The organism is Pseudolactococcus yaeyamensis (assembly GCF_054658615.1).
Map to the genome: position 1 here is coordinate 1 of NZ_BAAGGP010000016.1, position 43,064 is coordinate 43,064.

A 43,064-nucleotide genomic window follows, 5' to 3' on the forward strand; every position below is an offset into this window, starting at 1 on the left:
TCCTCCTCCCGTGCTTTGTAGTTTACCTTCTTCTGATTCAATTATATCGTATAGAACGAGAGTGCGCACTCGTTTTCATCACTATTTGATTCGCCGAGCGCAGCGAGTAGAAATGGAACTTAAAATGTACAGTTTTTCGCGAGTATAACAAATGGCTCTACTCTCAATCGCTGTGATTTCGGAATTAAAAGGGTTTCTGAACTGTTCGTAAATATACCATACTATTTAATAAATTATGTAATTTCCATGCCTCAATATCTATATTTTATTGACGATATTCTCAAAGCTTGGTATATTATAAAGAACGAGATAGTGTGTCAAATATCTTACTGAATAAAAATATATTAGGAGAAGTTTGAAAAAACTAATATTGTCAGTACACCCTAAAAAAGGGTGCACAAAAAACAATCGCCATTGTGTCCAAAAAATTAAGAAGTTAAAATCTTAAATCTGTGATTCTGAGCAAATCGAATAATTTATTAAACATTGAGTTGTTTTAGAACTATTTAGTATTTAATAATCTGCAAAATTTAAGTTTTAACACGTTTTTTACAAGAAAACGAACTCATAAGCAGTAAGCTTTAAAGTGGCTCAGATCGTTTCTTGAGATGATTTGGTGAAGTTAAAAATCGGAGATGTTTAGTTTTAAGAACATCAATCCTAAAAATTGGGAACACGATTTTTAGGATTGATGTTTTCCACCTAAAAAATTAGAGGAGACGAAGACATTGACTGCGAAGCTCTCTACAAACGAGTCGTTTATACAAACATAAGTTTTCGTGCTCAATGACACATTTAGTTGTTCTTGTAAAGCTAAGCTACACCTATAAATATGCAAGGTCGAAACAAGTTTCGCACTTATTCTCCTCCCCGTGATTTGTAGTGTATTTACGCTCCTCCAAGGATATTTTAACAAAAAATAGAAGAAAACTCCAAAATTGAAGCAACACTTTTTTTCATTCAGTGTTGTGCCTGAGTGCGGAGCACGAAAGGAATGATTATAAGTATGACAATTTTTCGATTGAGAGATGGTAGACAGCTTGAAATAATCCAACAATATGATGCCCTTTTAGGTGGAGACCCTTATTTTTTAGTAAGGGAGATATCAGAAGAAGGTCAATACATCGTGAGTCGCCAAGATCTTGAGCAAAATAGACTAAGAACAGACTTGTCAAATCAAGAAAAACTGGACTTATACATGAGCTATTTTCGAGGTCGTCCTGATGTTGTGGCACAATGGTATCAGAGTAAGAAGACGGGGAAAACTGGTTATGCACCAGTTTGTCGCATCAAGTTCAATGAACAGGCAGGTTGTCAACTCATGCAAGGCATGAAATGTGATGCTTGTCAGATTCGGCAATTTGCTCCCTATACGACAAGTCTTATTTCAGACCATATCAAGGGTGATGACCGAAACTTCTATGGGATTTATCCAATGTTGACAGATGATACAACTTATTTGTTAGTCATGGATTTTGATAAGGCAGATGCGGTCGAATCAGCTCAAGCGGTTGTGGCAACCTGCGAATGCAAAGGTATTGATTGCTTGATTGAACGCTCACGAAGTGGGAAAGGGATTCATCTGTGGTTTTTCTTTTCATCAAATCTACCAGCGATACTTGCCAGAAGATTTGGTAGTGCAATTTTGACGGCGACGCTGATGCTGCACCAAGGCGTTGATTTTTCGAGCTATGACAGGATGATTCCTATGCAAGATACCTTGCCAACTGGAGGTTTCGGTAATTTGATTGCCCTGCCCTTGCAATTTAAAAATGTGCAAGAAGGGCGTTCAACTTTTCTAACGAACACTTTTCAACCAATTATGGACCTCTGGGAACATTTGCTTGTCAAAAAACGCTATTCTGAAAAAGAGATTCTGAAGTTTACTGAGGCGATTGAAAGTAAGGCTGGCTATGAACTTTTTGACAAGTATTTTCAACTAAAAGTTTTAAAAAGAGAAGTAGCTTATCCCAAAGCAATCCGATGTATTGATGCGGGTGAGTTGGTGATTGCCAAAGAAAATCTATCCCGAAAAGAACAAATTCAGATTATGTATCTGGCGACATTTAAAAATCCAGAATTTGTCAAACGACAACGGATGAGAGTACCTATTTGGCAGGATAATATCCCACAGTTCATCACCAGTGCAAGAGAAGATGAGCAAAATATTTATTTGCCACGTGGTTTGACTGTCAAATTAAAGTCTGTCATCGCTAATATTGAATGGCAGGATATAAAATCTGTTGGTCAGACAATCCTTGTCGAATTTAATGGGACTTTACGTCCAGAGCAAGAGGAGGGTTTTCAGGCTTTAAGTCAAACAGACTTAGGGATTTTATCTGCTAGAACTGGCTTTGGCAAAACGGTTGTGAGCGCCAAGCTGATTGCTGAGCGCAAGACGAGTACGTTAATCATTGTGCATTTGGATAATTTGGTCAATCAATGGAAAAGTAGACTAGATGAGTTTTTAACCATTGAAACGGAACCCTTTGAAGAATTGACAAAAACAGGGCGAAAGCGGAAAAAAGAAAAAGTTGGCATTTTATCAGGTCAAAAGAACAAGCAGTCGAAGGTTGTTGATATTGTCACGATTGGTAAACTTGCTAAAATGGCAAATTTAGCTGATTTCTTTAAGGATTACGGCATGGTTATTGTGGATGAGTGTCATCATATTGCGGCGCCTTCTTTCGAGGCGGTTATTCGCCATGCCAATGTTAAACGTCTTTACGGTTTGAGTGCGACGCTACAAAGAAAAGATGGCTTAGAAGCGATTATTTTGATGCGATGTGGTCAAATTGTTTTTGAGAGTCAGAGGATACAGTCTGAAAATCTTTTGATTCAACAATACGTTTATCCACGTTATACATCCATTGGTGAAATCTCTTCTGAATTTTTACATGACACTTACACCAATCAGTTAAAACAGCTTTCTCAATCGAGTAGTCGGAATAAACAAATCGTTCAGGATGTCCTTGCACAAGTAAAGTCAGGCAGAACCATATTATTACTTAGTGAAAGGGTTGCGCATTTAAAAATTTTGTCAGAAATGATGCGTGAGGAACTTGATGAAATCCCCTTATTTGAGATGACGGGACAAGGTAAGAAAGTTGAAAATCGGGAAAAGATTGTCCAAATGAGTCAAATGAAAACGCCTTTTGTCTTATTATCCACCAGTAAATTTGCGGGAGAAGGCTTTGATTTACCTCAGCTTGATACTTTGATATTTGCTTTGCCATTTTCTTGGAAAGGCAATCAGCAACAGTATTTAGGCAGATTACAACGAAATTTATCTGAGAAAACTGAGCTACGTGTTTATGATTATGTTGATATTTCAGTGTCTCGATTTGCCAAAATGTATCAAAAAAGGCTTGCGACCTATCGTAAGCAAGACTACCGATTGGCGGAAGACGAATTTACCAGTGCCTACCAATCCAAAGTGTTTGATAGCCATAATTATCAGCAACCGCTTGAAAATGATCTGTTAAATGCCAAAAATAGCGTGAAAATCATCATGCCCAAACTCAATCTGCAATTGATTAGACGACTTGAACATGTTAAAGGAAAAGTTCAAATCATCACAAAAAATCCCGAAATTTTGCGAGGGAAGGTAAGAGAAGCGCAGAAGACATTGACTGAACTGCTCGCAAACCAATCCATACAAGTTATCTTCAACACCAAAATTCAACAGTCAATTTTAATCATTGATGCTGAAATTTGTTGGTATGGTAGCATTCAGTTTTGGGGCTATAAGGATCCTGCGGCGACAAGTATCCGATTTGTGAGTGAGAAATTAGCCAAGGAGTTGTTGGACGATGATGCTTTATCTAGCCATAAGTAATCGTGTGACAGAGATGCTAATTTTTTAGAGAGTTAATGAGCAAAATGGAAATAATAGGTTGGTTCAGTAAGTCATTGAGATGGGTCACATTTTTCTTTGACCAAAAATGTGACCTTACATAGCTAAATAAAGGAAAAACGCCAATTTTTTGATACAATATAGACATGAAAAAATTGAAAATTGCCTATGTTGGTTTTGGTAAATCGACTAACCGTTACCACCTCCCTTATTTGAAAATGCGAGATAATTTTGAGATTGCTCGTATTGTTACACCTACTTTGATGAAAAAACCTGAGGCGCAACTTGCTTTGGAAGCAACGGGAACCCTTTTTTCGACAGATATTCAGGATATTATTGCTGATAATACGATTGATTTGGTTGTTGTCGTCACACCGCCGCAGGCGCATTTTGCTTTAGCGAAACGGTTATTACAAGCAGGTAAAAATGTCTTGCTAGATAAGCCAGCCGTTGAAAAACTGTCTGAGATGCAAGAACTGGTATCGCTTGCCAATGCTGCCAATCTCTTTTTCATGCCTTTCCAAAATCGGCGTTTTGATAGTGACTTTTTGACGGTTAAAAAAGTGATTGAGACGGGTTATCTGGGGCGCGTGATTGATATCCAAGTCCACATGGATCATTTCCGACCTGATGACAGCATCGTCACAGGGTCAAATTTTAATGGGTCTTTTTATGGTCATGGTGTCCACTTGATTGACCAAATGGTCAGTCTATTTGGTAGCCCTGAGCAGGTGCAGTACGATATTAGAAGTACCCGCCAGCCTTTGAGTACAGTCGATGACCATTTTGCTGTGGAGTTATTTTATCCCAATCAACTCAAAGCGAGTGTCCATGCGACGGAGTCGGCATTGATTCCCTATCCTAAATGGATGATCCAAGGCACCCAAGGTACCTTCATCAAGCAAGATGTTGACCAGCAGGAAAATGACCTGAAAGCAGGCATCATGCCCGACACAATAGGTTTCGGTGAGGACAGCCCGCAAGGTTACGGCCATCTGACTTACCTCAACCAAAACGGCGACCGAATTGAGAAATATATCCCTTCTGAAATTGGGGATTACGGTCGGATTTACGATGCGGCTTACGAGACTTTGGTCAATGGTGCAGATAAGTTGATAACGGATGCGCAGATGTTGCGTGTCATTGAAATTTTAGAAGGTGGTTTTAAAAATGGTTAGAATTCAGGATGATTTATTTGAAGCAGTCAACGCTGAGTGGTTGGAAAAAACGGAAATCCCGTCAGATCGACCACGAATTGCAGCCTTTGATGAACTTGTGATTAACAATGAAAAAACGTTAATGCATGATTTTGCAACGATTCACGAATTTGACGAACCTGTCATGACTGAATTTGCAAAATTCTACAAAAAAGCAGGTGATTTTATTGAGCGTTTCGAGTTTGGAACAGAGCCTGTCAAACCTGAGTTGGAAAAAATCTCAGCCATTTCAGATTTTGATGAATTGACAAGTCAATTTGCGAATTTGATTTTAAATTCACAAGTGCCTGTACCGTTTGGCTTGTCAGTCGACACAGATATGAAAGATGCCGTGCATTATGCCTTGACTTTCTCTGGCGCTGGTTTGATTTTGCCTGATACGACGTACTATGCGGATGAACATCCACGTAAGGCTGAGTTGCTTGATTTTTATGTGAGCAATACAGTTGCGATTTTACGTGAGTTTGGTTTTTCAGAAAATGAGGCACAGCAAGAAGCTGACAACACGGTCAAATTCGATGCGATTTTAGCTCAGTATGTCAATACATCAGAAGAGTGGGCAAAATATGCTGAGCTTTACAATCCTATCGCCATCAGTGACTTCACATCACACATCAAGTCTGTCCCATTTGCCAAAATCATTGAAAGTTTAGTCGGTAAATTGCCTGAAAAAGTCATCGTGTATGAAAAACGTTTCTATGAAAACTTCGATCAAATCGTCAATGCTGCCAATTTTGAGCTGATTAAATCATGGATGTTGGTTAAATTACTGAGAGGCTCAACCCAGTATTTGTCTGATGAGTTGCGGATTTTAGGTTCTGATTTTTCACGCAAATTATCAGGGACATCTGAAGCGCGTAGCCAAGAAAAACACGCTTTTGATTTGGCGACCGGTCAGTTTTCACAAGCTGTTGGTCTTTATTATGGTCACAAATATTTTGGTGAAGCAGCCAAGGCTGATGTGAAACGGATGACCTCTGAGATGATTAAAGTCTATCAGGAACGTCTGGATAAAAATACTTGGTTAAGCCGTGCGACGATTGACAAAGCCATCAAAAAACTCGATGCCATGACCGTCTTTATCGGCTTCCCTGACAAATTACCAGAAATTTATCAGCAATTTACCGTGTCTCCTGACAGTCTTTATAGTAACATTGCCCGCTTTGATATCGCACGTAGTCATCATCATTATGCCAAATTCAACGAAGAGGTTGATAAGACTGAGTGGCACATGCCAGCGCACATGGTCAATGCCTACTTTAGCCCGGATAGCAACACCATTGTCTTCCCAGCGGCCATTTTGCAAAAGCCCTTTTATTCAGCAACGGAGCAGACGACTAGTCAAAATTACGGCGGTATCGGTGCGGTAATCGCCCACGAAATCTCTCATGCCTTTGATAATAATGGCGCCCTCTTTGATGAATTCGGCAATCTGAATAACTGGTGGACGGATGAAGATTTCAAAGCCTTTGAAGACAAGCAAGCGCTGATGATTGCCGAGTTTGACGGCCTAGAAATTGCTGGTGGCAAGGTCAATGGTCAACTGGTCGTTTCAGAGAATATCGCCGATGCCGGCGGATTGACCGCAGCCATGACCGCAGCGCTCAGAGAACCTGATGCAGATTTGAAAGCCTTTTTCATCCAGTGGGGAGAAATCTGGCGCCTCAAAGCCTCAAAAGAATACCAACAAATGTTGCTGTCAATGGATGTCCATGCCCCAGGTAAACTCCGTGCCAATGTGCAAGCTAGTAACTTAGATGAATTCTTTGCGACTTTTGATGTTCAAGAAGGTGACGGCATGTGGCGTGAACCTAGCGACCGTGTTAAGATTTGGTAATTGTTGATTAAAAATCTTGTTTTTTTCTTTAAGTAAGTTTAGAGAGGAAGGTGCAGGATTTTTTGTCTGGAAAAAATAGGGATAATTTTTGAAAATTTTGATAAAAGGCATATAATAAAATCGTGAATGTGTGATTAGGTGATTACTGATGGCAACGGCAGTTTTACGCTTTTTGCTCCCATTAAGGGTCTGTCCTCTCTGGCGATCAAGTATCTCAATTCTTATTTTGAACATGAAGGTTATATCGTGCCGCGAAAAGCCAGTCTGACAGTTTATTGAAGCTAAGAAACTGAGAAAGAACGCTTATTATGACTTGCTATTGGGGAAGGAAGATGTTGTTAAGAAAATTTTGGCTTCGCTTGATTAAAGGGACATTTTGACAAAAGAGGCTGGGAAGAAAGTCGGAAATCAGCATAATTTAGCTAATTTTAAAAGAGGCAAACTGCATAATCAGCGTTTTCAAAAACGAAATTTATGCGGTTTGTCTCTTTTAAAAACTTTTGTCCCAGACCTTTTATTTAGTTTGACTTAACTTTTTAACCGTTTATGAAAGACTTTATCTTTCAATTCATAGGTTACATCACTTTTTTTTGCGATATCATTGTCATGCGTGACCAAAATGACGATTTTCTTTTGCTCATGGGCAATTTTTTCAAATAAATTGATGATTTCTCGTCCTGTTTCTTCATCCAGATTGCCTGTTGGTTCGTCAGCGACGATGATATCAGCACCAGTTACCATAGCTCGGACGACAGCTACACGTTGCTGTTGTCCACCTGATAACTGCCCAACCTTTTTATGCTGTAAGTCTTCGGTAATCCCCACGGATTTAAGACTTTCAGTAATAAAATCCCGACGGTTTTCTTTTTTTTCACCACTAATTTCAAGTGCGCTGCTGACATTTTGATAGGCGGTCATATAAGTAAAGAGGTTATAGGCTTGGAAAACAATGGCAAGATGGTGTTTTCTAAATTGAGTTAAACCAATTTGACTCAAGCTTTTATCCTGATAAAGGATTTCGCCTTCTTTTGCTGAATCTAGACCAGAGATAAGCGATAGAAAGGTTGTTTTACCACTCCCACTTTTACCTAGAATAGCGTACATATTGCCAGCTTCAAATTGTAAATTAACGTTTTCAAATAAGGTATCTGCTTTGTCTTGATACCAGAAACCAAGTTTTTTTGTTTCTAACATTCGTTGTTCCTCCGATGATTTATCTCTTTATAATATGTTTTAATTGGTCGTCAGTATCGTTTTAGGTTCCAGTCTCAAAATACCGATAGAAGCGACAAATATCGCAATCAAAACAATGCCTAAAGCTAGAGCACCGAGTAGATAAATTGTTTTTGGTGTCATTTTGACATTCATCCGCTCAATCTGTTTGGCCTCTTGCTTACTTGGTGTAAATGGCCCGCCGAGATCACCCATGAAACCGCCACCGCCTTGGGGAGTAGTTGTATTTTGAGCTTGTTCCTGTTGGGTTGTGTTTTGTTGGTTTAGAAGTTGGTTACCGATGACATTACCGATGATATTTCCTGTTAAGCCAGCAAGGCTGACACTGACAAGCATAATCACGAAAAGTTCAATGAAAAATTGACCGATGATTTTTGCTTTGTTCTCACCCAAGCTCATCAAGACACCAATCTCAAAACGGCGTTCGCGAATACTTAAAATAACAATTAGACTAAGAATAATCACACCAGCAACTGCGACTAGAACGACGATATTCGTTGCAAAACTAGCGACATTGTTCAATGGTGTCAGCATTTGTTGATAGGCTTGGTCATTAGCAGATAAAGTCATGGTATCAGTATCCAATTTTTTGCTAGCAGATGCCACGAATTTTTCCATTTTTGCCGGATCTTTCAAGTAATAAACGGCGCTATCAATGGTTTGTTCGCTTGTATCTGTCGCCCCCTCCTTAAAGCTGTTGGTAAGCGTATAATAGCTGTAAATGGTATTGGCTGGATTAAGAGAACGCATTCTTTGAGCCATACCGTCTGCAACTTGTGAAGTCTCATAAATACCAACAATGGTCAAGTCACGTTCTGTACCATTCTCGTCTTTCAATTTAAAGGTGCTACCAACTTTCAGCTGATTGGCTGTGGCAAGTTGGCTCTCAATTGCAACATGATTAGTACCTTTGTCTTTTTCAGTGATGGCACGTCCAGAAGTTATTTTTGCTGTCCCATCTTGAAATGTCGGCAGACTGAGTAAATTGTTGACACCAGTTAAACGAAAATCTGGGTTCATGGCAACGGTACTTTTAGAGGTGTCTATCTCTTCCCCCATTTTACCACTCAAGTGCCCTTGTCCTTGTGCTGAATCATTACTTGAAGTGTCTGCGCTGCCCGTAATCGGTGTCATTCCAGTACCTGCAGCAGCACTTGCAGAAGTAGAAAAGGAATAATTTTTCACATCACTCATTTTTGAAACTTTTTCTGCCTGACTGAGCGGAACAGGTGTTTCCTTTATCCGCACAGGCGACCCATCAGCGCTGGCTGTTTCCAATGCTTTTTTCATCATCTTGTCACGGTCTACTGACAGCGTGACAGACGCACCGACTTCTTTTTTAGCATTTTCTGTCGCCTTAATAGCGGCTTGCCGAATGGTTAAGCCTGCTAAAACAAATACCATAATTGCTGTGAAAACGAGCATTAAGATAGCCGTTTTCCCCACTTTTGCTGTCAAATACAGCCATGATCTTTTGAAAAAATTCATTCATTCTACCTTTCAAATTGGCTCCGATAGAGCTATATAAATAAATGCTACAAGCACAAGTGTAAATGATTTAGCTTAAAGTTGCCTAAAGTTTCAAGAAAAGTTGACAATTTCCAATACAAGGACAATCGCTAATTTAGTAAATTTTAAGGCATCAAATCTGGTGGAAAGTTTCTGAAATTCTTGAATTTTATAGTAGAATATGGTAAACTATTCTAAAGAGTTTGTCGGCAAAATGCTAGGAAATATTGTCCCTAGTGCTTTGTGAGCAACGGGAAGTTTTATTTTCGTTGCTTTTTTTGACGTCTGAAGCAGTGAAAACTGCCATTTGTAACGCAAAAAAAATGTTTCTGAAAATTCTTAATATTTCCAGAAAGTAATACCGACAAACTAGAAAATGGTCAATGATGACAACATCAACTGACCACATTGCATATAATCCACTGTAAAGGTTATCTCTCACATCATAGCAGAGATGACCAGAAGTATTAGAGGAGAAGAACTTGGCAGGACATGACGTAGCATACGGCAAACACCGTACTAGACGCAGCTTTTCGCGAATCAAAGAAGTACTTGATTTGCCGAATTTGATCGAAATTCAAACCGACTCTTATCAACGTTTCTTAGACCAGTCGTTGGCTGATGTATTCAAAGAAATGTTACCAATCGATAACTTCGCAGGTACAAAAGACCTAGAATTTGTCGGTTATGAAATGAAAGAACCTAAATACACAATTGAGGAAGCGCGCGCACATGACGCCAACTACTCAGCACCATTATTTGTGACTTTCCGTTTGGTTGACAAAGAATCTGGCGAGTTGAAAACACAAGAAGTGTTCTTCGGCGATTTCCCACTCATGACAGAAATGGGGACTTTCATCATCAATGGTGCTGAACGTATCATCGTTTCTCAGTTGGTTCGCTCACCTGGTACTTATTTCCATCCAAAAGTTGACAAAAATGGTCTGGAATCATATGGACATACAACAATCCCTAACCGTGGGGCTTGGTTTGAGTTAGACACTGATGCCAAAGGTATCGGTTACGTCCGCATCGACCGCACGCGTAAATTACCATTTACGACAATCATGCGTGCCCTCGGTTTCGGCTCAGATGAAGCCATCTTCGAAATTCTTGGCGATAGTGAATTGACTCGCGCAACAATTGAAAAAGACATCCATAAATACGCTGGCGACACACGGACAGAAGAAGCCCTTAAAGACATCTACGACCGCCTTCGTCCTGGTGAACCTAAAACAGCTGACAGCTCACGTAGCCTGTTAACAGCTCGTTTCTTTGATCCACGCCGTTACGACTTTGCACCAGTTGGTCGTTACAAAGTTAACAAAAAATTAGCCCTTAAAAACCGTCTTTTGGGACTCACGCTTGCAGAGTCATTAGTTAGTGGTGAAACTGGCGAAATCCTAGTTGACAAAGACACAGAATTGACACGTGACGTGTTGGATAGCATCGAGACTGAACTTGATAATGGTTTGAACACTGTTACACTTTATCCGTCAGATGATGCTGTCATCACAGAACCAATCGATATTCAAGTTGTTAAAGTTTATTCACCAAAAGATCCAGAAAAAGTAATCAACGTGATTTCAAATGGTCAAATCGCACCAGAAGTCCGTCACTTAACACCTGCTGATATTATCGCAAATGTTAACTACTGGTTGGCGCTTAACGAAGGTATTGGTCGTGTGGATGATATTGACCACTTGGGTAACCGTCGTATTCGCTCAGTTGGCGAATTGCTCCAAAACCAAGTTCGTATTGGTTTAAGCCGTATGGAACGTGTCATTCGTGAGCGTATGAGTTCAGCTGATGACGAAAACATGACACCCCAATCTTTAATCAACATCCGTCCTGTAACAGCAGCTATTAAAGAGTTCTTTGGTAGTTCACAGTTGTCACAGTTCATGGACCAACATAATCCACTGTCTGAATTATCTCACAAACGCCGTTTGTCAGCCCTCGGACCTGGTGGTTTGACACGTGACCGTGCTGGTTATGAAGTACGTGACGTACATTATACCCACTATGGCCGTATGTGTCCGATTGAAACACCTGAGGGACCAAATATCGGGTTGATCAATAACTTGTCATCATTTGGTAAAATCAATGAATATGGTTTCATCATGTCACCTTACCGTCGTATTGACCGTGCTAATGGTGTCGTAACCAGCGAAATTCATTATTTGACAGCTGATGAAGAAGATAACTACATCGTTGCCCAAGCTAACTCACCATTAACAGAAGACAATAAATTCTCTGGTGAAACAGTTATGGCCCGTACACGTGGTAACAATATTGAAGTTGAAGCGGATAAAGCTGACTTCATGGATGTTTCACCTAAACAGGTAGTCGCAGTCGCAACAGCTTGTATTCCTTTCTTGGAAAACGATGACTCCAACCGTGCCCTCATGGGAGCCAACATGCAACGTCAAGCAGTACCATTGATTGATCCGCATGCACCATTTGTCGGAACTGGTATGGAACATCAAGCAGCGCATGATTCAGGTGCTGCAATCCTTTCTAAACATGAAGGAACAGTTGAATTTGTTGACGGTGGTGAAATCCGCATCCGTCGTACAACGGGTGAATTAGACAAATATACAGTCACAAAATACCGTCGTTCAAACTCAGGAACATCTTACAACCAACGCCCACTTGTTCAAGTTGGTGACAAAGTTGAAAAAGATGAAATCATCGGTAATGGTCCTTCAATGGAAGGTGGGGAAATGGCCCTCGGTCAAAACCCACTTGTTGCCTACATGACTTGGGAAGGGTATAACTTCGAGGATGCCGTTATCATGAGTGAACGTCTCGTTAAAGACGACGTTTATACCTCAATTGCCATCGAAGAATACGAATCTGAAACACGCGATACAAAGCTTGGACCAGAAGAAATTACACGCGAAATTCCAAACGTTGGTGAAGAAGCCATGCGTCATTTGGACGAGTTCGGTATCATTCGGATTGGTGCCGAAGTGAAAGAAGGCGACATTCTCGTTGGTAAAGTGACACCTAAGGGCGAAACTGATCCAACACCAGAAGAACGTCTACTTCGCGCCATCTTTGGAGAAAAAGCGCGTGAAGTTCGTGATACCTCACTTCGTGTGCCACATGGTGCCGATGGTATTGTCCATGATGTGAAGATTTTCCGTCGTGAAAATGGCGATGAACTTCAAACAGGTGTGAATACACTTGTTCGTGTCTTCATCGTTCAAAAACGTAAAATCCATGTTGGGGATAAAATGGCCGGTCGTCATGGTAATAAAGGGGTTGTATCCCGCATCTTGCCAGTAGAAGACATGCCTTACTTGCCAGATGGTACACCAGTCGACATTATGTTGAACCCACTCGGTGTCCCATCACGGATGAACATTGGACAAGTGATGGAGCTCCATCTTGGGATGGCTGCTCGCACACTTGGTATCCACATCGCAACACCTGTCTTTGATGGGGCGCGCGATGAGGACATCTGGAACACTGTTAAAGAAGCAGGCATGGCAGATGATGCCAAGACTGTCCTCTATGATGGTCGGACAGGCGAAGCCTTCGATAACCGTGTATCAGTTGGTGTCATGTACATGATCAAACTTCACCACATGGTTGATGATAAACTCCATGCCCGTTCAGTCGGACCTTACTCACTCGTTACCCAACAACCACTTGGCGGTAAAGCACAGTTTGGTGGACAACGTTTTGGGGAGATGGAAGTTTGGGCACTGGAAGCTTACGGTGCTGCTAATATTCTACAAGAAATCCTGACTTATAAATCTGATGACGTTGTTGGTCGTACCAAGGCCTATGAAGCAATTGTCAAAGGCGAAAAAATTCCTGCACCGGGTCTGCCTGAGTCATTCCGTGTCTTGGTAAAAGAATTGCAATCACTTGGTCTTGACATGAAAGTCTTGGACGTTGAGGATAATATCCTTGAACTTCGTGAATTGGATGATGATACGGATTCACATAACAACGACAAAGTCGAAGTGACCGTGGAAATGTTAGAAGCTCAAGAAGCCGTAGTTGCTGCGGCAGTTGGGGCGGAAGAAACAGCAATCGAAGAAGCTGGTCAATAACATTTCAAGCCGACATTTTTGAAATGAGTGTCAGAACAGTAAATCGAAAACAAAAGAGTTTAGTCATTATTGAGTCAAATGCTGATTAAACTCTTGCTGAGGTCATCTTTAGACAAAGTCTATGCGTAAAGATAGCCTCAATTTACAGGAGAAAAAATGGTCGATGTAAATAAATTTGAGAGTATGCAAATTGGGATTGCGTCTCCTCAAAAAATCCGTTTTTGGTCTTTTGGCGAAGTCAAAAAACCCGAAACAATCAACTATCGTACACAAAAACCAGAACGCGAAGGGCTCTTTGATGAACGTATTTTCGGGCCATCAAAAGACTGGGAATGTAGCTGTGGTAAGCTAAAAGGCGTTTTCTATAAAAAACAAGTCTGTGAAATTTGTGGTGTCCAAGTGACACGTGCGAAAGTTCGTCGTGAACGCATGGGGCATATCGAACTTGCAGCACCAACCTCACACATTTGGTACTTCAAAGGCATTCCATCACGTATGGGTTTAGCCTTGGACATGAGTCCTCGCTCTCTTGAAGAAATCATTTATTTCGCAAGTTATGTGGTCATTGACCCCAAAAATACTGCACTTGAGAAAAAACAACTTTTGACTGAACGCGAATATCGCGAACAAATGCTCAAAAATGGTTTTGGGTCATTTGTTGCAAAAATGGGTGCTGAAGCCATTCAAGATTTGCTTAAAAATGTGAATTTGGATGTTGAAATCTCAGCCCTTAAAGAAGAGTTGCAAACTGCAACAGGTCAAAAACGTGTCAAAGCCATCCGTCGTTTGGATGTCTTAGATGCCTTCAATAAATCAAACAATAAATTAGAGTGGATGGTACTCAATGTTTTACCAGTTATTCCACCTGATTTACGTCCGATGGTTCAACTCGACGGTGGTCGTTTTGCAACCTCTGATTTGAACGATTTGTATCGTCGTGTTATCAACCGGAATAATCGTTTGAAACGTTTGATGGAATTGAATGCACCCAATATCATCGTTCAAAACGAAAAACGGATGTTGCAAGAAGCCGTGGACGCGCTTGTAGATAATGGTCGTCGTGGTCGTCCGATTACTGGTCCGGGTAACCGTCCACTTAAATCTCTCAGCCATATGCTGAAAGGGAAACAAGGACGTTTCCGTCAAAACTTGCTCGGTAAACGTGTTGACTACTCTGGTCGTTCGGTTATCGTTGTTGGTCCAACACTTAAAATGTACCAATGTGGTGTGCCGCGCGAAATGGCGATTGAGCTCTTCAAACCATTTGTTATGAGTGAAGTTGTTAAACGTGACATGGCACCTAATATTCGTGCTGCGAAACGTAAAGTTGAACGTCAAGACCCAGATGTTTGGGATGTGCTTGAAGATGTGATTAAAGAACATCCAGTTCTACTTAACCGCGCACCTACGCTTCACCGTCTAGGTATTCAAGCCTTTGAACCAGTCCTTATTGATGGTCGTGCGATTCGTCTTCACCCACTTGTGTGTGAGGCCTACAATGCCGATTTCGACGGTGACCAAATGGCGATTCACTTGCCACTTTCAGAAGAAGCCCGAGCAGAAGCGCGTGTCTTGATGCTAGCTGCTGAGCACATTCTTAACCCGAAAGATGGTAAACCAGTTGTTACACCGTCACAGGATATGGTTTTGGGTAACTACTACATTACCATGGAAGAAGCGGGTCGTGAAGGCGAAGGCATGGTCTTTGCTAACGCTGACGAGGCAGAAGTCGCTTGGCGTAATGGTTTCGTTCACTTGCACACACGTGTTGGGATTGCAACGAAATCATTGAACAAACCTTGGACGGAAGATCAAAAAGATAAGATTATGGCGACGACTGTTGGTAAAATCCTGTTCAATGCGATTATGCCAGAAGAGTTCCCTTATCTGAATGAACCAACACAAGAAAACTTAACATCACAAACTGATGACCGTTTCTTCATGGCGCTCGGAGACAATGTCATCGAATTTATCCAAAATCTTGAGTTAGTACCACCATTCAAGAAAAAACATTTGGGTAATATCATTGCGGAAGTCTTCAAACGTTTCCGCACGACATTGACATCTGAAATGCTTGACCGTCTCAAAGACCTCGGTTACCACCATTCGACTAAGGCGGGTTTGACTGTGGGTATTGCTGATATCCCGGTTGTTGCAGATAAACATCTCATCATTGAAGAAGCACATGATAAAGTAGCACAAATCACGAAGAAATTCCGTCGTGGTGCGATGACTGATGATGAACGTTATACAATGGTAACAGACGTTTGGCGTGGTGCTAAAGAAGAACTTGAACGTCGCCTGATTGAAGCCCAAGACATGTCGAATCCAATCGTGATGATGATGGACTCAGGTGCCCGTGGTAATATTTCCAACTTCTCACAGCTCGCGGGTATGCGTGGGTTGATGGCAGCGCCGAATGGTAAAATCATGGAGCTCCCAATCATCTCAAACTTCCGTGAAGGTCTGTCTGTTTTGGAAATGTTCTTCTCTACCCATGGTGCCCGTAAAGGGATGACCGATACGGCCCTTAAAACAGCCGATTCAGGTTACTTGACACGTCGTCTCGTTGATGTGGCTCAAGATGTCATCATCCGTGAAGACGACTGTGGTTCTGACCGTGGTCTTGTGATTAGTGATATTGCGACAGGTAAAGAAATGGTTGAACCCTTATCAGAACGTCTCAATGGTCGTTACACACGTAAAACGGTTGTTCATCCTGAAACAGGTGAACAAATCATCGGTGAAGATGAGTTGATTACAGAAGCCATTGCAGCGCAAATCGTTGCAGCAGGCATCAAAGAAGTCACGATCCGTTCAGTCTTTACATGTAAAACACGTCATGGTGTCTGCAAACATTGTTATGGTGTCAACTTGGCAACTGGTGATGCAGTTGAAGTTGGTGAAGCAGTCGGAACAATCGCTGCCCAATCAATCGGTGAACCTGGTACACAGTTAACCATGCGGACATTCCACACGGGTGGTGTGGCATCATCTGAAGATATCACACAAGGTCTCCCTCGTATCCAAGAAATCTTTGAAGCCCGTAACCCTAAAGGGGAAGCGGTCATCACTGAGGTAACGGGTGAAGTTGTTGAAATCACAGAAGAAGCAGCGACGCGTAAGAAAGAAGTAACAGTCAAAGGTGAAACTGATACACGGACATATGAAGTGCCATTTACAGCACGTATGCACGTTGAAGTTGGTGATTTCATTCACCGTGGAACGCCTTTGACAGAAGGTTCTATTCAACCAAAACACTTACTTCAAGTTCGCGACACGCTCTCAGTTGAAACTTACTTACTTGCAGAAGTGCAAAAAGTCTATAGAAGCCAAGGGGTTGAAATCGGCGACAAGCACGTTGAGGTCATGGTTCGTCAAATGCTCCGCAAAGTCCGCGTCATGGATTCTGGCGATACAGATCTCTTGCCGGGGACACTCATGGACATCGTTGATTTCGAGCAAGCTAACCAACAAATTTTATTTGATGGTGGCGTGCCTGCGACATCTCGTCCAGTCCTTATGGGTATCACTAAAGCATCGCTTGAAACAAATTCATTCTTGTCAGCTGCATCTTTCCAAGAAACAACACGTGTCTTGACTGATGCTGCAATCCGTGGCAAGAAAGATCCATTGCTTGGTCTTAAGGAAAATGTTATCATCGGTAAAATCATCCCAGCTGGTACTGGTATGGCACGTTACCGCAACCTTGAACCATTAGCAAAAGTTGCTGAAACATCAGAAGTTGTGGCTGAAGTCACTGAATAATGAATTGAGGCTGAGACAAAAGTCCTCTAAAAAATAGGCTATGAACCATTTCCGGTGTTAAACGGAAACGTTCATAGCCTATTTTGTGTGAAATTCGTATTGTTTTGTCAAAACAATACGAAATTAGCAAGAAAAGTGCTGCTACCATTGAAAAAATCAATAACCTGTGAAAAGTCGAAAATCAGCATCATTTTAGTCTATCTATTTTTGAAGTCTTTTGTCCCAACCTCTTTTGTTTTAGTTTGTAGATGAATTAGAAAAACGATTGAAATTTATGCTAAAATGAAAGCATGAAAATACAAAAATACTTGACAATCGGTAATGTTCTTAGAGATACGATGCTATCGGACTGAATTCCTTGCTAAAGCCTTGTGAGCGAGGACTAATCAAAACGACTTTATCGCGGTTTCTAGATTAAGGTAATCTGGTTGATAAAAAATATAATATTCCGTCAATTAAGAGTGAAAAAACTTTGACAAATATTAATAATAAAAAAAGATATCGGCTTGGTTTTTAAGTTAGTTTTTCTAATATAAATAAGTCGTAATGGTTTTTAGTAACATTGGTTCCGACATGAAGCGTTAGGGGGATTGTCTGGAAGTCAGTGATTGTTTGGCTATTACAGGCGTTTCTCAGCGTCTACTTAAAGCGTAATTATTAGGTTTTAATATGCGCTAATTATAACTATAGAAATGTAATTAAAATATGAGTGAATCAAACAAAACGGATAAAATTTAAATTTCCCAAATGATTTGTAACATATGTAGAGATTATGATATAATGTAAATTGTAGTGTGACTAAGATAAAGTGTATAGCGCATCTAGAATGATGAGAAATATAGTCACATACAGTTGAAATTACAGGGGTGGAAATGGAAGAAATAGTTAGTTTACAAGAAATAGCATTGATATTAAGAAAAAGAATTCTATTAATATTTGCAATGCTGATTCTGGGAATAATCGCATTAGCAGGTATTACATTCTTTTTAATCACACCTAAATACGGTACTGATACACAGCTAGTTGTTCAATCAAATCAAGAAAATACAACAGGTGTAAATTTACAAAGCGATTTAACTGGTAATGTGATGATGGTGAATACTTACAAAGATTTGATTAAATCTGATGTTGTTCTGGATCAAGTATCGTTACAATTGGCAAAGGAAAACGGTATTCAATACGCTTCTTCTGAGTTAAACCAAATGATTAGTGTGGCACAAAGTCAAAATTCTCAAATGTTTTCAATTCAGGTCGTTTCTAAAAACGCAGAGGAAGCGATGGAAATTGCAAATAGAACGGCAATGATTTTTAAAGAGAGAGCAGTTGAGATTTTAAAAGTCGATAAGGTTTCAATCATAAGTCTAGCTAAATTGAAAACGACACCCGTTTCTCCAAATAAGAAATTAAATTTATTAATTGGTGCAGTTATCGGCCTGATGTTAGGAGTTTTGATTGCTTTTCTTTTAGAATTTTTGGATAAAACGGTTAAAGATGCGAAATTTATTGAGAATGATTTAGGTTTGCCACTTTTAGGGGAAATATCAGTTTTATCTAGTAAGGAATTGCAAAATTCGTTGTTCTTGAATGTTTTGGAAAAACAAGATGAGCATTTAGAGACTGAAAGTACTCCAGAACAAACGATTCCTGAAGAAAATGAAGCAGCTGAAGTAGTCAAGGTATTGGAAACGCCAAATCCTATTACGGAAAAAGAAGCAAGAAAACAAACAAGAAAACAAACAAAAGTGACAGCAAAGGATGTTCAAAATGTTGAAAATAAAAGACGAAAGCGTCCGAGACTTTAACAGTGAGTTTGAGAAAGGTGGCAGATGAGATGGGAAGTTTTTACAAGCGTAAAAAAGATGATAAGCCGAGTCCAGTTTCTTTAATCACTATGTTCAAGAAAAGAAGCATCGTTTCTGAACAGTATCGGACGATTCGCTCAAATATTCGTTTTTCAATGGTAGACAAAGACTTGAAATCATTGGTTATAACGAGTGCTGGCCCTAATGAAGGGAAGTCAACAGTTGCCAATAATTTGGCTGTTGTTTTCGCAGATGCAGGTCTAAAGACACTTTTAGTAGATGCAGATTTGCGTAAACCAACGGCTGATTTAACTTGGTCGCTGTCAAGAGATGAAGGTTTATCAGATTTATTGGTAGACAAAACATCAAATTACGAGAATTATGTTAGCCAAACTAAGGTTGATCGTCTGTCAGTTTTAACAAGTGGCCATGTCCCTCCTAATCCTTCTGAATTGTTGGGGACAGAACGCATGCAGGAGATTTTGCAGACATTGACTCAGAATTTTGATCTTGTGATTTTTGACACACCACCACTAACTGCTGTAACGGATGCGCAAATTTTAGCGAGCCGAACAGATGGAACGATTTTAGTCGTTCGCGAGCGGCAAAGAGACAAGCGAGAAATCTTGCTATCTAAACAATTATTAGATATGGCTCAGGCCAATATTTTAGGTGTTGTTTTCAATGGGACTAAGATTTCTAAGGATGACTACTATTATTACGGTAGTAAATCCTAGCATCTGGTATCATTTTGGAGTTATTAACGATGGAGACGATAGATGATTGATTTACATTGTCATATTTTGCCTGGGATAGATGATGGTGCAAAGAACTTAAATGATAGCATTAAAATGGCAAAAAAAGCGGTTAGTCAGGGAATTACGCATATTTTATGTACACCTCATCACAATTCTTCATATGAAAATCCTAAAAGTAAGGTACTGCTTCAAGTAGCAGAATTGCAGGAGGAATTGACCAAGAGAAATATTCCTTTGATTCTCTATGAGGCGCAAGAAGTAAGAATTTTTGAGCATTTAATGACTGAAATTAACCAGAATGAAATTTTATTTGCTGATGTGACAGATCGCTATTTAATGCTAGAATTTCCGATGGACAGTATTCCTGACTATGCAAATAAACTCATTAAGCAGTTGATAGCGCGTGGCATTATACCGATAATTGTTCATCCTGAACGATATAAGGTATTTCAAGCGAACCCTTCCTTGTTGGAAAAGTATTTGAAAATGGGCTGTCTAGCACAGTTGACGGCACCATCGCTTGTCGGTAAATATGGTAAAAAGATTCAGAAACTTTCCCATTACTTCGTTAAAAATAGTATGGTACAAATGCTTGCAAGTGATGCACACGATGTTGACAATCGAAATTTTTATTTGGCAGAAGCCTATGAAATGATTAGAAAGAAATATGGTGAAGGGAAAATTGATTACTATAACTGTGTTGCGAGAGACATTATTAATGGTGATAATATTAGCTTAAGGCGTTATAGGAAATAAAATTGGTATTTTCTGCTAAATTAGCAGTTTATAATAGATTGCCCATTCAGAATGAAACATTTGATAATCAATTGATCTCAAATGATGGTAGTTTTGAATACAACTAAAATTGGAGAAGATGAAATGAAAATGAAAACGAGTGTACTTACAATTATTTTAGGCTTAACACTAGTTGTTAGCACGAATGCAGCAGCAGCAGAGAAAAGTGTTGTAACTGCTGGAGAACAAAATGTTATTACAGCAGCACAGACTGCTGCTGGTAGTCACTTAGCACCAAATCATACCATTCAAGCAAGTAACTATATGAAAACAGTGGATATTTCGGATGCTAATGCTGCCATTATTGTCAAAGATATTAACGAAATTGTTGCTTTAGTTAAGTCGACAGGTGTGAACACTGCAAATGTCACATCTTTAGATGAGTTGTTGGCACTATTGCCAGTTGATGTTGCTGAAAAAGTTGCTGCTTTAGCTGCTGAAATTGATGATTTAACGCCAGGATTTACACTTGAGCAATTACTAGCTGAGGAATGGTTGACAGATGCAAATGATAAACCTGTCTTAGCTAATACAGGTGTAAATTATACTTCGAGTCTAATTGCTCTATCAAGCTTATTTATTGTTGTAGCAGGTGCAGCAGTTGTAATGAATAGAAGTAAACAGCAAGCTTGAAAAAATGGCGGAGATTAGGTGCATATGTTTATGTACCTTTGATTTTTATGATATTAGGTTATGTCATGATTTATGCAATCGGAAAACCTGTGATTAATTTTGTGACATCGGCTACTTCTTTATTACTATTAAATGACGAACCTAAGTTTGAACAACAATCGCTTAAGTTACCAACTAAAAGTGAGATATCAAATAAAAAAGTAGAAGATGGTAGACTTTTAGCCTCTTCCATTACTTATCCTGAAAAAGGTTCACGTTATGGTGAAGTAACTATCGAGCAAGTCGATATCAATCTACCTTTATATTATGGTGATTCTAGTGAGATATTAGCAATAGGTGCTGGTATGTATCCTAATAGTAAATTTCCTGGTGAAAAGGGAACTACAATTATTGGTGGGCATAACCAACCGACATTTGGAAAAATTTCTTATTTGAATGTTGGAGAAAAATTTGGCATTAAAACATCATATGGTGAGTTTACCTATGAGATTATTTCAACTCAAATCATTCAAGCGAATGATTCAATGGTGCTGACGGAATTGGCGCAAAATCAAGAGCCGCGCGCATTCTTATATACTTGTTATCCAGTTGATGCGATTGGTTTTACGCCTCAACGATTTGTTGTGATTGGCAAGCAGATTACAGGGCCGATTATTAATGAGAACAAATAAAGGAGGCAAGGGAAAATGATTGAGCGCAATAGACCTGTTCAGACGATAGCACGTTTAATCATATCCTTCGTTATGACGATTTTCTTGTTCGCATTTCTGATTCTTTTGAGCATTAGGCTTACTTTATTTAATGAGAAACACATGGAAAAGATTGCTAAAAAGACGGATTATTACCAAAAATTAACCACTAGCATTAATAAAGATATTAGTGGCTTCAGTCTAGGGAGCAATGTGCCAAAAGAAGTTTTAGAAAATATTGTTTCTGTACAAATTGTTGAAAATAATGTGAATAATTATTTTAAAGCTATCTATAAACCAGGTATCACCTATGAATTTTCAGGATCGGATGAATTAAAAAAAGATATAAATAACAAAATAATGACTTATGCTGATGAAAAGCAAGTCCCAATTCATTCCAAAGCGTCTGTGGAAGCCTTAGCTAGTAAGAGCGTTGAAATTTTTAAGGGGTATGTTAAATTGCCCTACCTAGTACAATTTGGTCAAAAATTGATGAATTATAAGTCAGTATTGACAAGTATTATTTTTTTGACTGGCTTGATAAGTGGCTTAATAGCAATATTTCTGTTAGCAACATTACGTGGCTATAAACATCGTTTACTTCGTTTTGTATCTCATAGCTTTATTGGTGCTGGCTTGATGGGGATGGTTGTCCCGAGTTACCTACTAATCAAAGATGTCTTTCATTATATCAATATTCGGAATCAAGCGATGTATGAGTTCTTGACAACCTATATTCGTAGCTTTTTATGGATGTTTATTTATATCGGTGCTGGATTGCTAATATTAGGTATACTATCAGCAGTATTATCTGAGAAACAGCGATTGAAACTGACGCATTAGTACGTGTGAAAAATAGTTGGTAAAAGGTAGGAGGAAATAGAATGCCGTCAACTAAAAAGAATATTATAGATGTCATGACATATCCACAACTATCCAATCATAAATCAAAAATTGGTTATGTTTTGATGAAACGACTCATTGATTTTATTGTAAGCTTCATCGGTTTAATCGTTTTGTTACCTGTATTTGTGATGATTACGTTGATTATGAAGTGCTCTGAACCTAAAGCACCAATATTTTTCGCACATACCAGAAATGGTAAAGCGGGCAAGAAGTTCAAAATGTATAAATTTAGAACTATGTGTCAAGATGCAGAAACAATTTTGATGAAAGATAGAACACTATTTGAAAAATTCAAGACAAATGGTTATAAATTCGAGACACATGAGGACCCTAGAGTTACAAAAGTCGGTGGCTTATTAAGAAAAACAAGTCTGGATGAATTGCCACAACTGATAAATGTTTGTTTAGGGCATATGTCGTTGGTCGGCCCGCGTCCGTTACCAGATAGGGAAATCATTGAATACGGTGAAGAACTATACAAATTTTTAAGTGTTAAACCAGGTATTACAGGATGGTGGCAAGTTTCAGGGAGAAGCAATGTCAATTATCCTGAGCGATGTCATCTTGAATTGCATTATGTAGAAAACAGTAGTTTAGCTTTTGATGCTTATATCTTGCTGAAAACAGTTGTGATTGTTTTGATGCGGGTGGGCGCACATTGAGGCGAGGCTGTTAAATTGAAATTAGGAGTGTGTGGATGGCAAGATTAGTTGTGATGCTGCCAACTTATAATGCAGAAAATGATATTGAAGAAGTTCTATCTTTGATTTCTTCACAAATTAGTTCAGAAGACAAAATACAGATTGTAGATTCATCCTCAACGGATAAGACGGTTGCTATTGCAAAGCGATACGATGCTGATATCATGATTATTCCACAAGAAGAATTTTCGCATAGTGGTACCAGAAGTAGAATGGCAGCTAAAGCGGTTGATGAAGGCTTCGATTATGGTTTATTTATGACTCAAGATGTTTACTTGCAAAAAAATGCAATCAAAAATCTCCTAGAGTTAATAAGTAGTGAACAAGAAATTGGTGCGGTTTTTGGAAAACAAGAAGTTGACTTAGTTAAAGGTAATCTATTTGAGTATTATGCTAGAAGTTTCAACTATCCTGAAAAATCTGAAGTTTGGGATAAGACTGCAATTTCGGAAAAAGGAATAAAAACTGTATTTATCTCGGATGCTTTTTCAATCTACAATTTAAGAATTATAGCTGCTTTAGGTTATTTCGGTGATACAGTTAATATGTCAGAAGACATGTTAATAGCGGATAAGCTTATTCAGAACGGTTACAAAATAGGTTATTCTGCTACAGCAAAAGTCTATCATACTCACAATTTTAAAATATCAGATGAATATAAACGTTATAAATTAATTGGTAGATTTTATAAAGAAAATCAAGAATTAGTCAGCAGATATGGCAAAACAAATAGCAATGGCATGAAGTTGGCAATTGGAGAAGTGATTTTTTTAATAAAAAAAGGAAAATTACATATGCTTCCTAAGTCGCTTGTAAGGAATGCAGCAAAATTTATTGGACATAAGATTGGTTAAAATGAGTAAGTTATTGGTAGTTTTGGAAGAGCATTTCGTTCGAGATGAAGATGGTAATTATTGGTCAAAGAGAGTTGTCAACGATGACTATTTAGAACGGTATCTCAATGTATTTGATGAAGTGACGATATTTGCTAGAACATCATCAGAAAAAAAAATAGTGCCTGCAACTTATAACAAAATTACTAAAAAAGGAATCAAATTTGTAGAAATTCCAGATGTTCAGGGAGCGGTTGCCTTAGCTAAAAAAGCACCACAAATTATTCTAAGTTTTAAGAAGGCACAGAAGGGGCATGATGTTGTTATTTTGAGAGCGCCTTCCCCACTTTCATTGTTGCTTTATAGATTCGTTTCAAAAAAAGCTGTCTTTGGTGCAGAATTTATGATGGCTGCTAATAAATTTTTTGAAAAAGAGGGGAAGATTTGGGAAAGTGTAAATTCTTTTTTTGACCGAGAAGGGAAACGTTTGTGTTATACTGCAAATGGTGTTTCATATGTTACGGAGTGGAAATTACAGGAACAATATCCTCCTAGAGCCAGCGAAGTTATTTCAGATCAATATTTTACAACTTCTTATTCAAGTATCAATTTGAGAAAAGAGTTTTTTAAACCGAAAGTATGGCAGGATAATCCTAAAGAATTTGTTATAGTCCATGTTGGCTTTATGGATAGTTACAGGAAAGGTCAAGATATCTTGATTGAGGCTGTGAGTATTTTAGTCAAAAAAGGTATTCCTGTCAGACTTCAATTGGTTGGCGATGGTGAAAAGAAAGCGGCATTTGAAGCACTTGCAACAAAATTATCTATTATTAATCAGGTTGACTTTTTAGGGGGCATGTCAGATAAAAATGAGATTGGCAAAGTACTTGAGGCAGCGCACTTATTTGTTTTACCATCACAGTCAGAAGGTTTGCCGCGCGTAATTATTGAAGCGATGGCTAAAGGTCTTCCAGTAATTGCAAGTGATGTTGATGGCATTCCTGAGTTAGTACAAGATGAGCTGATGATTCATGATTTTGAGCCACAATTATATGCTGATAAAATTGAAAAAGTTTTTTCTGATTGGAATAAATTGATTGAGATTGGGGATCGTAATTATGCTAAATCCCTGAAGTTTGAAGCGAGTTTATTGCAGGAAAAAAGGAAGCAATTTTATAGTAATTTGAAAGAAATGATGTTTAATTGACGAAATAAAATGGGGGCTATTTTGAAAATCAAACATCTGATTAAACTGATGAAGAATACTTGTATCTTCATACCAATAAGTATTGTTAAGGATAAATTTTAGGATGTAAAGTGAGTTTGAAAAGGGAGAAGGTCACATATGAAAATTTTGATTACTGGCGCTGCGGGGTTTATTGGCTATCATTTGACCAAAAAATTATCGGAAAATGTAGCAGATACTGTGGTTGGGATTGATAACCTGAATGACTATTACGATGTTCAATTGAAAAAAGATCGTTTGGCTTTATTAGAGCCAATTAAAAACTTTGTGTTTCATAAGATAGATTTAGTTGACAAAAAGGCTATTGATGACTTGTTCCAATCTGAAAAATTTGATGTTGTCATTAACCTTGCGGCGCAGGCAGGTGTTCGTTACTCAATAGAAAATCCCTATGCTTATTTAGACTCTAATTTACATGGCTTTCTTAATATTTTGGAAGCTTGTCGTCATCATCCTGTTAAACATTTACTCTATGCTTCATCGTCATCTGTTTATGGTGGCAATAAAAAAATGCCATTCTCAACTAACGATAACGTAGATCATCCGGTCAGTTTTTATGCTGCGACCAAAAAATCAAATGAATTGATGGCTCATACCTATAGTCATCTTTATAATATACCAACGACAGGACTTCGTTTTTTTACGGTTTATGGTGAAATGGGACGTCCTGATATGGCATATTTTGGTTTTACGAAATCAATTCTTTCGGGTCAGGAAATCAAAGTATTTAATCAAGGGAAAATGATGCGTGATTTTACGTATATAAAAGATATTGTTGAAGGCATTTCACGTTTATTAACCAAAGCGCCTGCTGTAAATTCTGAATGGGATGAGGAAACGGGCTCAGCATCAACATCGTGGGCACCATACAAAATATACAATATCGGAAATCATTCGCCTGTAACCTTACTTGAATTTATTGAAACAATTGAGAAACACCTCGGGGTAACAGCAAAGAAGAAATTTATGGACATGCAACCAGGCGACGTTGTCGCCACCTATGCAGATGTTGATGACTTGGTGGCGGAAATTGATTTTAGACCAGATACATCACTTGATGAAGGGATTGGTAATTTCGTTAAGTGGTATAAGGGATATTATGCAGCAAAGAAGTCATCCTAATGTTGAGAAATGAGGAGCTTGATTGAATTTTAGAGAATGGGTCAGGAGGTTAAACTATTGAAACTGGTATGTATCATAGACCATGGCCATTATGGTGGTGCGACACAGATGCTAGTTTGGGTCGCTAACAAAATGATGGAAAAGGGGCATGATGTTAAATTCTTAACCTTTTGTAGTAGTGTTGATTTTCGAGGTCTTGGTATATCAGAAGAAATGTTTATAGACTTTGATTTTGAAGAAAGGACAGCCACTAGGAAAAGAAAGTTGTGTGAGAACATCTCTCTTATTAAAAAATATCGAAAGTTCATCAAGAAAGAAAAACCGGATTTTGTTTTGAATTTCGGAGACCATTCTTTTTATCTAGGCCTATTATTTCGTCGATTTTATAAGTATAAATATATTATTTCTGAGAGAGTCGATCCAAACTATTCTCGTGGGAAAAATGATGTTGTGAGAAGATTTTTGTATAACTTTGCGGATGGTTGCATATTTCAGACAGAAGCAGCAAAATCATTTTTCAGCAAGAGATTACAAGATAAGTCTGAGGTCATATTTAACCCAGTAAAAACAAAGACGGAAAAATTTTGGACGAATCGTAAAACAAAAAAAATTATCTCAATAGGGAGGCTTGATTTTTTTCAAAAACGGCTTGATGTATTGCTTGAAGCATTTGTCATTTTTCACAAGAAATTCCCTGATTATGTATTAGATATCTATGGTACTGGTTCTGAAAAGGATGAAAAAAGATTAGATGAACTACTTCTACAATACCGCTTAAAACATTGTGTCAACTTGAAGGGCTATACTTCAAATCCCATTGAAGCTTTATTGACTGGTGAGATGTTTGTTATGACATCTGATTTTGAAGGAATCCCTAATACGTTGATAGAAGCCTTGTCTATTGGTATGCCAGTAGTGGCTACAGATTGTTCACCTGGTGGCGCAAGACTCTTACTAGAATCTCTTCCAGAAAGACATTTGTCTCAACGAGGAGATGTGAATGGTATTGCATCTATGATGGCGGAAATTGCAAGTGATGAAAAAACGGCACTAGCTGATGCGAAATCTTTACGAGAAGCGCTCAATCAATTTTCAGAAGATAAAATTAGTTCTCAATGGACTGAGGCTTTTGAGAAATGGAGTTTAACGTGAAAATAATTGATAAGATTATTGTAAAAAAAACGATTATTAAGAATAAACTGTTCTGGAAGAATCGTCAGAAAAAGATTTTAGATAAAAATTTCAGCATTATCAGTAATAATTGTTGGGGTGGTAGTGTGTATCGACACTATAACTTACCCTATCTGTCGCCAACAATTGGTTTATACCTTTTCCCAGAGGATTATCTAAAATTCATAAACAATTTACATCAATACATTTCAGATGATTTAATGATTATTTCACCTCAAGAGAGCTTACATTTTAATGAATTGAAGAAAAAGGGACAGACTGATGTTCCGATAGGTCGGATCGATGATATAGAGATTGTTTTTTTACATTATAAATCCCCAGAGGAAGCGCTATATAAATGGAATGAACGAAAACAAAGGATTAATTTTGAAAATTTGATTTTCAAATTTAGTGAAATGAATGGTGCTACTCGTTTGGAGTTGGAAAAGTTTGCCATGTTTCCAGCAACTAAGAAAGTAATGTTTATTTCTGATCATACCGCTCAATCTTTAGATTCAGCAGTACTCTATAAAAAATATGAAGGTGCACCTGAAATAGTTAATGATACTGTGTATTATGATAAGTACGTCGATTTGAATGACTTGATTAACCACAACATTCAAATTGAAGGAGGAACGAATTGATTTTATTGATATGTTTGTGTGCAATTTTATTATTAGGAGTGATATATACTAATTTATTTACAACTTCTTTTAATTATATGAATATCTTTAATACGCTGTGGTTATTAATGCTTGGTCTAAGCAGTATACAGCCATTAGATATAATTGCTCCTTCTTTTCAAACCAATGTATCTATCATAACTTTTATAGTGATGGTAAATATATTTTCAATGATTCTATTGGTTAAAGATAGAGTGCTTTTTCGTAAGCCGATAGAATTCAAGTCAACTTCAATAGGGAGTTTGAATCTTCTATTATTCTCGGAATTTTTTTCATTTTTATTGCTTTTACAAAAGTTTCCGACCTCACTTAAATTGGTGTTAAATTTTGGTTTTGATGGTGTAAGAAAACTTTACTTTTCAGATGATTCAAGCTTTGGCAATATGATGATACTGCAATGGTTAGTAAATCCAATTATAATTGTTGGTGTATTATTTTCAGTTATTAGTCTATTGTATGGTTCACGACAAAGAAGGAGTAGTCTCTTTCTGTTAGTTCTTAGTTTTATTAATTCCCTTATGTTTACAATAATTTTTGCTGGAAGGTGGCAATTTGTCACGACGGTTTTAGTAGCCTTATTCGCAGTTGTCCTTTCAGTAAGAGGGAAAATAATTAGATTAATAACAAGGCACAAAAAATTAGTTTTTGTAGGTATCATTTCAGGTTTCTTTGTTGGATTTATCTCATCTCAAAGAACGCTGAGTGGGTTGGGTCTACTTCAAATGCTATATGTCTATTTTTTTGCACCTATTAATTTGTTAAATTTTTACATAGAAAATGCTGATTTTTCTAGATTACATACACTATTCAACGGTCAATATATTGTGTCTGGTTTTTCAAGTATTTTTTCAGTTCTTGCAAACAAAATCTTTCATACTGACTTTTCTATACCACTAGCTCAAATGAATGCTGTCACTTCAAATTTTGTCTATATATCACCTACAATTCATATGAATAATAATTGTACAACAGTATATGCAGCATTGAGAGATTTTGGTAAATTGGGGTTAGTTATTTATCCCTTTGTAATTTCTACCGCCATGCACTATTCGGCAAAACTTTATGCAAAATCTCCTTCGCTGTTAAGTTTATCATTGTATAGCTACTCACTCGTCATTCTGGTCTTTTTACTCTTTGAGTGGATGCCAGCACGAATAAATGTCATGATGGGTTGGGTTTTAATTTTATTTTTTTACAAGGCATCGCATATCAAATTAACTCGGGGAAATAAAAATGGTAAACAATACGACTAATCAGTCAATAGGGAAAAAGACACTCATATATTTTATCGGAAATTTTGGATCAAAAATGATAGGAACATTGATTATTCCAATTTATGCGATATATTTGACTGCGTCAGAAGTCGGCCAATATGATTTTCAAATTACAATTGCGCAATTTTTGTCCCCAATTTTGGTTTTAGCTATCTGGGAAGGGCTGCTTCGTTTTGCCATTTCAGATGAGAAGGAACAAGTTGATGACATCTTATCGACAACACTTCTATTTTCGATTATTCTTTTGTTAGTTTCGACACTTATATTATCGTTAGTGTATAGTTCAACTATCGTTTCTGTTGGGAAAGAATGGTTCCTCTATGTGTTAATGATTGTGCTGACACCGTTAGTCTCCATTTTTCAATACATGACAAGAAGTTTGAAAATGAATATCATCTATATGCAGTCTGGGATTTATTCTTCTGTGGTGAACATCTTATTAATTGTCTTGTTCGTAGTACTTATGAAACTAGGATTAATTGGTTTGTTACTTTCTTGTTTTTTGACTCAAATTTTCTCTATATTATTCATGGGGATGAGAATAAAGATATGGCAGCATGTTTCAATCAAATTGTTCAGTTTGTCTATACTTAAAGGGTTGCTAGGCTATTCTGCCCCGTTAATTTTCAATCTCGTGTTTGTCTGGTTCTTAAATGGATATTCAAGATTTTTTATTAATTGGAAATTAGGTACCGCAGCAAATGGCACATTTGCATTTGGCTTGAAATTTGCGGGGATATTAGCGATGTTTGGCTCGGTGATTGCGATGGCGGCAATTGAAGACGCAATTCTTACATTTAAGGATGATGATTTTATCAAAAGGTTCCAGAAAAATATCAATCATATTTTTTCATTAATGTTACAAGCGAGCTTGGTTATTATTCCAATTATAGGAATTGGTTATGCTTTCATTTCAAATCAAGATTTTTCAGATTCTTTGAATTTTGTCCCAATCGTGGTGTTAGCAACAATTTTTATGAATATGTCAACGAATGTGGGTAATATTTTTAATGTCTTTGGTCAGACGGGCAAAATCTTTTTAACTTCGTTTATAGCTGGTTTAGTAAATGTTGTGTTTTCATTTATCCTTGTTTTGAGTTTGGGCGTTTTAGGCGTTGCAATATCATATATGCTAGGAGCTCTATCCTTATTAATTTCTAGATATTACATGGGAAGGAAGATTGAAAACTATTCAGTGAACATCAAAATGTTAGCTGTATTAGTATTAACTTACTGTGTCGTATCAGTTCTTGTTATTCAAAGATTAATTTGGTTAGATGTCATGCTATTTATCATTCTTTCGATGGCAATACTCTACTACAATAGAACATTGGTGAAGTCAACTGTACATAAAATTGTGAAAGGTGTGAAAAATTATGTTCATGATTGATTATTTTTTTAGAAGCGAACGATTAGTTGAAACGTATTTAAAACGCACAAAGAATAAAAGTGAATTAATTGCCAAATATTACCGAAATAAATTATTTAAACAATTTGGAATAATAGTTGGCAAAAATAGTGACTTTTCTGCCATGCCAATTTTTCCTCACCCTCAAAATATTGTAATTGGTTCAGGGGTTAAATTTGGTCGGAATGTAATCATTTATCACAACACAACATTTGGTGTCAAAAGCAGGGACATTTTGCGGGAGAGCATGGATAATCCTCAAAATGAATTGACTTTATATCCTACGATAGGGGACAATGTTGTCGTATATTCTGGCGCAACAATTGTTGGAGGGATTACTATTGGTGATAATGCTATCATCGGCGCAGGAGTAGTTGTGGCTGAAGATGTTCCAGAAAATTCGATAGTTTTAGCTAGAAATGAAGTGATTACGAAGAAAATAGGAAGATGAGTTAAAGTAAAGCATTGACTTGTAATCTAAGGAGAAAACGATGAAGATTTCAATATTCGGTCTAGGCTACGTCGGTCTAGCAAACGCATTATTACTGGGTCAACATGAGGAAGTGATGGCCTATGACATTGTAGAAGAAAAAATAGATCTATTAAACAAGCAAATATCACCATTAGAGGACAACGAAATCATTGATTTCTTGTCGAATGGCAAATCAAAGGTTGCGTTTACGACTGATTTTGAAAAAGCAGTTAATCATGCGGATTATTTGATCATTGCGACGCCGACGGACTATAATGAAAAGAAAAATTTCTTTGATGTTTCGACAGTTGAAAACGTTATTGAACGTGCCTTGGCGGTCAAACCTAGTGCGACCTTCATCATCAAATCAACGATTCCAGTGGGCTATACTGAGTCAGTCAAGAAAAAATATAAAACAGAGCAGATTATTTTCTCACCTGAATTTTTGCGCGAGGGCAAAGCCTTATATGACAATTTGCACCCATCTCGAATTATTGTAGGGGAAAATTCCGCTCGTGGACAGGCAATTGCGGATATGTTCTTGCGGGGAGCGCTTGATGAGCAGGTGCCAGTCTTGCTGACAAATGACACTGAGGCAGAGTCTATCAAGCTCTTCAGCAACACCTATTTAGCGCTACGTGTGGCTTATTTCAATGAACTGGATACTTATGCGGCCGCTCGTGGGTTGAACAGTCGTCAAATCATCGAGGGTGTCGGCTTGGATCCACGTATTGGATCGCATTATAATAACCCTTCCTTTGGTTATGGTGGTTATTGTCTCCCGAAAGATACCAAGCAATTACGGGCGAATTTTGATGAAGTCCCAGAAAATTTAATCTCAGCAATTGTTGATGCGAACACAACACGCAAAGATTTCATTGCGGATCAGATTTTAGCACATCATCCGAAAGTGGTCGGCATTCACCGCCTAACAATGAAAGCTAACTCAGACAATTTCAGACATAGCTCGATTCAAGGGATTATGAAACGCTTGAAAGCTAAAGGAGTTGAGGTCATCATTTATGAGCCTAGCCTTAAAGAAACGACCTTTTTTAACTCACGTATTGTGACCGATTTAGTGGAGTTTAAATCTCTAAGTGATATCATTGTCACCAATCGTATGGAAGAAGAAATAGCTGATGTTAAGGACAAAGTTTATACACGTGATTTATTTCATGAAAATTGATAGTCCAGTTTTTCGTTACTTGTTTACTAGCTGAGCTAGACTTGCCATCTGCTGATATGTATGATGAAATTTTGATGTAAAGTAAAACGGTTAGAAAATCTAGCCGTTTTATTGCATTCTAGTTATGTAAACTTCAGTTCAGTTGCCTTTTAATTTTCTGACAACAATAATAGCCAACGATACAACCTCCAAAATTCAAGAGAATATCACTAATGGCAAATGTGCCCAGATAAAAGATGAATTGAATGGTTTCAATCCCTAAAAGTGTTGACAAACTAATAAGGCTGAACTGTTTAAAATCAGTATTGATACCGTAAAGCCCCCCTAGGGGAATAAAGTAGATAATATTTAACACGGCTTCTTCTATCGTTCTAGTGTCGTCTTTTATGAAATCAAAAGGATTTAATGACATTGCTTGATAGTTGGAGGATTTGGTAAAAAGAACTGTGAACAGTAATAGCAAGTACAAACTGTAAGCGAAATAGAGATAGATGACAGAAAAACGTTTCAACCAACATTGCACCCAAAAGAGCCACAAGCTAATCGTTAGTAAAAGAATCAAACTTAGAGCTGTATAGTCAAAGCGTCCAATTACTCTAGCAAGCCGCTGATAGTGAGAGAGAATTGGCATAATCAGATAAGTAATGATAGCGTAGCTCAAGAAAAATGCTGTCAACAAACTTCCGAGATAAATTAAAATTTTTCGCAAATATGTCACCTCTTTCTTGTGGTAATAGGTATGCTATTGGTAAACGTATTTTAAATTTAATAGTGAATTTATTTTAACACATTTTAATGTATTTTGCTGTAGGCTCGAACTATCAAAACTGGATTTATAAGGGATGAAAAAGACTAGAAAGCGTGTAGGGATTAAGAAAAGTAGGGCAGGGGTCGGTACTTCTATTTGTAAATAGATGGTTTAGTCTCCATGTTTAAAAGGAGGAGCGAAGAACTGATAGAAGTGGTAAATAGTCAGTTAAAACAGAAAAATTGACTGAATCTACAGTTTTAAATAATCAATTATTCCTGATTTATCTCATCGGCCATTTCATCAGCAATATCTTGCAAGGTATCAAAACGTAACATGCGGACGGGGAAATTGTCTGCTTGATTTAATTGCGCGACCAAATACTTCAACTTGGTTTCATTTTCTTCATCGTAAAATACAAATGCACCATTAGCATTGCTGATTAAAAAGTGATGATACTCTCGAAATTGACCAGCGTTTTGATAGTCATCGTAGGCATATTGAACAAAGTCACCTTGCTTAAACAAGGCCAATTTGGCTTGGTTACCCTCGTTCCAATTTTGACCATGTGTTTTAAAAGGGAAAATGGTCGCAAATTTAAAATTGTAATCTTCTTTCATCTCATCAGCCACTTCAAGTACCCAGTATTCAAAGCCTAAATTGCCACCAAAAATCAACCATTCTAGACCATCTGCAGCAAAAGATTCTAAATTTTTGCGAATCGCTCTCTTAATCACAGTCAATTTCATATCTTTTTCGGCAAAAATGCCTAAGTCAAAGGCGTTATAGCCGACGATGAGTAATGTTTTCATGTTTTGAACATATCCGTTTCTAAATTGTACGATGATTCATTATACATTATAACGCAATCCTACGTTGATAGCGAAATTTGTCATTTTTTTGTTGTGTGCAGACAGTGTTGTAGTCTGTTATAAAGTCAGTAGCATAATTGAGCTAAAATGCTAGAATTAACGCTTTGTACGCAATATGCTTGTATATTTTGCTATAATACTGTAAACTAATAATAACTGTATTTTATTAAAAGTGTGTAAGAAATGTCTCTTGTGCTAGTCACCAAGAGGTCAAAGCTAACGAAACGACAGCAGTTAGTGTTGATGTATTAGAGGGGGAAATCATGGTCAAATATCCTGGTGGTGTAGCGATTGCACGAAAAAAACAAATCAAGCAACCCAAAACGGTTAAATTTGGCAAGCGTGGGATGAATTTTGAAGCTGAAATCAATGCCACAAATGAGTACTATTTGATGCATGAGCTGGCAGTCATTCATAAGAAACCAACACCTATTCAAATTGTTAAAGTTGATTACCCACAGCGGAGCCGAGCTAAAATTACAGAAGCCTATTTTCGTCAGGCCTCAACTACTGACTATTCGGGTGTCTACCAAGGGCATTATCTTGATTTTGAGGCTAAGGAAACACAAAATAAAACAAGTTTTCCACTCAAAAACTTTCACGAGCATCAAATCGTGCATATGGAAAATGTCTTAGGTCAAAAAGGCATCGCCTTTGTTTTGCTTCATTTTTCAACGCTTTCAAGGACTTTTTTGCTTAAAGCAAGCGATTTGATTCCATTTTTCAAAGAAAAAGTCGGTCAAAAATCAATGGCTCTAACCTATATCGAAGCAAAGGGTTATGAACTCTCAACCAATCAATTACCAAGCATTCCTTATCTCGACTGTATTCAAGAAATTTTAGGAGGTGACTCACATTTCTAATCTACGAAAAAGTAAGCGAAAAATGAATCTACGCATCATAAGAGCCATCAAATGGTGTCTCATCTCAGTTTTCATGCTCATTATTCTCGGGTTTGCTGCCGGTGTTGGTCTTTTTGTTTATTATGCTAAAGATGCGCCCAAATTGGAAGAATCTAAGTTACAGTCTAAACCTTCATCGGTTATTTATGACAAAGGTGGTCAAGTCTTGGTTGATTTAGGCATCGAGAAGCGTGAATTGGCTGATACTAAGGATATCCCCTTGGAACTGGTGGATGCAATAACTTCGATTGAAGATCACCGTTTCTTTCAGCACCGTGGTGTTGACCCGATTCGGATAATTTCCTCGGTCATTCATAACACGCAAAACGACAGCATGCAGGGAGGATCTACCTTGACCCAGCAACTGATTAAGCTCTCTTTCTTCTCGACCAAGATCAAAGATGCAACGATTAGGCGTAAAGCGCAAGAAGCTTGGATGGCGGTAAATCTTGAGCGCCAAAACACCAAAGAAGAAATCATCACCTACTACATTAACAAAACCTACTTGGGTAATGGTTACTATGGAATGTTGACTGCGGCGAAAAGTTATTTTGGTAAAGACCTCAAGTCTCTGGATTTGGCACAGATTGCGTTGCTTGCTGGCATGCCACAGGCCCCTAATTCCTACGATCCTTATGCTCATCCGGAAGCAGCAAAAGAACGTCGAGATATGGTATTACGCACCATGTACCGCTACAAAAAAATTTCTAAGAAGCAGATGGAACAAGCTCTGGCAGAACCTATCACTGAAGGTTTACAAGCACCACCAACTAGCAAAGCGATTCCAAGCTACCTTGATAACTACATCAAACAAGTTATTTTAGAAGTAGAAGCTAAAACTGGTCTGGATGTTAATAAAGCTGGTCTTGAAATTTATACACCGTTAGATAATGCAGCCCAACAAAGACTTTGGGATATCTTTAACACGGATCAATATGTGGCTTTCCCAGATGACCTTTTTCAAGTTGCTTCGACAATCATTGATGTCAATTCTGGTGCTGTCATTGCGCAGCTCGGTGGTCGTAAACAGCCAACAGATGTCACTTTTGGTCTGAACCAAGCCGTCGAGACAAATCGAGATTGGGGCTCAACTATGAAGCCGCCAACAGATTACGCACCTGCTTTTGAATATGGCATCTATAAATCAACGGGAGATATTATTGGCGATACTTGGTATGTTTATCCAGGCACCAATATTCCAGTCTATGACTGGGATAAGCTCTACCAAGGCAATATCACGGTGCGTAGCGCAGTGTGGGGGTCGAGAAATATCCCAGCAGTCAAAACCTTAGCTGCTGTTGGACTTGATAAATCACAAGCCTTTCTTGAAACTTTGGGAATAAAATATCCGAATATGGCATATTCAAATGCCATTTCGAGTTATAATGACGGACAAGGTAGTGACTGGGGGGCAAGTTCAGAAAAGATGGCGGCTGCTTATGCTGCCTTTAGTGCAGGCGGAATCTACACCAAACCTTACTATGTTAATAAAATCGTTGATGCAGAAGGTAGAGAAACGAACATGAAACCTGAGCGAACACGGGCAATGAAAGCATCGACAGCTTATGTCATGACTGACATTCTCAAAGGTGTTATTACAAATGGTACGATGACCAATGGGATTATTCCAGGTCTTAATCAAGCTGGCAAAACAGGGACATCAAACTATGATGATACCCAGTATGATCAAGCTTTTGAAAATCTGGATGGCTATTACGACGGTAGCTCACTTGCACCAGATGAAAACTTTGTCGGCTATACCCCTCATTATTCAATGGCGGTGTGGTCAGGTTATGATAATCGGATGACACCAGTCTGGGGAACTAAACTCTACCTAGCCCTTGACGTCTATCGTGAAATGATGACCTACTTAGCGTCAACGACAGATAATCCAGATTGGTCCATGCCAGAAGGCGTTCAAAAAGTCGGTAACGAATTAACAATTACCAACTAAACGCTAGAAATACTCTCCAAATTATCTTGACAAAACCTATCATTCTATTATATAATGGAATGGTTGTGGCGGTATAGCCAAGTGGTAAGGCACGGCTCTGCAAAAGCTTGATCGTCGGTTCAAATCCGTCTACCGCCTTTTATAATAGAAAAAAGCCCATACCTACGGGCTTTTTTCTATATCTAGTGAGGTCTTTTGTCCATGCTTTTGTTAAAAGAACTAAAGCATGATATTTTGGATTGTGAATCAGCCTCTCCAATCGCAAAAGGAGAGCATATGGCAGTCAAACTCATCACTTGAAAACCTCAAAGGCGAGAAAATTGTACCGTATTTGACTGTTCCTTTACAGCAACAATCAAGGCGATACGATGATTTTTTGGGGCTAGTAGGATATAAGATAAGGCATATTTATGGTATAATAAAGATAAGAAAACGTTATTTTAAGTTTACATAGTACTCATTTAATGTGTTGATAGACAGCGCGATGCTTACAAGTCAATCTGTCACATTTTCAGCAAAAAGGTGTAAAATAGAGATATGAAACGGTTAGTCGCACTTTTAATACTAGGAGTAAGTCTGATGGCAACACAAGTTAAAGCCGATAGCGTGACATCAGGTTATATCAAGACCCATGATGGCGAAAAAATACACTATATTCGAAAAGAAACAGGAACACCGCTGATTTTGCTGCATGGCAATGGTCAGAGCGCTCGATACTTCAAACCACAGATGGATTTGCCCTTTGACACGATAGCCATTGATTCTAGAAATCATGGCAAATCTAGCAGTTCACAGCAATTAAATTTTGAATTGATGGCGCAGGATGTCTTAGAGGTTATGGATCAACTCGACATACAGAAAGCTGATATTTTAGGTTTTTCTGATGGTGCTAATCTCGCCATGGTTTTTGCCAAAAAACATCCTGATCGAGTTGACAAATTAATTTTAAATTCAGGGAATTTATCATTGTCAGATTTGCGTTTTTTTCCCAGGCTGACCTCTATTTTGCAAAATATTTTCTTTAACACACCGGTTTCGGAGTTACTCGTTAAAGATGTCGGCGTGACAACGGCTGATCTCAAAAAATTTAAAATGCCAGTCCTCGTGGTTGTCGGTCAATATGATTTGATTAAGCTATCATCGTCTCGAAAAATTGCTAAAGCTTGTCATGGGCAGTTTATAGAGATTCCAGATGCTTTCCATAAAGTTTCCCAATCTCGTCCTAAAACATTTAATGCCGTTGTTACCAAATTTTTACAAGGAACATCCTAAATCTGAAACCTTAAACGCTCATCCCAATCCTTAATTCCTAAAAGTAGAAAGAGACCGGAATGATTCAGTTTTTAAAGAAAAATCAAAAGTATTTCAAGCTCATTTTTGTGATGGCAGTGGCTTTTATTGCGCTGACCCAAATCATTGGTCTGCTCAAACAAGTCCAACCTGATAAAATTAGCCTGATTTTTGATCGGCTTAATTTATTTGATGTCGTGCTGGTCATCTTCACTGGCTTAATTAGTGTGGTGCCTATGCTCAACTATGATCGTGTGCTCAATCAACTCGTCGGCACCAATTATCCACTGCCTAAGCTGATTAGAATGTCTTGGCTAATCAACACAATCAATAATATCGCAGGTTTTGGTGGCGCTGTTTCTGTCGGTTTGCGCAGTCATTACTACGGTAAAAATGTTAAGGAAAAACTCCTTGCCAACATTTCAAAAGTCTTTTTCTTTGCCCTCTCAGGCCTTTCAATTTACGGACTTATCGGCTTTATCCTTGTTCAGACGGGACAGGTTGACGAATTTCTAGGTCAATATACCCTCTGGCTTATCGGTGCAGCCGTCTATTTTATTCTTGTTCTCCTTTTTACCCGAAAAAATCTAGGCGGTCTCAAAAAACGCCTCCAAGCAGAGTTGCTACTGACCAGTTTCTTTGAGTGGAGCGGTGTCATGCTGACCTTCATTGTCAGCGGACACGTCTTAGATGTCAAAATTTCAGTTGCTAGCCTCATCGTCCTGATTACCGCCAGCTCAGTCATCGGTATTCTCTCCATGATTCCGGGTGCCCTCGGCTCTTTTGACATCATGATGATGCTAGGGTTACTACATCTCGGCGTAGCACGAGAAATTGTCCTCGTCTGGCTCTTGCTCTATCGCCTAGCTTATTATCTCTTGCCGCTTGCACTTGGCCTTATTTCTTGGCTCATGACGACAGGACGCCAATTTGATGCCCGCTTTAGCGGGATTCCAATAAATCTGAGCCGCGAGATGCTGCACAAAGTCGTGACATTTATGACAGCAGTGACCGGTGGCTTTCTTGTTTTGACAGCGACAGTCCCTGAAGCCTTCCTAGAGCTGCGATGGTTACGCCAAATCTCGCCTTGGAATGCGAACTTAATCGCTGAGTCGCCCAAAATCATTCTCGGCTTTCTGCTCATTATTACGAGTCGTGCCGTTAAAAATCGTGTCTCTCGCGCTTATATTCCGACACTTGTGATTGAATTATTAACCGTTGTTTACATCTTCTTAGATGACTTTTCTTGGTATTCTATTGTCTTATTAACGGTATTATTATTGCTGACCATTTTTATTAAAAGTGAATTATACCGCGAGCAACTAGTTTTAAGCTATGAGACGATTATTTTTGACAGTTTCTTCGTTATTATTCTCATGGTACTTTACATCGTTGTCGGTACCATCTCTCGTCCAACTTATCATCTCCATCATAAAGTTAATGAATTTCTCCTTTTCCCATCAGAAAAAATGTGGGCGAGCGGTATGATTGCCATCTTTGTTGTCGCAGCAGTTTGGTTGCTTTATGTGCGCTATTTACAAGGCAAGTTCCAAAAGATTGGAACAGAATTGGATGAAACAGTCGCCCTCGATATTTTGACGACCTATGGTGGTAACACCCAAAGTCAGCTTCTTTTTATGGGAGATAAGCGGATGTGGGTCTATGACAACCGTCTCGTCATTCAATTTGCAATTCGTCAGGACAAGGTTTTAGTTATGGGGACACCGTCAGGAGACCATACTTGTTTGTTAGAAGCTTTGACAGCCTTTATCAGAGAATCCGACCGCTTAGGTTATCGACCTGTCTTTTATGAAATTGATAAAAAGACAACCTTGATTTTACATGAATTAGGCTATCACTTTATTAAGCAAGGTGAGGAAGGTCATGTGAGTTTGACTGATTTTACCCTGACAGGTTCGAAAAATAAAAGCAAACGCCAAGCGGTCAATCAAGTTGAAAAAGCTGGTTTTGAGTTGGAAATGATTGCGCAAGACGACTTGACACCAGAACTCTTTTCTAGACTGAAAGAAATTTCTGATGAGTGGTTGGACGGCAGACGTGAGAAAGGCTTTTCACTAGGCTATTTTGATGAGACTTATCTCTCGAAAGCACCGATTGCCATTGTGCGCTCAGAGGAGGAAATCGTTGCCTTTGCTAATATCATGCCGACTTACACGCAGGATTTCGTGACCATTGATTTGATGCGCCATAGTAAAACCGCACCAAAAGGTGTGATGGACTTCCTTTTCATCAAACTTTTTGAGCATTTCCAAGCAGAAGGTATCGCCAAATTCGATTTGGGAATGACACCGCTTGCCAATGTCGGGACAGCTCGCAGTGCTTTCGTCTCAGAAAGAATTGCCAATTTGATTTATCAGTTTGGGGATTCGCTTTACAATTTCGAAGGCCTACGCAACTACAAGAAAAAATATGTGACATCTTGGGAGCCAAGATACACTGCTTACTCGCATAGTTCCAACATCGCTTTTGTCATGTTAGCGCTATTGCTCCAAGATAATCAAAGTATTAAGTAAGCAAGAAGCTTTTGAGTGGGTATAGCTCACAAATGACCTCGCAGAAAGGAAGACTATGATGACGAGACTATCAGACGTTAGAACACGCATGCAAGCAGAAAATTTGGGTGCGATGATTATCACAAATTTGAAAAATATCTACTATTTGAATGGATTCTGGGGAACGGCTGGCACGATTTTGATGACAGCAAAAGCCCAGTATTTATTAACGGATTCGCGCTACAGTATTGCGGCGCGCGAGGCTGCAGTGGATTTTGAGATTGTTGAAACACGGGAAACCTTCGTTGAAATTGCCAAGTTGCTGAAAAAAGAGGCGGTAACGCAAGTTGGCTTTGAAGACGGTGTGACTTATGCCGAGTTTCAAGCCATGCAAACTCAGTTAGCAGGTCTGACGCTCCAAGCAACGAGCAACTTTATCGAAATTCAAAGACAAATCAAAAGTCCAAGCGAAATCGCAACGATTAAAAAAGCCTGTGCCATTTCAGATCAAGCTTTTAACGATTTGCTGAAGTTTGTAGAGCCGGGTAAGACGGAAATCGAGATTGCCAACTTCCTAGACTTTAAAATGCGTGATTTAGGTGCTTCAGGGATCAGTTTTGATACCATTGTCGCCTCGGGCAAGCGCAGTGCTTTGCCACATGGTCGTGCAACGCATAAGCCAATTGAGTTTGGCGATACCGTGACTGTTGATTTTGGTTGCTATTATGAGCATTATGCTAGTGATATGACACGGACTTTCTTTGTCGGTGAGGTGAGTCCGAAAATGCAAGAAATTTATCATGTCGTGCAACAAGCGCAACAAGCTGTAACCGATATTAGTGCGCCTGGTTTGACTTATGGCGACTATGATCGTGCGGCGCGTGAGGTCATCGAGGCGGCGGGTTATGGTTCAGCCTTTTCACATGGGATCGGTCACGGTCTAGGGCTTGATGTCCATGAATTGCCCTATTTTCCCAAAATATCTCAAGCCCGTTTAGTTGAAAATATGGTCATCACAAATGAACCGGGCATTTATGTTGAAAATATCGGTGGTGTCAGGATTGAAGACGATTTGCTCATTACAAATCAAGGTGTCGAAGTCTTAACTCAGGCACCAAAAGAATTAATTATTCTCTAAATTCAAGGAATAGTTGAAAATCTAGCGAAATGGTTGGAAATATGATAAAATCCCGAGTTTGACAGTTAAAACTAAAAAATACACCCCCAAAAGCTATTATATCAAGGGATATGATAGTTTTTTACAACTTCACACTTGTTGTAGACGGTTGGTTTTGATATAATATAAATATGGCATTTGTAAAAGTAACTAAAAATCGTGAAGGCACACAATACGTGACAATCGTTGAAGGTTATCGTGACGGCGATAAAGTCAGACATCGGACAATTGAATCTCTAGGAAAATTGAACATCTTAGAACAAGATGACCCCAATTTTTTGATTCATTTAAAAAAAGCCCTCAAAGAAGGGCGTTATAGTGTTGCCAAGGAATCAATCAATCTGAAACTTGACCTTAATAAAAAAATTGGTAATCCTTTAAAAAATTATGGTTGGCAATTGCTTGATAAAATTTATCAAGAACTTGAGGTATCATCTGTT

Annotated in this window: 30 protein-coding genes, 1 tRNA gene and 1 pseudogene; 28 read left to right on the top strand and 4 right to left on the bottom strand. The window is 38.5% G+C overall.

Annotated features, from left to right (window positions below):
* The first annotated feature begins 1,006 nt into the window (after positions 1 to 1,006).
* The 3 genes from ACYQ21_RS04800 (at position 1,007) to pepO (ending at position 6,910) form a co-directional block, all read left to right on the top strand.
* Positions 1,007 to 3,838 (top strand): TOTE conflict system archaeo-eukaryotic primase domain-containing protein, encoded by a 2,832-nt coding sequence (locus ACYQ21_RS04800; RefSeq protein ID WP_460055826.1) that lies wholly within the window; start codon positions 1,007 to 1,009, stop codon positions 3,836 to 3,838.
* Positions 3,839 to 4,002: 164 nt separating this feature from the next.
* Positions 4,003 to 5,034 (top strand): Gfo/Idh/MocA family oxidoreductase, encoded by a 1,032-nt coding sequence (locus tag ACYQ21_RS04805; RefSeq protein ID WP_460055828.1) that lies wholly within the window; start codon positions 4,003 to 4,005, stop codon positions 5,032 to 5,034.
* Positions 5,027 to 6,910, top strand: a complete 1,884-nt coding sequence (gene pepO, locus ACYQ21_RS04810) for an endopeptidase PepO (RefSeq protein WP_460055830.1) — start codon at positions 5,027 to 5,029, stop codon at positions 6,908 to 6,910. The genes ACYQ21_RS04805 and pepO overlap by 8 nt, the downstream gene beginning before the upstream one ends.
* A 528-nt stretch (positions 6,911 to 7,438) precedes the next feature.
* On the opposite strand, the gene ACYQ21_RS04815 is transcribed toward pepO, so the two are convergent.
* The gene (locus ACYQ21_RS04815; protein ID WP_460055833.1) at positions 7,439 to 8,104 is read right to left on the bottom strand and encodes an ABC transporter ATP-binding protein; all 666 of its coding nucleotides are present in this window, start codon (positions 8,102 to 8,104) and stop codon (positions 7,439 to 7,441) included.
* 39 nt (positions 8,105 to 8,143) lie between these two features.
* Positions 8,144 to 9,631 carry an ABC transporter permease gene (locus ACYQ21_RS04820; RefSeq protein ID WP_460055835.1) on the bottom strand — a complete coding sequence of 496 codons (1,488 nt, stop codon included), beginning with the start codon at positions 9,629 to 9,631 and terminating at the stop codon, positions 8,144 to 8,146.
* Between the two features lie 503 nt (positions 9,632 to 10,134).
* Here ACYQ21_RS04820 and rpoB point away from each other — a divergent pair.
* The 18 genes from rpoB (at position 10,135) to ACYQ21_RS04910 (ending at position 33,168) form a co-directional block, all read left to right on the top strand.
* A complete protein-coding gene (gene rpoB / locus ACYQ21_RS04825; RefSeq protein ID WP_460055838.1) occupies positions 10,135 to 13,722 on the top strand; it encodes a DNA-directed RNA polymerase subunit beta in 3,588 nt (1,195 codons plus the stop codon).
* A 156-nt stretch (positions 13,723 to 13,878) separates the two neighbouring features.
* Entirely contained in the window at positions 13,879 to 17,490 is a 3,612-nt protein-coding gene (rpoC, locus tag ACYQ21_RS04830) for a DNA-directed RNA polymerase subunit beta' (protein WP_460055841.1), read from the top strand.
* Between the two features lie 872 nt (positions 17,491 to 18,362).
* On the top strand, positions 18,363 to 19,292 hold the full coding sequence (locus tag ACYQ21_RS04835; protein ID WP_460055843.1) for a YveK family protein: 930 nt from the start codon (positions 18,363 to 18,365) through the stop codon (positions 19,290 to 19,292).
* A gap of 29 nt (positions 19,293 to 19,321) precedes the next feature.
* On the top strand, positions 19,322 to 20,029 hold the full coding sequence (locus tag ACYQ21_RS04840; protein ID WP_460055846.1) for a CpsD/CapB family tyrosine-protein kinase: 708 nt from the start codon (positions 19,322 to 19,324) through the stop codon (positions 20,027 to 20,029).
* A gap of 42 nt (positions 20,030 to 20,071) precedes the next feature.
* Positions 20,072 to 20,806 carry a tyrosine-protein phosphatase gene (locus ACYQ21_RS04845; protein ID WP_460055848.1) on the top strand — a complete coding sequence of 245 codons (735 nt, stop codon included), beginning with the start codon at positions 20,072 to 20,074 and terminating at the stop codon, positions 20,804 to 20,806.
* A gap of 123 nt (positions 20,807 to 20,929) precedes the next feature.
* Complete coding sequence (locus tag ACYQ21_RS04850) at positions 20,930 to 21,478, top strand: hypothetical protein (protein WP_460055849.1); 549 nt, start codon at positions 20,930 to 20,932, stop codon at positions 21,476 to 21,478.
* Positions 21,475 to 22,149: a class D sortase gene (locus ACYQ21_RS04855; protein WP_460055851.1), complete on the top strand. Its 675-nt coding sequence runs from the start codon at positions 21,475 to 21,477 to the stop codon at positions 22,147 to 22,149. The genes ACYQ21_RS04850 and ACYQ21_RS04855 overlap by 4 nt, the downstream gene beginning before the upstream one ends.
* A gap of 15 nt (positions 22,150 to 22,164) precedes the next feature.
* Positions 22,165 to 23,010, top strand: a complete 846-nt coding sequence (locus tag ACYQ21_RS04860) for a hypothetical protein (protein ID WP_460055853.1) — start codon at positions 22,165 to 22,167, stop codon at positions 23,008 to 23,010.
* Between the two features lie 41 nt (positions 23,011 to 23,051).
* Positions 23,052 to 23,735, top strand: a complete 684-nt coding sequence (locus ACYQ21_RS04865) for a sugar transferase (RefSeq protein ID WP_460055856.1) — start codon at positions 23,052 to 23,054, stop codon at positions 23,733 to 23,735.
* 35 nt (positions 23,736 to 23,770) lie between these two features.
* On the top strand, positions 23,771 to 24,628 hold the full coding sequence (locus tag ACYQ21_RS04870) for a glycosyltransferase (protein ID WP_460055859.1): 858 nt from the start codon (positions 23,771 to 23,773) through the stop codon (positions 24,626 to 24,628).
* A gap of 1 nt (position 24,629) precedes the next feature.
* A complete protein-coding gene (locus ACYQ21_RS04875) occupies positions 24,630 to 25,814 on the top strand; it encodes a glycosyltransferase (protein ID WP_460055861.1) in 1,185 nt (394 codons plus the stop codon).
* A gap of 138 nt (positions 25,815 to 25,952) precedes the next feature.
* Positions 25,953 to 26,975, top strand: a complete 1,023-nt coding sequence (locus ACYQ21_RS04880) for an NAD-dependent epimerase (protein ID WP_460055864.1) — start codon at positions 25,953 to 25,955, stop codon at positions 26,973 to 26,975.
* Positions 26,976 to 27,011: 36 nt separating this feature from the next.
* Positions 27,012 to 28,127, top strand: a complete 1,116-nt coding sequence (locus tag ACYQ21_RS04885) for a glycosyltransferase (RefSeq protein WP_460055867.1) — start codon at positions 27,012 to 27,014, stop codon at positions 28,125 to 28,127.
* Positions 28,124 to 28,789 (top strand): DUF1919 domain-containing protein, encoded by a 666-nt coding sequence (locus ACYQ21_RS04890; protein ID WP_460055869.1) that lies wholly within the window; start codon positions 28,124 to 28,126, stop codon positions 28,787 to 28,789. Before ACYQ21_RS04885 ends, ACYQ21_RS04890 begins: the two co-directional genes overlap by 4 nt.
* Positions 28,786 to 30,081: an O-antigen polymerase gene (locus tag ACYQ21_RS04895; protein ID WP_460055871.1), complete on the top strand. Its 1,296-nt coding sequence runs from the start codon at positions 28,786 to 28,788 to the stop codon at positions 30,079 to 30,081. The genes ACYQ21_RS04890 and ACYQ21_RS04895 overlap by 4 nt, the downstream gene beginning before the upstream one ends.
* Positions 30,062 to 31,492, top strand: coding sequence for a lipopolysaccharide biosynthesis protein (locus ACYQ21_RS04900; protein WP_460055873.1), 1,431 nt, complete (start codon positions 30,062 to 30,064; stop codon positions 31,490 to 31,492). Before ACYQ21_RS04895 ends, ACYQ21_RS04900 begins: the two co-directional genes overlap by 20 nt.
* Positions 31,485 to 31,961, top strand: a complete 477-nt coding sequence (locus ACYQ21_RS04905; RefSeq protein WP_460055875.1) for an LbetaH domain-containing protein — start codon at positions 31,485 to 31,487, stop codon at positions 31,959 to 31,961. The genes ACYQ21_RS04900 and ACYQ21_RS04905 overlap by 8 nt, the downstream gene beginning before the upstream one ends.
* Positions 31,962 to 32,001: 40 nt before the next feature.
* On the top strand, positions 32,002 to 33,168 hold the full coding sequence (locus ACYQ21_RS04910) for a nucleotide sugar dehydrogenase (RefSeq protein WP_460055877.1): 1,167 nt from the start codon (positions 32,002 to 32,004) through the stop codon (positions 33,166 to 33,168).
* A 133-nt stretch (positions 33,169 to 33,301) separates the two neighbouring features.
* Here ACYQ21_RS04910 and ACYQ21_RS04915 read toward each other — a convergent pair whose 3' ends face one another.
* Both ACYQ21_RS04915 and ACYQ21_RS04920 read right to left on the bottom strand, forming a co-directional pair.
* On the bottom strand, positions 33,302 to 33,877 hold the full coding sequence (locus ACYQ21_RS04915; protein WP_460055879.1) for a VanZ family protein: 576 nt from the start codon (positions 33,875 to 33,877) through the stop codon (positions 33,302 to 33,304).
* 311 nt (positions 33,878 to 34,188) lie between these two features.
* Positions 34,189 to 34,728, bottom strand: a complete 540-nt coding sequence (locus tag ACYQ21_RS04920) for an SLOG family protein (RefSeq protein WP_460055881.1) — start codon at positions 34,726 to 34,728, stop codon at positions 34,189 to 34,191.
* Between the two features lie 323 nt (positions 34,729 to 35,051).
* Here ACYQ21_RS04920 and recU point away from each other — a divergent pair, with 323 nt between their 5' ends.
* From recU to ACYQ21_RS04955, 7 genes and pseudogenes are all read left to right on the top strand, one after another.
* Positions 35,052 to 35,651: a Holliday junction resolvase RecU gene (gene recU / locus ACYQ21_RS04925; RefSeq protein ID WP_460055883.1), complete on the top strand. Its 600-nt coding sequence runs from the start codon at positions 35,052 to 35,054 to the stop codon at positions 35,649 to 35,651.
* 22 nt (positions 35,652 to 35,673) lie between these two features.
* A complete protein-coding gene (locus tag ACYQ21_RS04930; protein WP_460055885.1) occupies positions 35,674 to 37,644 on the top strand; it encodes a PBP1A family penicillin-binding protein in 1,971 nt (656 codons plus the stop codon).
* 67 nt (positions 37,645 to 37,711) lie between these two features.
* Positions 37,712 to 37,782, top strand: a tRNA-Cys gene (locus ACYQ21_RS04935).
* 441 nt (positions 37,783 to 38,223) lie between these two features.
* A complete protein-coding gene (locus ACYQ21_RS04940; protein WP_460055887.1) occupies positions 38,224 to 38,916 on the top strand; it encodes an alpha/beta fold hydrolase in 693 nt (230 codons plus the stop codon).
* A gap of 59 nt (positions 38,917 to 38,975) precedes the next feature.
* On the top strand, positions 38,976 to 41,468 hold the full coding sequence (gene mprF, locus ACYQ21_RS04945) for a bifunctional lysylphosphatidylglycerol flippase/synthetase MprF (protein WP_460055889.1): 2,493 nt from the start codon (positions 38,976 to 38,978) through the stop codon (positions 41,466 to 41,468).
* Between the two features lie 55 nt (positions 41,469 to 41,523).
* Entirely contained in the window at positions 41,524 to 42,585 is a 1,062-nt protein-coding gene (locus ACYQ21_RS04950) for a M24 family metallopeptidase (RefSeq protein WP_460055891.1), read from the top strand.
* 170 nt (positions 42,586 to 42,755) lie between these two features.
* Positions 42,756 to 43,064: pseudogene (locus tag ACYQ21_RS04955) on the top strand (hypothetical protein); the annotation flags it as partial.

Bases quoted from the DNA above. Each gene is read 5' to 3' on its own strand.
- ACYQ21_RS04800 (WP_460055826.1), top strand. From the start codon at position 1,007: ATGACAATTTTTCGATTGAGAGATGGTAGACAGCTTGAAATAATCCAA.
- ACYQ21_RS04805 (WP_460055828.1), top strand. From the start codon at position 4,003: ATGAAAAAATTGAAAATTGCCTATGTTGGTTTTGGTAAATCGACTAAC.
- pepO (WP_460055830.1), top strand. From the start codon at position 5,027: ATGGTTAGAATTCAGGATGATTTATTTGAAGCAGTCAACGCTGAGTGG.
- ACYQ21_RS04815 (WP_460055833.1), bottom strand. From the start codon at position 8,104: ATGTTAGAAACAAAAAAACTTGGTTTCTGGTATCAAGACAAAGCAGAT.
- ACYQ21_RS04820 (WP_460055835.1), bottom strand. From the start codon at position 9,631: ATGAATTTTTTCAAAAGATCATGGCTGTATTTGACAGCAAAAGTGGGG.
- rpoC (WP_460055841.1), top strand. From the start codon at position 13,879: ATGGTCGATGTAAATAAATTTGAGAGTATGCAAATTGGGATTGCGTCT.
- ACYQ21_RS04835 (WP_460055843.1), top strand. From the start codon at position 18,363: ATGGAAGAAATAGTTAGTTTACAAGAAATAGCATTGATATTAAGAAAA.
- ACYQ21_RS04840 (WP_460055846.1), top strand. From the start codon at position 19,322: ATGGGAAGTTTTTACAAGCGTAAAAAAGATGATAAGCCGAGTCCAGTT.
- ACYQ21_RS04845 (WP_460055848.1), top strand. From the start codon at position 20,072: ATGATTGATTTACATTGTCATATTTTGCCTGGGATAGATGATGGTGCA.
- ACYQ21_RS04850 (WP_460055849.1), top strand. From the start codon at position 20,930: ATGAAAATGAAAACGAGTGTACTTACAATTATTTTAGGCTTAACACTA.
- ACYQ21_RS04860 (WP_460055853.1), top strand. From the start codon at position 22,165: ATGATTGAGCGCAATAGACCTGTTCAGACGATAGCACGTTTAATCATA.
- ACYQ21_RS04865 (WP_460055856.1), top strand. From the start codon at position 23,052: ATGCCGTCAACTAAAAAGAATATTATAGATGTCATGACATATCCACAA.
- ACYQ21_RS04870 (WP_460055859.1), top strand. From the start codon at position 23,771: ATGGCAAGATTAGTTGTGATGCTGCCAACTTATAATGCAGAAAATGAT.
- ACYQ21_RS04875 (WP_460055861.1), top strand. From the start codon at position 24,630: ATGAGTAAGTTATTGGTAGTTTTGGAAGAGCATTTCGTTCGAGATGAA.
- ACYQ21_RS04880 (WP_460055864.1), top strand. From the start codon at position 25,953: ATGAAAATTTTGATTACTGGCGCTGCGGGGTTTATTGGCTATCATTTG.
- ACYQ21_RS04885 (WP_460055867.1), top strand. From the start codon at position 27,012: ATGGGTCAGGAGGTTAAACTATTGAAACTGGTATGTATCATAGACCAT.
- ACYQ21_RS04900 (WP_460055873.1), top strand. From the start codon at position 30,062: ATGGTAAACAATACGACTAATCAGTCAATAGGGAAAAAGACACTCATA.
- ACYQ21_RS04905 (WP_460055875.1), top strand. From the start codon at position 31,485: ATGATTGATTATTTTTTTAGAAGCGAACGATTAGTTGAAACGTATTTA.
- ACYQ21_RS04910 (WP_460055877.1), top strand. From the start codon at position 32,002: ATGAAGATTTCAATATTCGGTCTAGGCTACGTCGGTCTAGCAAACGCA.
- ACYQ21_RS04920 (WP_460055881.1), bottom strand. From the start codon at position 34,728: ATGAAAACATTACTCATCGTCGGCTATAACGCCTTTGACTTAGGCATT.
- recU (WP_460055883.1), top strand. From the start codon at position 35,052: ATGGTCAAATATCCTGGTGGTGTAGCGATTGCACGAAAAAAACAAATC.
- ACYQ21_RS04930 (WP_460055885.1), top strand. From the start codon at position 35,674: ATGAATCTACGCATCATAAGAGCCATCAAATGGTGTCTCATCTCAGTT.
- ACYQ21_RS04940 (WP_460055887.1), top strand. From the start codon at position 38,224: ATGGCAACACAAGTTAAAGCCGATAGCGTGACATCAGGTTATATCAAG.
- mprF (WP_460055889.1), top strand. From the start codon at position 38,976: ATGATTCAGTTTTTAAAGAAAAATCAAAAGTATTTCAAGCTCATTTTT.
- ACYQ21_RS04950 (WP_460055891.1), top strand. From the start codon at position 41,524: ATGATGACGAGACTATCAGACGTTAGAACACGCATGCAAGCAGAAAAT.